This window comes from Pseudoteredinibacter isoporae, from assembly GCF_040372805.1.
GTDB lineage: Bacteria > Pseudomonadota > Gammaproteobacteria > Pseudomonadales > Cellvibrionaceae > Pseudoteredinibacter > Pseudoteredinibacter isoporae_A.
The window spans coordinates 115,344-172,575 of record NZ_BAABWJ010000009.1; the positions used below are offsets into that span (position 1 = coordinate 115,344).

Here is a 57,232-nt window from a genome sequence, read left to right on the forward strand (position 1 = left end):
GAACTTGAGTTGGTCTGCGCTAACCTGTAAACAGGCTAGAAACTTAGTACAGACGCTGAAACTTGCGAGATTCGCGCTGAACCTTTTTGGCGTGACGCTTAACAGCGGCAGCAGCCTTACGCTTACGAACACTGGTTGGCTTCTCGTAAAACTCACGACGACGTACTTCGGCCAGTACACCGGCTTTTTCACAAGAGCGCTTGAAGCGACGCAGAGCGATATCAAATGGTTCGTTTTCTTTCAGCTTAACTGCAGGCATTGTTGATTGTACCTTTCCAATTTTTAATTTCGTGTATCTTTAATGGGTGCTTTGTTTCGTTTGTAGGCCGCAGCGCGCGGAGCAAACGCAGGATTCACACCATTCCAAGGGGCGCAAATTCTATACAGTCTTGCCTGCCTGCGCAAGCTTTTGTCTTGTATCGAGCGTGCAAAAACGCAATTATCCCTCCTGTTCGAGGCTGTAGGCCGCTTTGGGGCGGCATTTTTCTGGTAAGCCCGGCTCAAGCTGTTATTATGCCGGGCTTTTGTTTATCCCGGTGGAAAGGCCAAATTCATGCGCGTTTTAGGTATCGAAACCTCCTGTGATGAGACGGGGGTTGCCGTCTACGACAGTCAGCAGGGGCTACTGGCTCATAGCCTGTATTCACAGGTGGATTTGCACTCAGAGTATGGTGGTGTGGTGCCTGAATTGGCCTCTCGAGATCATGTGCGCAAGCTGTTGCCTTTGATTGACGAGGTCTTGTCTGCAGCGGGTACAGACAGTAAGGGTGTTGATGGCATTGCCTACACCTCGGGGCCCGGACTGGTGGGTGCCTTAATGGTCGGAGCTTGTGCAGGCCGGTCGTTGGCCTATGCCTGGGGTTGCAAAGCCCTCGGTGTTCATCATATGGAGGGGCATTTGCTGGCCCCCATGCTGGAAGCCAACCCTCCCCAATTTCCTTTTGTGGCTTTGCTGGTTTCCGGTGGTCATACCCAGTTAGTGAGAGTGGACGGCATTGGTCGTTACCGCATGCTGGGGGAATCATTGGATGACGCGGCGGGTGAGGCTTTTGATAAAGCCGCCAAGATGCTTGATCTGGATTACCCGGGTGGCCCACAGATAGCCAAGTTGGCCGAACAGGGGGAGCCGGGACGCTTCCGTTTCCCGCGCCCGATGACCGATCGCCCTGGTCTGGATTTCAGCTTCAGCGGTTTGAAAACCTTTACTTTGAATACTGTCGCTGAGCACAAGCTCGAAAACGGCTTGCCTGACGATCAGTGCTGTGCCGATATTGCCTATGCATTCGAGGATGCGGTTGTCGCAACTTTGGTTATTAAATGCCGCCGAGCCCTCGAGCAAGAAGGATTGAAAACCCTGGTGATTGCCGGTGGTGTATCTGCGAACAAGCGCTTGCGCGCGGAGTTGGAAAGCAAGCTGGCTAAAATTGATGCGGGGGTGTACTACGCCCGCCATGAGTTTTGCACTGACAATGGCGCCATGATCGCCTATGCCGGATGTCAACGCCTGCTCGCGGGCCAGGAACAGGCCTTATCGTTGACAGTTCAGCCGCGCTGGGATTTGGAAAGTTTGCCTGACATTGAGGCTTGAGCGAGAAGTGCTATGGATATCGTTTTTATTGAAGGTTTATGTGTTGACGCAACCATTGGGGTGTTTGATTGGGAGCGTAAAATTAAGCAACGCTTACGCATAGATTTGGAGATGGCCTGGGATATTCGTCAGGCGGCCAGCACAGATGATTTGCAATACGCCCTGGATTACAAAGCCGTATCCGATCGCATCAGTGAACATGTGGCGGGCACGGAATATGAACTGCTTGAGTCACTGGCCGAAGAATTGAGTGAATTGCTGTTGAATGATTTTTCCATTTCCTGGCTGCGAATGAAATTGAGTAAGCCCGGTGCGGTACCGACGGCGAGTAATGTCGGTTTGTTAATTGAGCGCGGACAGCGCGGAGATCGTTAAATGGCGAGAGTATTTTTAAGTTTAGGGAGCAATGAAGACAGGGAATTTCATATAACGTCTTGTCTGGATGCCTTAAACCGCCATTTTCATATTCTGGCGCTGTCATCGGTTTATGAAAGCGAAGCGGTCGGATTTTCGGGCGAGCCGTTCTATAACATGGTGGTAGAGCTCGAGACAGACCTGGATTTGGCCGCCCTCAATGAGAGTTTGAAAACCATCGAAGATGAGAACGGCCGTCGTCGAGATGTGCCGCGTTTCAGCGGCCGTACTTTGGATGTTGATATCTTGTTGTACGATGACATCGTGGGCAAGGTAGCCGGCGTCGAGCTGCCGCGTGAAGAAATCACTCAAAATGCCTTTGTGTTATTGCCGCTTGCTGAAATTGCCGCTGAAGATATTCACCCGGTTTGTGAGCAGAGTTTTGCCGAGCTTTGGCAGAATTATGATAAGGCGCAAAAGTTATGGCCAATTGATTTCAGCTGGCAAGGACAGGTGATTTCTACGGCGAAATAAAACCTGTTAGCATGATTGCGGTGCCGCTTGGTCGTTGCGGCGTCTAGCAGCCCCTGTCTTATAAGAGTCTGGCGGTCGTGTCGGGACTATTCTTTACCTGTAACGTTGCGTAAAAATTGCTGATAGTGCTTTGCGGTTTTTTTCGGGCGCTCCAGCATTGGAAGATGGCCGGTGTCTTTCATGATAATGACGGTGGCGTCTGGTAAACCCTGTTCAAATACTTGTGCGGATGAAGCGTCGATAATGCGGTCGCTGTCGCCCCATATGACCAGACTGGGGGTGTTGATCTGTCCCAGTTTGTCATCCAGTTCATAGGGTTGTTCCGTTAAATCTTTTGCGATTTTTTCATTGAAGGCTCTTTGTTCAAGCGCTTTTTGAGTGAGGTATTCCTTGGCAATTTGCGGCATGGCGGGTGGATGATTGAAGGCCAGCGCGAACAGGCGGTCGAGATCATCGCTGTTTTCTAGCAGCAGGATATTGCGGCCTTCCGCCCAGGCCTTGCTGCGAGGACTTAATTCAGGCTCTTGTACGCCAGCGCTGTTCAATAGGCCCAGGCTTAAGACTTTATCGGGGTGCTCCAGGCTGTAGGCGGCCGATAGCATTCCCCCCATGGAATTTCCCAGCAAATGAAAGCGCGGTAATTTCAGGGCATCAACAAAGGCTTGCAGGCGCTCAACTTGACTGTCGATGTCGTAGCGTTGTTGATTCAATCGACTGCTGTCACCAAAGCCGGGAAGATCGGGAATCAGAATGCGGTAGCGATCGCTGAAATGGGCGGCAAAGCGCACCCAGTTGTCTTTATTAGCGGCGTATCCATGGAGCATCAACAGAACCGGGGCGTTTTCCGGGCCGCCACTCAGATAATGCATCTCGTGATCGGCGACTTCGATTTGTTTCAGCTCGAGGCCGGCTTGTTTGCGTTCGTGGCTGATACCCGCTTCGACGAGCGTCGCCGGGCTGAGAAAATAGAGAGCAGAATAGGAGGCAATCGCCAGGGCAATAAGGCCCACCAAAAAATAGAGCAGCGCACGCATGTTGGTATCCAACTTGTTTTTTTAGGTGAATCTTGCTGTTTTTCGCGTTAATCGCCATAAAGGCGCGCAAATAATAACCTGAAAAATCGTATAGAACTACTGCTATGGCTGGATTTTTGGCGCGACTGGCTGAGTTAAATCAAAAGTGTGATTTAGATTTGAACGCCCAATGGGGTGTGGAGACGATGAATTACATGTGCAGACTGCGGCCGCCATCGATGGCCAGTATTTGCCCGGTGGTATAGGGTGCTTGCTCGGCCAGATACCAGGCGGCCTGACAAATAGGGGCTTCGCCGCCACAGCGTTGCAGAGGAATTTTTGCCAGTATGGAGGCATTTTCTTCGCCCGCTTCCGGCCATAGAATCGCGCCAGGGGCGATGCTGTTTACTCGGATACTTGGCGCCAGCTCCAGAGCCAAGCTCTTGGTCAGCATTACATTGGCCGCCTTGGCCATATTGTAAATACTGTGATTGGCCATGGGCTTTTCGGCATGGATATCCGCAAAGTTAATGATGGCACCTTTGTGTTTGGCGAGCGTTGGGGCTAGGGCCTGGCTCAAAAACAGGGGAGCTTTGGCATTGCTGCCCATCAGGTCATCCCATTGAGCGTCGTTGCAGTCGGCGATGGGGGTGGGGTAAAAGCTGCTGGCATTGTTGATCAAAAGATCGACTCGTCCCCATTTCCGCTTAGCCGATTCGGCCAGCTGGCGTATGCCGCTCAGGGTATTCAGATCGGCCTGAATACAACAGCAGCTATCGGGTGCTTCCTGGTTGAGTTCAGAGGCCAGGGCGTCAGCGGCGTCTTTCGAATGGCGGTAATGCAATAGCACGCGATAACCTCCCTCGTGAAAACGTCGACACAAGGCGGCGCCAATGCGTTTGGCTCCTCCGGTAATTAACACGACCGCCGCTTCACTCACGCTGGCTTTCCTTCTGTTGTTCGATAGTGTTCAAGTGCTTTGATGCGCTGTTGCTCCAATTGTATGCCGATATCGGCGCCGCTGTAGCCTTGGGCAACAATCTCTTTGGCGTTAATGCGACAGGCGATTTGGTAGGCGCCTTCGAGATAGGCCTTTTGAGGGTAGGGCTGTTCTTCAAACCCTTTTCTACCCAAGCTGTCGGCCAAGCTACCCAACAAAAAGTCTTCCAGCGCTTCGGGATGTCGGTAGGCGTCCAGCTGTTTGAATAATTTTGCAAGGGTCGCACCGCGAAGTTCCATTGCGCGATGGCTCAGGGTGTGAAATTCGGCAAGGTGCAATGCGCAACGCAAAAAGACTTTAGGCACTCTCAAGCGTTCACATAGTGTGCGAATTAAGGGCAGGCTGCGTTGTTCGTGGCCGTGATGTCGCGGGAGAATGTCTGCTGGCGTTTCGGCTTTGCCAAGGTCGTGCAAGACAGCGGCCAGACGGATTCTCGGTTCTTGGCTGAGTTGGCAGGCTTGTTCCAACACCATTAAGCTGTGCAGGCCGGTATCAATTTCAGGATGATATTCCGCTCGCTGGGGAACGCCAAACAAGGCATCAAGTTCTGGCATCAATACCTTGAGGGCTCCGCAATCTCGCAAACACTGGAAGTAGGCCGCCGGACTGCGTTCCCCCAAAGCACGTTCGGTTTCCTTCCATACTCGCTCGGGCACCAGGTGTTCCACTTCACCGGCGGCCACCATGTTTTTCATGAGTTGCTGGGTTTCAGGGGCGATGCGAAACCCCAGGTGGGTATAGCGGGCGATAAAACGAGCGATGCGTAAAATTCTCAGGGGGTCTTCGGCAAAGGCATCAGAAACATGGCGAAGAATACCCTGCTGGAGATCCTGTTGCCCCCCATAGGGATCGATGATTTTTCCGTCAGCACTTTTGGCGATGGCGTTAATGGTGAGGTCCCGCCGACTCAGGTCGTCCTCCAAGCTGACATTTTCGGTGTTAACGCTGAAGCCGCCATAACCGTGGCCGGTTTTTCGTTCGGTACGAGCCAGGGCGTATTCTTCTTTGCTGTCGGGGTGGAGAAAAACGGGAAAATCTTTGCCGACCTGTTGATAACCTTCGGCGATCATGGTGTTCAGGTCTTGTTCGGTGGCCCCTACGATGACCCAGTCTCTTTCATCAAATGGGTAATTCATTAGCTCATCGCGTACGGCGCCGCCGACTAAATAGCATTCCATAAATTTCGTGCTTGACCTTGATCGATTCTTGTTCGACACTGTAATGGATTTACGTATTGGCGGCCAGTGTAATTGCTGGAAGATTGGCGGCCAAGTTTCTTTATCAGCAGTGTCTTTGAACCGAAGCACTGTAAATATTTATTTTGGATACCCTAGTGAACCGTATGTTTACCACCATTATTGCGCGAAAATCAGCGTCCCCCTCAGTCTACCTGTGGGCGAAACTGTGTGCTGTGCGTGGCAAAGGGCGATCCGATTAATTCATTCATGTGATTTAAAAGGGCCGCCAATAGAGCGGCCTTTTTTGTGCCTCTCTTTGTCGTCGCCCAGTTTGGGAGAGTATTGTGAAAATACCCATAGTTTTTGCTTTGGTGGTACTGCTTTGGGGCAGCACACCGCTAGGGATACGTTTGAGTAATGAAAGCTTCAGTTTTACCGCTGCAGTGATGTTGCGCATGGGCATTGCTTTGCCGCTGGCATTGGCGGTGCTGTGGTGGCAGGGTAAGTCTCTGGTGCAGGATCGCTCGGATTGGAAAGTCTATGGCGCAGCGGCCATGGGAATATTTCCGGCGCTGCCATTGGTGTATTGGGCGGCGCAGTATATTTCCAGTGGTTTGATCTCCGTGTTGTTTGGTTTGACACCGTTCATCACTGGCTTGATGACCTTGTTGATTCTGCGCACCAACCCATTCGATTGGCAGAAAGTACTTGGCTTGATTCTGGCTTTGATGGGATTGGTCATTATTTTTCAGGGGCAGCTGCAGTTTGGGCCCTCAGCGATTAAAGGCATTGCTGCGGTGTTGTTGTCATCCACGATCTTCGCTTTGAGCAGTGTTTGTTTGCAGCGTTACGCCTCCAACATCGAGCCTATGCGGCAGACGGCTGGTGCGTTGTTGTTGTCGTTTCCGGCCCTGTTTTTGGTGTGGCTGTTCACCGATGGCAGTATTGCTCAGGAGATTACCTGGCGTTCAGGTGGGGCGGTGATTTATCTGGCGGTGTGTGGCTCCCTGTTAGGGTTTCCTGCGTATTTTTATTTGTTAAAACATATGAGCGCCGCCACTATTTCCCTGAATACCTTGATGACGCCCGCCGTTGCATTAATGTTGGGTGCGTTGATTCTGGACGAGTCGCTGGAGACCAGTTTGTTGATTGGGGCGGGGACTATTTTGTTGAGCCTGGCTTTTTATCAGGGACTATTGGGGCGTGCATTACGCAAGTTGATGTCACCCATCGCGCGTTCGGACCTTAAGTGAGTTTGCTCGACGCCTGATCGATATTCACCGGGAGGCTAACCGTAAACTGGCTGCCTCGGTCGGGTTGGCTTTGCATGCTGATCAAGCCGCCATGGCCAGAAGCAATGTTATAGCAAATAGACAAACCGAGTCCGGTGCCAGTGCCGACAGGTTTGGTGGTGAAAAAGGGATCGAAGATTCGGTTGGCAATTTTTTCGTCGATTCCTTTGCCGTCATCTGTGATGCAAATATCCACGCTGGGCTGATGACTGTTCAATGATTGCTGGCTCAGGCTGGTGGTGATGGTGATTTGTCCATGATTTTCAATCGCTTGCTCCGCATTGACCAGCAAATTGATAAAAATCTGACTGATTTGCGAACCGATGCAATACACTTTGGGCAAATCTCGCTGATAGCGTTTTTGCAGTTTCACTTTGTACTTGAGCTGATTGCTGACAATGCTGAGGCTACTTTCCAGCAGGTCGTGAATGTTGTGGTGTAACCATTCCTGTTGTTCGGGATGAGAATAGCCTTTTAGGTTTGTCACAATCTGTTTGATTTGTTTTGTGCCTTTCAGGGTGTCACGAATAATCTGGCGAACATCTTCTTGCAGATAGGCCATGTCCAGGCGTTGGTAGAGCTCCTCGAATTGCTGCTTGGTGCGGTCATTACCTGTTGTATCGGCAATGGTTTTAGTCGCCTCCAAATATTGTTGAAAGTCTTGCAGATACTCATCCAGGGTCATCAGGTTTGAATGAATGTAGCCGACGGGGTTATTGATTTCATGAGCAACCCCCGCAGCCAACTGTCCCAGAGAAGCCATTTTATCTGCGTGAATCAGTTGCTTTTGTGCTTGTTCAAGGCGGTAGCTGGTGCTGGTCAGTTCTTTGGTTCGTCGAATGACCAGTTGTTCCAAATGAATTTCCCGGCTTCTCAGTGCCAGATGGGTTTTCACTCGAGCGATCAATTCATCGCTGTGATAGGGCGTGGTGACATAATCCGCCGCACCACCTTTGAGAACCTGGCTGATGATGGCGGGGTCTTTATCAGCAGAAACCACAATAATGGTCGGTGGGTTATCCAGATCCAGTTTGGAAATAAGTTGCAGCAAATCAAACCCGGAGATACCCGGCATGTTTAAATCCAGCAGTAATAGATCGACGACACGATTTTTTAGAATGTCCAAACACTGCTGACCATCACTGGCTTCGTGCAATACGGTGTATTCCTGGCTGAGGATGCTGCGCAATAGCTGACGACTGACGGGGTTGTCGTCGACATAGAGGATTGAATTGCTCATATTGATTGGGCAACTACCTGTCGCTTACTTGATGTAACAATTAGAGTAGCACGGCTGCGCAAAACTTAGGAATATCGAGAAATAAAGAACGCGGAAGGGGAGAAGAAAAAAGCGCCCCCAATTACAGCTAGGGGGCTAAGGGTCTTAGGGTGTTCTTTGGATGTGAGTGCTGGTCCCGATGAGCCTTGCTCTTAACAAAGGTGTATAGGGAATCAACGTGCACCGTATCGTTACTTAACTATTATCGGTCTAAGGTGTCACACCTGTCAAACGTGACATTTAGTACATTTTGGTATCGATTTCACAAAAAATAGTATAAAAAGTCATTTCAACGTGTTGTCAATTTGGACTAATTTCGGTTGGGTGCCTTTTTTTTCGCCTAAAAACATTGTGTTTTGGCAATAAGATGCAACACTTTACTGAATTCTTTTTGATCAGGAATTAAGAGTGACGAGATATGGATAAAACCCGGGTACTCACCACAGGAGAAGCGGCTAAGTATTGCGGAGTGAATTTTAGAACCGTCATTCGTTGGATTGAACGTGGCAGGCTCAGCGCCTATAAACTGCCGGGGCGTGGGGATCATCGCATCAAGGTGGAGGATTTTATCCGCTTTTTGGAAAGCAATGAGATGCCTGTTCCAGATGAACTGTGCCCGCAGGCGTCGGCGAGCAAAGTGCTTATTGTTGAAGATCAGTCGGAAATGGCCTCGGCAATGAGGCGGGTGTTGCGCCGTGCCGGGTACGATGTTGAGGTGGCAGCGGATGGTTTTGCGGCGGGGTTGATGTTGGCTCAACATCAACCTACGGTGATGACCCTGGATATTAAAATGCCTGGCATGGACGGGTATGAAGTGCTGAGAACCATGCGTGAGCAAGCGGTTTACAATAACGTCAAAGTATTGGTGGTTTCCGCTGAAACCCCGGCTGGTATGCAAAAAGCACTTGAGTTTGGCGCGAACGATGTTTTGTCCAAACCCTTCGACAACGATGAGCTTTTAGACAAAGTCGAGGCCCTGATGGGAACGGTATCTGATGTACGTATTGCCACAGCTTGAGTGTTCCTTTTGAGTGGATGTCGTTTTACTGTTCAAGTGAATGGTGGATATTTGCAGGCCTGTGTTCTGTGCCATAATGCGATCTGATTATTGTTTTGGGGGCAGGCGTGGATATTCTGGTAACTGGCGGTGCGGGTTATATTGGCAGTCACACCGTTATTGAATTAGTTGCAGCGGGTTTTAATCCAGTTGTTGCAGACAATCTCAGTAATAGTAAGGCGGAATCTCTGCGCCGGGTTGCTGAACTTTGTGGGCAGGATATTACGTTTTACCAAGCCGATATTCAGGATGCGGCAGTTCTCGCCGACATCTTTTCCAAACATGACTTTTCCGCGGTGATTCACTTTGCCGGTTTAAAAGCGGTTGGCGAATCCTGTGAGCGGCCACTGAATTATTATCAGACCAATGTCGCTGGCACCATGAGTTTACTTGAGCTGATGGCCGAGAATCGCGTACACAATTTTATTTTCAGTTCTTCTGCAACAGTATACGGCGATCCGGATGTGGTGCCCATTCCCGAGTCGGCTTTGACGCGCACGACAAATCCCTATGGTGCCAGCAAGTTGATGGTGGAAGATATTTGTCGGGATTTGTGCCGTGCGCCGAACAATCCATTCAAGATTTCTTTATTGCGTTACTTCAACCCCATTGGCGCGCACCCCTCCGGGAGAATTGGAGAAGATCCGAACGGGATTCCCAATAATTTACTGCCGTATATTTCTCAGGTGGCGGTCGGTAAATTGCCTCGCCTGCAGGTATTTGGAGACGACTACCCTACTGTTGATGGCACGGGAGTGCGCGATTACATCCATGTCCTCGATCTGGCTAAGGGACACGTGGCGGCTTTGCAATATCTCTTAAACAAACCGGCCAACTGTTATACCTTCAATTTGGGAACCGGGCAGGGTTACTCGGTATTAGACGTGGTCAATGCCTTCACACAAGCCAGCGGTAAGGCGGTCCCCTATGACATTGCTCCGCGTCGCTCAGGCGATATTGCAGCCTGTTATGCAGATGCCGATTTGGCAAAGCGGGAATTGGGCTGGGAAGCTGAGCACTCGATTGAACAGATGGTCAGTGACGCTTGGCGCTGGCAGTCCGCGAACCCAAATGGCTATGAATAGCTCCGCACTGTAAAAAAATCGTCGTAATTCTGCCATTTGCTTGTCAAGAAAACGCAAACAATCTGACACAGCCCCGGCGCACACTGGCGCTATCAATGATTTGCTGAAAGGCATGCATCAGGGGTGGTGTCGATGAAGATTACGGTATTTGGAAGTGGCTATGTTGGTCTGGTGAGCAGTGCCTGCTTGTCCCAGGCTGGGCATGATGTCTTGTGCATGGACATTGATCAGGCGCGAGTTGCGGACCTTTCCAAAGGTGTTAATCCAATTTACGAGCCCGGTTTGGACGAATTGCTTAAAAGCGGTTTGGCCGATGGCAGCCTTACATTTACTCACTGCACAAAAGACGCGGTCGAACATGGCGATGTTTTGTTTATTGCCGTAGGAACCCCGCCTGAGGAAGACGGTTCAGCCGATGTACGACATGTCATCAATGTTGCTCGTGGCATTGGTCGTTATCTGAGCAGAGAAAGCATCATCGTCAATAAGTCCACGGTGCCGGTCGGGACTGCTGAACAGGTCCAGTCCGCTATTTCTGAAGAATTGGCTTTCAGAGATATTCGCGTGAATTTCGATGTGGTATCCAATCCTGAATTTTTGAAGGAAGGGGCGGCCATCGAAGATTTTATGAAGCCGGATCGCATTGTGATCGGTACCCACCAGGAAAGCAGCGCAGAGATCATGCGTCGGCTTTACAGTGCCTTCAATCGTAATCATGATCGAGTGATGGTTATGGCTACACGCTCGGCGGAGCTTACCAAATACGCCGCCAATGCGATGTTGGCAACCAAGATCAGTTTTATGAATGAAATGGCGGGCATTGCTGAGCGTGTGGGTGCCGACATTGAGCAGGTACGTCAGGGTATCGGTTCAGATCCCCGAATTGGCTATCATTTCATTTACCCGGGTTGTGGTTATGGCGGTTCTTGTTTTCCAAAAGACGTAAAAGCACTGGCGGCAACCGCTCAGCAGTATGGGCAGCGTTCCAGCTTGTTAAATGCCGTTGAAGCGATTAATCAGCACCAGAAGCAATGGATGTTTCAACGTTTGAGCGAGCATTTTGACGGGGAGCTTGCTGGCAAAACTATTGCGCTGTGGGGGTTGGCGTTCAAACCTCGCACCGACGATATGCGAGAAGCACCGGCGCTGGACCTGATGGCGTCTTTGTTTGCTGCCGGGGCCAAGGTGCAGGCTTATGATCCCCAGGCCATGGATGAGTGTCAGCGTATATGGGGTGAGCGAGATGATTTACTGCTGTCAGGAACCAAGGAGATGGCATTGAAAAATGCGGATGCTCTGGTGATTTGTACAGAGTGGAAAAACTTTTGGTCGCCCAACTTTGCCCAGCTTAAACACTTGTTAAATGAAGCTCTGATTGTTGATGGTCGGAACTTATACGATCCTGCGTCAATGGCGGAAGAGGGGTTTCATTATTACTCGGTTGGGCGCCCCATTGTTGAGCCTCAGCGTATCGCCCCGGTGTTGTCTGTGGCCAGCTGATTCTTCAACGCTGTTTTAGTCACAAGCGCAACTGTATAGGGTTTGATCTTCCAGGCACATGATGGTCAGGTGACCACCCCATACGCAACCGGTGTCGAGTGCAAATACGTTCGCGGCATCGGCGTGCCCTTGCAAGGCTGCCCAATGACCAAAAATAATGCGATTTTCTCGGGTCTTGCGTTGTTTGATCTTATACCAGGGTTTAAATCCTTTGGGGGCCGAATCGGGCCCAGACTTCGCTTGAAACTCCAATTGCCCATCGGCATCGCAAAAGCGCATGCGGGTAAAATAATTGGTGATGATGCGAAGTCGATCCTGACCTTTCAGGTTTTTGCTCCAGACTCTGGGCTCACTGCCAAACATGTGCAGTAAAAAGTCCTGATAGCGTTGTTCGTCCTGTAAAACAGTTTCAACTTCAGCTGCGCGCCGCAGGGCTTTTTTAATCGTCCACTGAGGAGGAATGCCTGCGTGCACCATTGTGTACCCTAACGATTCATCGTGATGGACCAGCTTCTGTTGACGCAGCCAGTGACACAGTTCTTCACAGTCTGGGGCGCGGATGATGTCTTCGAGAGTATCGCCGTCACGCATTGGCTGGAATCCCTCGGCGACAGCGAGGAAACTCAAATCATGATTGCCCAGAACCACCTCAGCTGTGTCACCCAAGTCACGAATAAATCGAAGTGTTTCCAGCGACCTTGGCCCGCGATTGATCAAATCGCCCGCGACCCAGAGTTTGTCGGTCGTCGGGTCGAAATCGATTTGTTCAAGCAAATGAAGCAGAGGTTCGAGACAGCCTTGAATATCCCCAACGGCGTATGTGGCCATAGTTGCCTCAGTGCAATGCGTTGGGAGGAAGTAAAGCGAAAGTCTCGATGGCAGCCTCAAATTGTGAGCCGTCATCGCGCTTCATGGTATAGCTGCCTTCCATGGTGCCGGTTGGCGTTTCAATAATCACTCCGCTGCTGTAGCTGAATGATTCACCGGGCTCAAGGCGAGGCTGCTCACCAACGACCCCAAGGCCCCGCACTTCTTGAAGTTGCTCGTTTTCATCCAGGATTCTCCAGTGACGGCTGATCAGTTGGGCCGCCTGCTGGCCATTATTGGTGATGCGAATGGTGTAGGCGTAAACGTAACGAGGCTCTTCCGGTTTGGATTGCTCTTCGATGTATTGGGGCTTGGTTTGAATATCGATATCCGTCATGGCTTATACCTTCACACCCAATGCCAGGAGCTCATCACTCAGAGCAACAAATTCTGCGACGCTGAGGTTTTCTGCGCGCAAAGTAATATCGGTGCTCAGTGCATCAAGTTGCTCGGCATTCGCCAATTGCTTTAAACCGTTGCGTAAGGTTTTACGACGTTGCTGAAAGGCGACATTCACAACGCGTTCCAGTAATTTCACATCTTTTGCCGGGTGCGGAAGTGCTTTATATGGATTCAGGCGGACAATGGCGGAATCAACTTTGGGCTTGGGTTGGAAGCACTCTGGTGGTACCAGAAATAAATTTTCAACCTGACAATAGTACTGCACCATAATGCCCAAGCGACCGTAGGATTTCTGTCCCGGTTCGGCGGCCATGCGCTCTACCACTTCTTTTTGCAGCATAAAGTGCATATCTTTCACTTTGCCGTGATAGCTTAGTAAGTGAAAAATCAGTGGCGTTGAAATGTTGTAGGGCAGGTTACCAACGATTCTCAATGCCGGTTCGTCATGCGGAACCAGACTGGAAAAATCGAATTTCAGTGCGTCCGCCTGATGAATTTTGAAATCCTGATATATGGCAAACTGGGCCAGGAGAATGGGAATTAAATCACGGTCCAGTTCAACTACATTGAGCTTTGGGCAGGCTTCCAGAAGCAGTGCCGTGATGGCGCCTTTACCCGGTCCGATCTCAACGAGGTTGTCGTTGCTCTGTGGGGCAATTGAGCTCACAATTCTTTGAATAATGCCCGGGTCACTCAAAAAGTTCTGACCAAAGCGCTTACGGGCTTTATGGGAAAATGAATCCACGTTTGTCTCGCGTTATATGGGGTTACACTCTTGCCTGACTCATTTGGCAAGCGTAGTCGATGGCGGTTGCTAAACTGCCGATATCGGCTTGGCCGCTGGCGGCCAGATCGAGAGCCGTACCGTGATCGACGGAAGTGCGAATAATCGGTAGGCCCAGGGTAATATTAGCGGCGCGCCCAAAACCCTTGAATTTTAACACAGGCAGGCCCTGGTCGTGATACATGGCAAGTACGGCGTCAGCTTTATCCAGATACTTGGGGGTGAAAAGGGTGTCTGCCGGCAATGGGCCGACCAGTTCGGCATCGTTTGCATCAATACTTTCCATCACAGGTTCGATGATGTCGATTTCCTCGCGCCCCATATGACCCCCTTCACCGGCGTGAGGATTTAATCCGCAGACTAAAATTCTGGGGCGGGTGATGCCAAAATCGTTTTTCAGATCGTGAATGAGAATATTCAGAACCTGAGTCAGACTCTCGGCTTGAATCGCTTGTGCCACATCTTTTAAGGGCAGGTGGGTGGTTGCCAAGGCAACTCGCAGGCCATCGGTGGCAAGCATCATCACGACTTTATCGACGGCGCAACGAGTTTGTAGATATTCAGTGTGGCCGCTGAAAGGAATACCGGCATCATTGATAATGCCTTTGTGAACAGGACCGGTCACCATGGCATCGAAGTGGCCCTGGCGGCAGCCATCAATGGCGCTGTCGAGGCAGGCCAGCACATAAGGAGCATTCTCTTTATGGAGCACGCCAGGCTCAGAGGAATGGCAGTTATGTGGGAGGTAAAAAAGCTGCCCAGCCTGATTGGCGGCTGCATGGGTGTTGGGATCAAATGGCGTCAGAGTAAGGGGCAAGCCCAAGGTGTTTGCCCGGGCTTTCAACAATTCTGGACAGGCGATGGCAATCAATTGTTGGTGCTGGGCGTGCTGGATGTGTGCCAGCAGAAGATCCGGGCCGATGCCCGCAGGCTCGCCCGGAGTGATTGCAATACGCTTGATCATAGCGGGCGATTAGTTGCCTGCGATTTTGCTTAGCTTGATTTCAACATAGGCTTCATCGCGGATTTCCTGAAGCCAGTTTGGCAGCTCTTCTTCGAAGCGACGCTTGCCAATAATGTTGGCAGCCTGGTTACGAATCACGGTATCGGTGAAGTCCTGCTGACGGCGTTCATCCACTTTCAGAATGTGCCAGCCAAACTGACTGCGGAACGGTTCGGAAATAGCGCCGACTTCGGTCGCTTTCATGGTGGCCTCAAATTCAGGTACAAATTGCCCAGGTGTGGACCAGCCCAAGTCACCACCGCTCAACATGGAGCCGATGTCTTCCGAATGGTTCTTGGCCAGCTCGGCGAAATCGGCGCCGCCTTGCAGCTCTTCACGGATATGGGAAATCTTTTCAAAGGCTTCGTTGTCACTGAGGATGGTTGAAGGCTTCACCAGAATGTGGCGCACTTTGGCTTGCTCCACAATGGTTTCTTCACCACCACGCTGATCGTACAGTTTCAGAATATGGAAACCGGCATCACTGCGAATCGGGGAGCTGACATCGCCCTTAGCCATATTGGGAACGGCTTCGGCGAGCAGGCTGGGCAGTTGGGAGGTTTTGCGCCAGCCCAAGTCACCACCTTGCAGTGCCATTTGGCCATTTGAGTTGGCGATGGCCAGTTCTCGGAAATTGGCACCGTTGCTCAGTTGTTCGTATAAATCATTGGCTTTGGCTTTGGCGTCATCGACAGTCTCTTCGTCGGCGCCAGCGCTTAAGCTGATCAGGATATGGCCCAGTTGATAGTCGGGAGAAACCCAAAACTGACCTTCCTGGGATTCCAGGAAGTTATCGATTTCCTGGTCACTGACATGGATGCGGCGATTCACGCTGCCTTTTTGTACGCGGTTGATGATCATCTCTTTGCGCAGGCGATCTTTGAACTGTGCCATGCTCATGCCGTCGCTCCACAGCTGCTGCTGGAACTGTTCCATGGACAAGCCACCGCCGGCGGCCATGCGAGAGATGGCCTGGCTGATTTCCTGCTCGCTGATTTCAACACCGGCACGCTGACCCATCTGCAGTTGTAAACGTTCGCGAATCAAATGTTCCAGTACTTGGTCACGCAATACGGCCTCGGGAGGCAATTCAGTATTCTGAGCTTGCAAGCGTTTACTGATCAAGGACAGTTGCTGTTGCAGCTCACTGGCCATAACTACATCGTTATCGACAATCGCGACGACTTTATCCAGAGCGATGGTTTGGGCAAAGGTGCTCAGGCTTAAGCTTAAGCTGAGACCGGCAATCAGTGATTTTATGGTTTTCTTACTGTTCATACTGTTAGTTTCCAAACATGTCTTCGCGTTGCTGGTAGCCGTAAATCGCGTCTTTCAGGATGCTGCTCAAGCGTTTGCCTGTACCGCCCAAGCCTTTGAGCTGAATTTCAAAAAAGATGCCACTGTCTTCCTGAACCTGCTGGTCGACCAAGGTGCCCTGAGTTGCCAGGAAGTTATCAATCCAACGGCGGCCAACCAGACGAATGCGATAGCAGCAGCTGTTATATTCGAACCCGGCAAGGGTCTCAAGTTCCCGCTTATTGGTGACGTCATAGTTGCTGCGAGCAATCAGGCTCCAGCTGTCGAATACTGGCAGGATAAAGGATACATCGGCCTGCTCAATGTCATTGTCGAGCAGCTCATTGGTGATGCCGTTGTTATTGAAGTCGGTGTTATCCAATTGACCGAAGTTACGGTCATAGCGGTAGCTGAGGTTAAAGATACGGGCATCTTCATCCATGTAGCGCAAATAGACGTTACCGCGCTCCAATCGATCGTCGTACTGGCGCCAGGTCAAGTCGACGCCATAGCGCAGAGTCTGTGACAAGCTGCCACTCAACAGGAAGGCGTACTCAGACTGATCGCCGATTTGTCTTTCCAGTCGATCCAATTGACGGCGAGCCTGAATGCGCTCGGAAATGTTGCTGGACGACAACTGAGCGGTCAGTTCTTGTCTCAAGGCCTCGGCGTTGCTCAGATCGCCAAACTCGCCGGTCAGCGACACCTGGCGGTCATCAAAGTAGAAAATCTGACCAAGGCTCACGCGCAACCATTCTTCACCGCTGCGCTGATTGATAAAGCGAGACGTCAAGCCTACAGACAGCTGATTGGCATCGTCGATGCGGTCTGCACCGGCAAAGCGACTGGTGCGGAACAATTGGCTATACCCTACGGTGACATCCGAGGTGTCGAAATCAATGTCGGCGCCGCCAGGGGTCAGGTTGTAGAAGTCGCTTTGGTCAGCGTGATCACTGTAGAAGTAAAACAGTCGAGGCTCAAAGGTCTGCTTGTAGTTCTTACCAAACAGATTACCTAAGCGTTCAAAGTAAATTGTGCTGTCAATGCTGGCCATGCCTGCAGCAGCGTTCGGGCTGTCATTGGCGCTGTCGAGCAGGTTAAGGCTGTCGAGTTTATAGGACAGGGCCCGGGCACCGATCATTGGGCGAACATAACCCCAAGCCCATTGCTTATCCCAGCTCAGACGGTAATCCAGGCGAGCACGGTCACCCACAATTCGATTGGCATTGCGATCTTTGTCGCGATGATCAAACTGAGTGTACTCGTTTAACAGCTCGGCACTGAAGTCGCCCCATTGGTAGTTACCCATTGCGCGAACGGTGGGAAGTTGTTTATAGGGCGATGCCAGACCATTCACGATGGTTTGGAATTTCTCGGCTTTAATCGAGACATCCCAATTGTCCAAACGGTAACCGGCCAAGGCCAGTTGGCGCAGGTCACTGATGCTGTTCAGTGAGAGGCTGGCGGTATCGAGGTCACGCAGATAGTCGCGGTCGCTCACCTGAGTGTAATCAATTTTTGAATACCAGGACTCGCCACGGCCTTTTTGATCAACCCCCACCAACCAGCGATCTTCATCCAGATAAGGGCTGGCTTGTCCCGGGCTGATGATGCCTTCATTTACCAGGCGTTGGTTGTCTTTATCGTTACCGCCTTCGTCTTTGGCGAGGTAAGCAAAATTGGCGTCGGTTCTGAAATATCGGTTCAGATGACGGAATTCGGTTTCCAGCATAAAACCGCGATCATTGATGTAACGCGGCGTTAAGGTCATGTCGTAATTCGGGGCCAGATTCAAATAATAAGGCACGGTCAGATCGATGCCGCCGCTGTCGCTGGAGCTGATCGATGGAAACAGCAGACCGGACTTGCGTTTGTCACCCACAGGGAACTGCAGGTACGGGGTGTAAAACACCGGAATGCCTTTAACGCGAAGGACAATGTCTCTGGCTGTGCCGACTTCTGTTTTGGGGTCAATGTGAACGCGTCGTCCTTGCAGCAACCAGGAAGGGTCTTCTGGTTCGCACTGAGAATAACTGGCTTCGGTCATTTCCAAAGTCTTGTCGCCCAGGCGAGTGATCTGTGTCGCGCTGCCGTGGATACCTTGTTGGTGCAGAACATATTGAGCGTTGTTTACATGGGCAACGCCGCTGTCCATATCCATATCCATGGAATCACCCTTGATGAGGACCCCAGGCTCGCGCAGGCGGATATTGCCGTCGAGTTCAGCGGTGCTGGTGCCTCGGTCTACCATGGCGCGGTCAGCTTCCAGTTGGCGATAGCCCTGGATCATTTTGACATCACCTTCCAAGGTCGCACTGGTTTCCTGCATGGCTTCGGTGGAGTCGGCAGACAGGCGCAAGGGGGCGTTGTCGGGGTCCAGCTGGGCCTCTTCGTCCTCGCGCATCGGTTCGACAAAAGCACCACAACAGCCGGGGCTCAATTCACGGCGCTGTTCTTCAGACAACTGTTCTTCTCGAACCCAGTCTAGAGGGTGGTAGCTGCTGACTGACTTGGCGTCCGCACTGCCTGCTGGGCCTTTGGCGCCACCCAAGAAGACATTGCTGCGTTGTGGTCGCTCATAGATCTCCGGGTTCGGCTTGGATTCACAGGCCCATTTGCCATCCTCAGCCTGACAATCCCACAGTGAATTGTCGTCCTGGGCGAGTGCCAGCTGGCCCAGGCCCGAACTGATCAGGGCAATGGCGGTTGCCAGAGTGGAGACCCGACTGGGGGCCTTGATGCCGGAATGAGGTAATAAAGCGCTTAGTTGTGGTTGGCGAGGCTTGGCCATGCAATTCGAAACCCAAATTTATCGTGTCTACAAGCGGCCTGCGGGATGATGAGGGCAGGCATTATTTTGTTGTTTTTAGCGCCAGCATTGAATTGCCGCCAGCAGCTTTGGCAAACCGTCGATTCTACTTGGGTTAGAAGGGGCTGGCTACTGCTATAGTCCTAGTAAAGTCAAAAAACACACGGCTTTTTGATTGGCTCCCTTGGCATTTGCGCGGCTGGCAGGTACAGTCCCTCCCAAATCCATATAATGCAGTAAATATGTCCGCTTCAGACCACACTCCCAAGCAATACGTCGATATCACCCCTGATTTGAGCTTCTGGATACGCCAAGAACTGTCTCTGGAGGAATTGCCCTCCCTGTCGGCCCTCGGTGGTGATGCGGGGTTTCGCCGTTATTTTCGATTAGATCGTGATGTTCGCGTGGACGGGCGAGCGTTGATGGCGGTGTTTGCACCGCCTGAGGCTGAGAAAAATGAAGAGTTTGTGGCCATGGCGGAGCTGCTGACGGATCTCGGGGTGAAAACACCCAAGATATTCGCAAAGGACCTGACACGAGGTTTTTTTGTGTTGGAAGACCTCGGCAATCAACATTTGTTTGATGTGCTTGCTCACGGCAATGTGGCTGATCTATACGATCGCAGTTCCGATCTTCTTCTGATGATTCAGCGTGGTGAGCAGGTCGCTGACTTGCCGGTGTATGACGAAGAGTTATTAATGCGGGAGATGGCGCTCTTCAGTGAGTGGTTTGTCCCTCAATTGCTCGGTTATACCTTGAGTGATGTGGATCAACAAATCCTGGATAGCAGTTTTGAAGCCTTAGCCCAAAGTGCTTTGCAGCAACCGTATCGTTTGGTGCATCGCGATTACCACAGCCGCAACATCATGCTGAATAATGGTGAGCTGTCGCTGATTGATTTTCAAGACGCTGTCTGGGGGCCAATCAGTTATGACTTGGTGTCCTTATTGCGCGATTGCTATGTGCATTGGCCCGACGCCACTGTAAGGAAAGCTCTGCAATCCCATTGGCAAAAAATGCCCGCTGAACTGAAGGGCGACATGGACTTGGAACAGTTTCAGAAAGCGTTTGATTGGATGGGTTTGCAGCGACACATCAAGGTGCTTGGAATTTTCGCTCGTCTGGCCCTGCGTGACAGTAAGCCGGCTTATCTGAATGATTTGCCTCTGGTGATTCGTTATACCTTGGATGTCGCTGAGCGTTATGAGGTGTTGGCAGATTTCGTTGCTTGGTTTAAGCGGTCGCTCTTGCCGCTTTGCGAGCAACAGGACTGGTATCAGGATTATAAGCAAGCCGGTGAACAGGGCGCTCATTTACGTCGTGAGATGGAAACTCCAGTCCTGGCAGATAATGCGCTTCTCAAGGACGTGCCATGAAGGCGATGATTCTGGCGGCAGGTAAGGGAACACGCATGCAGCCGCTGACCCTGACCACCCCCAAACCTTTGTTGGAAGCGGGCGGGAAAAGTTTAATCGAACATCAGCTGGATCGCATTAAGCTCGCAGGCATTCGCGAGGTTGTGATTAATATTGCATATCTGGGTGAACAAATACGGGAGCGCATCGGAGATGGTCGAGCCTATGGCTTGAGTATCCAATACAGTGTAGAACCTGAACCTCTCGAAACGGCCGGTGCGATTGCCCACGCTCTGCCGTTGCTCGGCGAAGCACCGTTTTTATTATTAAATGGCGACGTCTGGTGTGAGTTTCCGCTCGAACAATTATGCCAGCACGCATTGAATACTAGCCTGGGACGTTTGTTGTTGGTGAATAACCCGACGTTTAAAACCCACGGGGATTTCTCCATCGATCAAAATCAGTTGCTGGGTGTATTGGAGCAGGGGGAAGGCTATACCTACGCAGGGATCGCCTTGTTGTCACCGGCCTTGGTGGCGGACTACCCCAATAAGCGAAAAATCTTTGCCTTGCGGGAAGTGTTTGATGCGGCGATTGCCAAAGGCTTGTTGAGTGCTGAAGTGTACCGCGGTGATTGGCGAGATATTGGTACCGTCGAACGCCTTCAGGAACTCAGAAATGATCTGTCTTGATGGGAATTAAACGCGAGTGTTAGCGTAGCGTTTTCGCCCGACCTTTAGCATAGCGATTTAAAAACCCACGCACCCGTTTGCTCATCGGGTTTTCTCCCAGTGCCAGTTTGCTTGACGGTAAAGGCAATTGTTGTTGTCGGTATACCGGCAGCCCCGCGCGCAAGGCATAAGCTTTGCGTTGTTGTGCCAGTTGCTGGCTTTTCTCTCCGTCTTCAAAATAAATATCCAGCACATACAAATCCAAGTCGGCCATCGCTTTTGCCAAATTAAAATCGGATTGGTTGGGTATATGGGAAACCGCATTGATGCTGACCAGTGCCGCAATGGGTTTGGCGACTTGAGCTTGCGGATTACTGGGTGGGGAGACTGGAATGTCAGCAATCATTTTTACCGCACGCACGACGGATTGACCTTCACAGATAATGGCAATATTCAACAGCCCTTGTTGCCTCAGGTATTCATACGCTTCCATGAGGCGCTCGTAGGCCTGTGTTTCGGGATCGATCATACTGGGGTTGGTTTCTTCGGCTGCCATGGGGGCGCCGTTGCCTTGTGGAGCGCCCTGGGTTTCTTCAGGTGTTTTGGCCTGGGATTCGTTTGTTTCTGCAGGCCCATTTTGGCCCTGGGTGTCGTCCGGCGTGGTGTTTTGTATCGGACGCTCTGGAATGGCTTGCGGTAGGCTAGGGGGTAGACTTATTGCCAGGCTGGTCCAGCCATGTTTGGCAAGATTATCACTGAGGACTTGGCTGGTTTGGGGCCAGCGAGGGTGCTGGCCATCACGGTGCAAGACAATAGCTGCGCCATAAGGAAGCGGGCGCCAAGCTTCCTGATACACCGCAAGAAAGCGTTCCGCACCTTCACCTAGCCAGAGCAGGGATTCGGGATCCACCTCTTTTGCCAGGGCGGCCATTTTTTCCTGGGCCAGATGCTGTTTGTCCAGTGAAGGGCGGGTAATTGTCTCGGGATCCTCAGGTGTACTGGTTTGGGGTTCTTGAGTTTGAGTTTCCTGGGTTTGAGTCTCTTGAGTCTGGGCTGTCGCCGCACTATCGCTCGGCTCTTGCCCATGGGAAACGTTGCTCGACAGTACGGCGAACAGGAGCGAAATACTTAGGGATAGGGGGTTACGGCGAATCATGATCCAGACTTTTAGATGTTAATCGCCCCTAAGTATAGTCGCTTGTGACAGTGTTGCTGCCGCGAGCTACAATAGCGCCCTGATATAGCCTGGATTAGAGTTGTAGCCATGAAAGATTTCAAAATAGCACCTTCCATATTGGCAGCCGATTTCGCTCGCTTGGGTGATGAAGTGACAGATGTCCTGGACGCCGGTGCGGATATTGTTCATTTCGATGTGATGGATAATCACTATGTCCCCAACCTGACCATCGGCCCGATGGTGTGTAAAGCGTTGCGTAACTACGGCATTACGGCACCTATTGATGTGCATCTGATGGTGGAGCCGGTGGACGACATGATTGGCATGTTTGCGGATGCTGGAGCCGATTACATTACCTTTCACCCGGAAGCCTCTCGCCATGTGGATCGCTCAATTCAACTGATCAAACAGAAAGGGTGTAAAGCCGGATTGGTGCTTAACCCGGCGACACCGATCGATTCTGTGCGCCACGTTTTGCCTCAGTTGGATATGTTGTTGTTGATGTCCGTTAACCCTGGTTTTGGTGGACAAAAATTCATTCCATACACATTGGATAAGCTGCGTGAAGCGCGTCGTGCGATTGATGAGATCGAAGCAAATAGCGACGCCTCTATTCGATTGGAAATTGACGGTGGTGTCACAGCCGAGAATATTTACGAGATTGCCAGTGCGGGTGCGGATACGTTTGTCGCTGGCTCGGCGATCTTCAGTAAAGAGGATTACCGTACGGCTATCGATAATATGCGTTCTGAACTGGCTCGCGTGCCCTCTTCGTGATGGCGTGATCGATTCGCTCAATTGAGAGCATCCTGCGGTGAGGCGCAGCTGGAACCCTATGGTGTCGGCTGCGCCTTTCGTCTTTAAAGAGGGGGAGTTTGGAAGCTCATACCTGATCAATACATCCTTGTTGAGATCGGGGTTTTATGCAAGAACAATAAATCGAAAAACAGGTGCCTTATGAAAGTTTTAGCGTCTTGGTTTTGTGCGGCAACGCTTATGGTCACGCCATTCGTACAAGCCTATGATCGAATCACCGGCTCAGAATTTGCTTCGCGTTCAGAAGTTATCGCACAGCATGGGATGGCGGCAACGTCCCAACCTTTGGCGACACAAGTTGCGCTTGATATTCTGAAGCAAGGTGGTAATGCGGTTGATGCGGCCATCGCAGCGAATGCGGTTTTGGGTTTAGTCGAACCGACAGGAAACGGTATCGGCGGCGATCTGTTTGCCATTATCTGGGACGCTAAAAGCCAGCAGCTTTACGGTTTGAATGCGTCAGGTCGCTCACCCAAATCCCTCACGCTTGAACATCTGAAATCCCAGGGCGATAAAATCCCCGCCTATGGCCCGTTGCCTGTTTCGGTGCCTGGTGCCGTTGACGGTTGGTTTGAAATGCACAATAAATTCGGCCAATTGCCTATGGCTGATTTACTGCAACCGGCGATCGATTATGCTCGACAAGGCTTCCCGGTCTCTGAATTAATTGCCTATTACCTCGATCGCAGTGTGGCGGCTCGAGCGAAATACCCTGGTTTTAAAGAAGTCTTTATGCCCAATGGCCAAATGCCGAAAAAGGGAGAGATCTTCCGTAATCCTGCCTTGGCGAATACATTGGAAGCCATCGCGAAAGGCGGACGTGATGCGTTTTACACAGGGGACATCGCAAAAGAAATTGATCGCTATATGAAGGCCAATGGGGGCTTTTTACGTTACCAGGATTTGGCCGATCATCGCAGTGATTGGGTAAAGCCCGTGAGCAGTAATTATCGTGGTTACGATGTGTGGGAATTACCGCCTAATGGTCAGGGCATTGCCGCACTGCATATTTTAAATTTGATGGAAGGCTTTGATGTGAAGGCCATGGGCTTTGGCAGTGTTGACTATGTACACGCCTTTGTTGAAGCCAAAAAAATTGCCTTTGCGGATCGCGCGCGATTTTATGCCGATCCGGATTTCAGTGATATTCCGGTTGATCGAATTATTTCCAAAGCCTATGCCGACAAACAGCGCCCCAAGATCGATATGAAAAAAGCCGCCAAGCGGGATCATGCCGGCCCGGTGGACGGCGACACTATTTATATGACCACGGCCGATAAAGACGGCAATATGGTGTCTTTGATTCAGAGTAATTTCCGTGGGATGGGTTCGGGTATGACGCCCGCCACATTGGGTTTTGTGTTGCAAAATCGCGGTGAGTTATTCAATTTTACCGATGGGCATCCCAACCAATACGCGCCAGGAAAACGCCCTTTCCATACCATCATTCCAGCGTTTGTGACCAAAGACGGCAAACCCTGGTTGAGCTTTGGTGTTATGGGGGGCGCGACTCAACCTCAGATGCACGCCCAAATTGTGATCAATATGGTCGATTTTGGTATGAATCTGCAGGAGGCCGGTGACGCACCGCGCATTTTGCATACTGGCTCCAGTCAGCCGACAGGCGAAATTATGCGCGATGGAGGTTACGTCAGTCTGGAATCCGGTTTTCCGATGCTGCTGCGCCGGGAATTGAGCAAGCGCGGCCATGTGATTCGAGACAGTTTGGGCGCCTATGGTGGATACCAAGCGATTTTGCGGGATTTGGATAGCGGTGTGTATTACGGTGCTTCAGAAACCCGCAAGGATGGCCAGGCGGCGGGTTATTAATCCTAAGCCTGTGTTAGAATCTCGTCATGGAGTGTCGTCAACTTTGCGGAGCTTGCTGCATTGCGCCGTCAATAAAGCAAGCCATGCCCAATATGCCGAATGGCAAGGCCGCTGGGGAATACTGTGCCAACCTTGATCGCGAGAGTTTGCAATGTCGTATTTGGGGGCAGGCAGATTACCCGGAGTTTTGCCGTGGATTTCGACCTGAGGTCGATTTCTGTGGTACCAGCCGAGAAGACGCGTTAAGAATCTTGACCGTTTTGGAGGCCGACACCCAGGCACAGAGATCGTGATACGAATTTAAATACATGGCCTTACTGATTAAGGCACAGAGAAAATTGTAGGAACAGAATTATGGCAAAACTGCCTGATGAACAACGTGAAATCCACGCCAAGTACACCTCCGCTTTTATTGAGTTGGCGAACAAATTGAAAGACGAAGGCGGTGAAATCCAGGTGATTTCTGCGGCCCTGATGAGCGCCTCTGGTGTTTATGCTACTTACACCACTTCGGGCAATGAAGGTTATCTGCATCAGTCTGGTATCGATAAGGTAACAGAGGTGTACAAAAACAATCTGACCTTTATTCAAAACATGAAAAAAGCCGAGGCTCACAAAGGCGAAGCTGAAAAAGGCAACTCCTGATTCTGACAGGCTACTGATATACTCACGTTAGTAGCCGTCATTTCCCTTTGTTAATCTTCTTTAATCATTCCCATGGCCCATCTTCTTTATCGCCTGAACCAGTTACCAGAAGACGAAATCCTCGACATCAGGCAGTTGCTTGATGAGGCCGATATCGACTATTACGAAACCAGTGCTGGAAACTGGGGGATATCATTAGCCGCCGTTTGGTTACCCGATGACCATCAGTTGGAAGAAGCAAAAGCCTTATTGGAAAACTACCACCGCTATCGCGCAGAAGCCGCTCGTGAGCATCCGGTGGAGAGCTGGTGGGCTCATGCTCGACGCCGACCGGTCAAGGTTTTGGCGTTCTCTATTTTGATTGCGGCCTGCTTTTATCTGTTATTGGCGCCTTTTATCTCTATGATGCTCCCCTCCTAGGAGGATAGAGCCTTACTGGACAGCAGAATACCAATTTACTGCTATGCTTGCAGCATGGATTAAGCCCCTTGTTTTCTCTCTTGTAAGCCCCGGGGCATCACTGGCATATGGCGGAGTGTGCTATGGCGCGAGTATTACTGCTGGCAGTTCTTATTGCCGGTCTACAGGCTTGTGGTGAATCAGGCCATGAGCATTTCTGCTCCAAGTATCAATATCTTCACGGCAAGCTGACAGAGCCGGGTGTCTTACCCTTTATGACTCTTAAGCGCATGCTACGCCAGGAACTTAACGATCCTTCCAAGCGTGATGATGCGAAAATGGCGCTCTTCGTGATCAGCGATATTGAACGTGGTGTTATTCGTGAAAGTGAAACCCCCCGGGACTATTGTCTACGTCGCAAGCGCTGGGAATCCTACCGTTAGCCTGAATGCCGTACAGGTCATTCACTAAGCGATCAGCTTGTGCTTCATCAAATCGTCACATCTTTCCGGTTTTAATATACGTTTAAGCGTATATAATGATTGCCATATGTTTGCTTGAAGGGGGCTGCAATGACGGTAAAGGTGGGGATTAATGGTTTTGGTCGCATGGGGCGCCTGGTGTTGCGTGCCGCTTGGCAGTGGCCTGAGTTGGATGTGGTCCAAATTAACGATCCTGCAGGCAGCGCTGAATGTTTCGCGCATTTGATGAATTTCGACTCTGTTCATGGCAGCTTTGAAGGCGAGTGTTGGGCTGAGGGCGATGAATTACACATCGGTCGGCACAAAATAGCGTTCAGTCGTCATCTGACTCTGGAAGAGAATGACTGGTCGGATTGTGATTTGATCATCGAAGCCTCGGGTAAATTTAAACGTCAGAAATCCTTGCAACCCTATTTTGATCAGGGGGTGAAACGTGTGTTGGTGACCGCCCCGGTCAAGGAAGATGGCGTGTTGGACACGGTCGTGGGCGTGAATGATCATCTGTTTGACCCGAAGCAACATCGTATTGTGACCGCGGCGTCCTGCACTACAAATTGCCTGGCGCCAGTCGTTAAGGTTATTAAGGAAAACTTCGGTATTGTTCACGGCAGTTTTACCACCATTCATGACATCACCAATACTCAGAGTATTCTTGATCAAGCTCACAAGGATTTACGTCGTGCCCGTGCCTGCGGTCAGAGTTTGATTCCAACCAGTACGGGCTCAGCCACGGCTATTATGGAAATTTTTCCAGAGTTGAAAGGGCGTCTTGATGGTCATGCTGTAAGAGTTCCTTTGGCCAATGCCTCGTTGACGGATTGCGTTTTTGAGTTGGAGAAAGACACGACAGCTGAAGAGGTGAATGCTTGTCTGCAGGCGGCCAGTGAAAATGAATTGGCTGGCATTCTCGGTTATGAACCCCGTCCCCTGGTTTCGGTGGATTACAAAAGCGATCCGCGTTCCAGCATTATTGATGCCTTGAGTACTCGTGTCATTCATGCTCGTCACCTGAAGCTTTATGCCTGGTATGACAATGAGTGGGGCTATGCCAACCGCAGCGCAGAGTTGGCAAAAATGCTTTCGGCGCATTGCTAAAGGTCCGAAGTGATGAGTGATCGCCACGATACCGGTATGCGCCAGTACGGCTTAATTTGTGCCAACTATTGGACCTTTACGATTACCGATGGCGCCCTGCGTATGTTGGTGCTGTGGTACTTTCATCAGCAAGGTTATGGTGCCTTGGCCGTTGCCAGCTTGTTTGTGTTCTATGAGCTTTTCGGGGTATTTACCAATTTGTTTGGCGGCTGGCTCGGAGCGCGTATTGGCCTGAATCAAACCATGAATTTGGGTTTGTTGTTGCAAGTCGCATCCCTGGGTTTGTTGCTGGTACCGGCTGAAATGCTGACCGTAATGTGGGTCATGATGGCACAAGCGGGTTCTGGTATCGCTAAAGACCTGAATAAAATGAGCGCGAAAAGTGCTATTAAAAATTTGGTTGCGAAGGATCAGTTGTTTACCTGGGTTGCCCGTCTCACCGGTTCAAAAAACAGTTTAAAAGGGCTGGGGTTTTTCGTTGGTTCTCTGTTGTTTCAGTTCTGGGGATTCCAGGAAGCACTGATATTGTTAATGGTCTTGTTGAGCGTGGCTTTGGTTGCCAGTTTGTTACTGCTTGATAAACGTCTGGGGAAGAGTCAGTACAAAGCCAAGTTTAAAGAACTGTTTTCTAACAGCGCGGCGCTGAATCAGCTCTCGGCAGCACGCTTGTTTCTATTTGCCGCTCGAGATGTCTGGTTTGTTGTGGCTTTGCCGGTTTCTCTGGCGCAGTTTTTTGGTTGGTCCCATTCGGCAGTCGGCGGATTTTTGGCTGGGTGGATCGTTGTTTATGGCTTGGTGCAAGGGTTCGCGCCACAGCTGGTACGCCAGAACAAAGCGGCGGGTAGCCTTTGGTTTTGGGCCGCGTTGTTGTCGGCTCTCACCGCGCTCATCGCGGTGTCGATCGGACTGAATGGTGAGGACAGCAGACTCTTGTCCCAGATTTTGCTGTTGTCAGGATTGTTGGCGTTTGCGGGGATTTTTGCGATTAATTCGGCTTACCACAGCTATTTGGTTGTGGCCTATGCCCGCGCAGATGGGGCGTCTTTGGATGTGGGTTTTTATTATATGTCGAATGCACTGGGGCGCTTGTTGGGCACCCTTTTGTCAGGGTGGGTATACGCGAGTTTTGGATTGGCAGCATGCCTCGGAGTATCGGCCATTCTGTTGTTGCTGGCGGCGGTATTGGCGTGGGGCTTGCCTGCATCGGTTGTGGATAAACAAGATGCCGGATGTTAAGCGGTGGCCCGTTGTTATACGGGCTCGAAGGTGTAGTTGACCGCGTGCTGGCGACGCTTGTCACGAATTTTGCGCAGCTGGCGCTGGGCTGGAATCTGCCATTGGGCAACGCTCTCGGAAATACAGTAGCCGCGGCTGGTCAGGGCATTAATAATGGCATTGGCGGCGCCCAGTGCTTGCTGGGAGCGGTGGTAGGGCCCCTGGCTTTTTACTTTGTGAGGCTGTTCATTGCTGATACCTCCCAGAGCAATCAGGGAGTACAAGCCCTCTTCAACAGGCTTGACGTGCAATTCAATACGCTTGCCTGAGGCTGCCAGAAGCACCACGGATGTCCCTAGTTGAGGTAGCTTTAAGTAGTTAAGTCGCATAGTCTTCATTTCATTGGCTAAGTTTGACCCGCATCCGATCGGGTTCCTTAAGGCTTGCTTTGCTTCTTGTGGTTCTGCCGCGATTCCCGAGAGTATTTCTGATCGAATAACCGGGTGTGGCTGTTTATATAACGAGCAATCTGCAAGCGCCTTCAAACTCTGTTGTTGTTTTGCCCGTGACGGGCCTTTTTGGTTGAGTCTGGCGTCAAAATTCCCTTCTAGCTTCCCTTATCTGTCTGAAAGCGTCAAGTTTCAAACACTCTACATTGGGCAATTGAATGTAGATATAAGCTGTTGATATTAAATATAAAACGGTTGTTTCTAGTTCTTTTGAATGAGGCGGGCAAATCGATAACTGGTCGGCCTTTTCATGCACTTTGTGAACTGGGTAACACTTTTGGAGGGGGCCAATTTGGGGCCTGTATAGCGCCAAACGTGGAGCTTACTAAGCTAATTCTGTACACTTGCGCCGCTTTTAATTTGAGACGAGTTCACAACGCTATGCTCAGCGAGTCCTATCGCCAACGATTTTCCGGAATTGCCCGCCTTTATGGTGAGCAAGGTCTGCTGGATCTCAGTCGCGCCCATATGCTGGTTATCGGCATCGGTGGGGTGGGAAGCTGGTTAGCGGAAGCGCTGGCACGCAGTGGTGTGGGTGAAATCAGCCTGTTGGATATGGATGATATCTGCATCAGCAATATCAATCGTCAGTTGCATGCCTTGCAGAGTACAGTCGGCCAAAGCAAGATCGAATTGATGGCCGAGCGCTTGAAGGATATCAACCCCGAACTGCGTGTTCACTGTATCGATGATTTTCTGGATGTGGACAATATTGCCGAGCATGTTCATGCTGAGATTGATGTGGTGATCGATGCAATTGATTCGGCAAAAGTGAAATCGGCGCTCATTGCTCATTGTCGTTCGCGCAAGCAGCAGGTTATTACCTTGGGCAGTGCGGGCGGTAAAACTGATCCGGCGCGGGTGATCCGTGGCGATTTAAGTAAAACCATTAAGGACCCTCTGCTGGCTCGCACCCGGAAAATCTTACGTCAGCAATTTGGTTTCCCTAGAAACCCGAAACGAGTGTTCTCGGTCGAGGCGGTTTATTCTCCGGAACAAATGAAATACCCGGACGGCCATGGGGGTGTTTCTGAGCAAAAGCCCAAACAGGACGCCGGACAAGGTCTGGATTGCAGCGGCGGTTTCGGTTCCATCACAATGGTGACTTCTGTGTTCGCTATGCTGGCGGCCAATCGAGCGATTGAGCGTTATCTGGAGCGTGTCCCTGAATTCGATGTTTGAGCTTTACTGAGCGGAATCAGGGTAAATTACGCAGATAGTTAATCAGGCTGTGAATGCCATTGCTGCGTGATGGGCTCAGATAGTTTTCCAGCTGCAGTTCTTCAATCGCCTGGGCAAAATCAAAGGCGTGAATCTCTGAAGTACTGCGACCATCAACCCAACTTAAAATCAATGCAGCTACGCCTCGAATCAAGCGGGCGTCGCTGTCGTGGCGAAAATGCCAATAACCGTTGCGGCGTTTGGCGTGCAGCCACAGCGCGGATTCGCAGCCAGGGATCAGATAGCGTTCTTTGCGAATCTCGGCCTTGATGGCAATTTCTTTGCCCCAGAGAATGAGTTGTTTCTGTCGTTGTTGCCACCCCATCTTTCCGCTGATGACTTTTGCACGTTGTGGATTGAGTTCCTTTTTGGTCGGGCTATTCGGAGCGGTTTGACGGAGTTGTTCCTGGCTTTTTAAAAAGGCGTCGCACGCACGTAATAAAGCATCGATATCTTCTTGGGTGTTATACGGCGCAATCGAGGCGCGTAATAAACTGCTTTGCTTCATGCTTTGCAGCAACGGCTGGGTGCAGTGGTGACCCTGTCTTATCGCGATACCATGCCTGTCCAAAAAGTCGGCCAGTTCAATATTCAATTCCTGTTCTTGCAGGCTGAAACACACAATTCCAGCAGGGTTGTGTGCGTGGCTGAAGAGTTTAATCTGATGAAACTGTTGCAAGCCTTGATGGGCGTAACGACAAAGCGCCTGCTTGTGTTGTTTGATGCTGTCTTGTGGCCATTGTGCAAAGAAATCCAGAGCTGCATGAAAGCCCGCAATGGCCGCGGTTGCGGGACTGCCGGCTTCAAATCGATGAGGGGCTTCCAGATAACGGCTCTCCTCCAGGTCGACGTGCTGAATCATGCCGCCACCGCTCAGCAGTGGGGGGAGGTTGTCGAGTAGAGTGTGTTTGCCATAGAGCACCCCCAGACCTTCAGGGCCATACATTTTGTGTGCGGAAAAACACAAAAAATCGCAGCCGAGCGCTTCAACATTGACAGGGCTGTGGGCAATGTACTGTGCGGCATCAACCACGAACAGGCAGGATTGAGGGAGACGTTTACGAACGGCCTGTAAATCCGGTGAGCAGCCCAAGGTGTTCGAACAGGCGCTCAGGCTTAGCACCCGGGTTCTGTCGGTGATCAAGTCGTCCAGCGACGCTATATCCAGTTCCCCATTGTTGACGGGGAGAAATTTCAGAATAAGCCCTTTGCGTTTTGCGGCATCCTGCCAAGGCAATAAGTTGGCATGGTGCTCCAGCACGGACAAAATGATCTCATCCCCAGCTTGTAGCTGTTCGCTGATGCCTCGTGCCAAGGTGTTGAGAGCCGCCGTGCAGCTTTGGGTGAATACAATATTTTTGGCGCTTTCGGCTTGAATAAAGGCCGCGGTACGCTGGCGGCATTGTTCAATAATATCGGTCGCTTCGCGACTGTAGCGGTGGCTGCCACGATGGGCATTGCCGACCCCGGTTTGGTAATAGCGACTGATGGCTTCAATAACCGTGAGCGGCTTTTGGGTCGTAGCGGCATTGTCCAGGTAGTGATCGGCCTGATTTTTCAGTGCCGGAAAATGGGCTTTAAATTGAACCGCGTCGAAGATGCTTGAATTCATAGGGCGTTCTAAACGAGGGTTGGAGCGTTGTGCGCTGGTTTATGTCAAGCGCGATTGTCGCACAGATCCAGACCAAATAGGCGGCGGCTGTTGGCGCTTGTGATATTGGCGATGTCCTCTACGGATTCCGATCGGATATCAGCCAGACATTGATTGATATCGGCCAGTGCCAGTGGACTGTTAGCTTTTCCTTGATGGCCATACAGGGGCATGGATGGCGCATCGGTTTCCAGAACCATATGATCGAGACTGAGCTGGCTGACCATGCTCCGAGTTTTTTGTGCGCGAGGGTAAGTGATACCGCCACCGATACCGATCAAAAAGCCAAGACGAATATAACGGTGGGCCAATTCCAGGCTACCGTGAAAGCCGTGCACCACCCCGGTGAGCGGTTGGTAGGCTTTAAGCAGTGGCAACAATGCCTGATGCGCTTTGTGGGCGTGCAATATCAACGGCATATGACGATCGCGCGCCTGTTCGAGCTGCCAGCATAAGACCTGTGTATGAAGATCGCTGATGCCTTTGCTGCCATCCAGACCGCATTCACCTATGGCAACACAATGAGGGTCTTCCAACGCTTGCTCCAATGCCGTCTGAAGCTCGAGATAGGATTGATGTTCTACCCACCAAGGATGCAGACCCGCAGACCAATAGCAGCCTTTATATTGTTTGCAGAGTGTCTGAATGCGCGGCCAGTGTTTGGCTTCAGTGGCTGGAATAATGATGTTGGTGATGTGTTGCTGGCGGCATTGTTGCCAGAGCTGATCGACTGGCGTGAACTCGGGAAAGTCCAGGTGACAGTGGCTGTCGATCAGCTCCATGGTAGGTCCGTGTTTACAGGCTTTTGTAAAAGCTCAGCACGATAAGGGCCGGGCAGAAAAAGCGCACATACACAGGCCATATTTTCCAAAACAGGCTGTCTTCAATATCCTCATGGCCTTCTTTGAGTTCAGCCAGCAGACGATCGCGATGCATAATCCAGCCCGCAAAGATACACAGCAGAATCCCCAGAATCGGTTGGCTGTATTTGGTGGTGAAATCCACAACCAAACCAAACAGGCTACCGAAATTCAGAATAATCACAGCGCTGATGGCAAAGATAATGCCGCCAATAATCATCGTAACAATGGGGCGAGATGCCTGACTGGTTTCGACCGCTCGCGCAACAGGGACTTCCAACATGGAGATGGACGAGGTCAGAGAGGCGATGGTCATCAGGCCAAAGAAGGCAATTGCTACCCAAGGGCCGGCGGCGCCCATGGAATCAAACAGTACGGGCAAAACCTGGAAAATGAGATCCGGGCCTGCCAACAGCTCACCGTTTTCGCCGTAAATGGTGGCGCCGTGATGTTGGGCGACGAACATAGCCGGGATGATCAGCAGTCCCGCAGTAAAAGCGATACCCACATCGACGGTGGTCACGATGGCGCCCAATCGTGGCAGGCTGTCATCTTTGCTGAGGTATGAGCCGTAAATCATCATGGTGCCGACACCCAGTGACAGGGAGAAGAACGCTTGTCCCATGGCACTGACGATCAAGTCAGGATTGCTCAACTGGCTCAGGTCTGGCAACAGATAGAGTTTGAGGCCTTCGGCGGCACCATCCTGGCTTAATACATAAATGATCAGCAACAACAGCAGGATAATCAGGGCGGGCATTAAGCGGGTAGACCAGCGTTCGATACCGGATTCGACACCACTGGCGATAATCGCCATGGTCAGACCGGCGAACAGCCCGCCAAAAATCAGATTGCGGCTGTTACTTTGTTCGGTGAGCCACTGTTGTGCGGCATCCAGGCTCAACATTTCGGCCGCGGGAGCAATCAGGTATGCGACCATCCAACCGGCGATAATAGTGTAGAAACTCAAGATCAAACTGGCGACAACAATGCCGTACCAACCGGTAAAACGGCCAAAGAATTTAGTGATCGGGCTGCTGGCGACAGAAGCCAAACCGTCAACCGTGTTTGAGCGTGAATGCCTGCCAAGTGTCAACTCGGCCATCAAGGCAGGGTAGGCCAAGCAGAACGCCAGGACTAAATACGCTAAGACAAAGGCAGCGCCACCATTACTTGCGGTCTGGGTTGGAAAGCCCCAGATATTGCCAAGACCCACAGCAGAACCTGCCGCGGCCATAATAAAACCAGTTTTTGAAGAAAATTGTCCCCTGGGGCTGCTCATAATCTACGTCTCATTATTCTAGTTGGGTAGATGGTGCCGTGATCGCGCACGGTCAATCTCACTCGGTTACTGCGCTGATTTTGCCGTAATTTGGCGATTGATGCGAGAAATTGGCCGATAAGGCGAAAATTGGCAATATTGATAAAGGCTTGAGCCCGTTAACTCTCATTTGATTGCTCCTGCGCTCCTGGCTGTGCCTAAAAAGCGCAGGGAAGACATTACCTGAGTGTTCGCGGCCTCTACGGTGATTGCATTAAACGTTGCTTCTGGCGATTCCAGTCGCGCTGTTTTTCGGTTTCGCGTTTGTCGTGTTGCTGCTTACCTTTACCCAAGCCTATCTGGCATTTCACCAAGTGGTTTTTCCAGTAAAGCGAAAGCGCGATGACGGAGTAACCTTGTTGCTCGGCAGCCTGTCGCAATCTGGCGATCTCTTTGCGGTGCAGCAGTAAGCGACGGGAGCGGGTCGGTTCGGTAACGAAATGGGTTGATGCGCTGATCAGAGGTTGAATCTGTGCGTTCAACAGGAAAGCTTCTCCGTTTTTAAAAAAAACGTAGCTGTCGGTCAGTTGTCCCTTGCCTTCGCGCAGACTCTTAACTTCCCAACCCATTAACTCCAGACCGGCCTCGAATGTATCACTGATATGATAATCAAAACGGGCGCGTTTATTCTGAGCGATGGTGTTGGGATTGGATTTTTTTTGCTTCTTTGCCATGGCGGCGGATTATAAAGGCAAGTGTCTGGAAAGCCCAGCTAAGATCCGACAGTCAGCCTCCGCTGACTCATAAAAGGTACAGATCTTAAGACTGTTGAGTGGCAGTAGAAGGCAGCAATTGAAGCAGGCAGGGTGCAGTGATTATGGTAGCATCCACTTCATGAGTGAAACCCTTGAAAGCACAGTTTCTTTCCCATCGGATATGCCCAGCGACGCCCAAGAGCAGCGTTGGCTGGGCTATTGGCCGTTTGTGTGGGGAGCCACCGGTGCCGCCGTTAGCCTGATTAATCTGTGGCGCTTTCCCTATCTGGTGGGGGAGCATGGCGGGGGCCTGTTTTTATTAGTGTATTTATTGTGCGTGATCATTCTTGCCGTGCCTATCATGCTTGCCGAATTATTGATCGGCCGCTTGGGACGTGGGAATCCGGTGATCGCGGTTGCGTCGGTCGCGCAACTCGCGGGAATATCGAGCTGGTGGCGCTTGATTGGCTATCTGGTCATTGCCGCCAGCCTTTTGATTCTGCCCATTTACAGTGTAATGGGGGGCTGGGGCCTGGAGTTTCTGAGTATGGCCATGGAGCATCGATTCGAAGGGATCAGTTTTGCCAGCAGCCGGGCTGACTTTGACCGCTTCCTGTTGGACCAAACCACCATGCTGGGTTGGCATTCGGTAATGATGCTGGCCGCTGTGGTGCTGGTGGCAGCCGGCATTCGAGTCCTGGCCTGGGTGTTAAAAATTCTCGTGCCCGCTATGTTTATCATTATGCTGGCGCTGGTGTACCAGCTGTCTTCCCTGGACGATTTCAGCCGCGCGCTGGAATGGATGTTCGTTTTTCGTCCAGAAGACTTCACTTGGACCTCCGTGTTGCTCGCCTTGGGACATGGCTTTCTTACTCTTGGGGTCGGTCTGGGCGTTATCATGACCTACAGCGGCTACTTGCCCAAAGGCAGCCAGATGGGGCGCCTGGTGTTGCGAATCAGTGTTTTGGATTTGCTGCTGGCGGTGCTGGCGGGTCTGGTTGCTTTGCCGTTATTGATGTCGATTCCGGAGCAGGCACCCGCAGCAGGGCCTGAATCGCTTTTTGTTTCGTTGCCTGCGGTCTTTGGTTCTATGCCGGAAGGCACCTCTTTGGCCAACTGGTTTTACATTGCAGTGGTCGCGGTTGCGTTGAGTTCAATCGTGCCGCTCATGGAACCTTTGGTTGCGCATATGCAGGATCGTGGTTGGCCACGTTACCAGGGGGCCATTTTTGCAGGAACTGTTTGCTGGACTCTGGGCCTGGGAGTGGTGATGTCCTTTAACCAGTGGCAGCAAGTGGAACTATTGGATGGTTTGAACTTTTCCCAAATGCTGGATTACGTTACCGCCAATGTATTGATGCCCATCGTCGGTTTAACCATGGCGGTAATTGTTGGTTGGTTATTACCGGTGGAAAATGCCCGCGAAGCATTTCAACAAGATTCAAAATGGCGCTTTCAAGCCTGGCTTCTGCTGTTAAAATACGGCGCCCCCATATTGATTTATGCCATTTTCATTATGCCTATGTTGCAAAACTGGTTGTTGTGAATATGGCCGGGGCTGAAATTTGAATGTGATGAGTGTGTAGATGGCCACTGAAATTGAGCGCAGCGCCCTGGTGGCTTATTCGCAGGACCAAATGTTTGAGTTGGTGGGGGATATTGAATCCTACCCACAGTTCATGGCCGGTTGTGTCGCTGCCGATGTGTTGGAACGTGGTGATGACTACGTGATCGCGACTTTGCGTTTGTCCCAAGCGGGCATTAAACAGGAATTTACCACCCGCAACACTTTGCTGGAACCCAGTTGTATGAGGATGGAACTGGTCGATGGCCCGTTTTCTGAGTTTTCCGGAGAATGGCGCTTCAAGGCCTTGGCTGAGTTCGCCTGTAAAGTAGAGCTGAGTTTGCGTTTTGCCTTTGATAACGCGGTTCTGCAGTTAGCCGCTGGTAAGTTGTTTGAAAAGATAGCCAATCAGCAAGTGGCGTCTCTGTGTCAGCGTGCTGAACATGTCTATGGGCCGGGCAAGTTGTAATGAGTGATTCAAGAGCAAGCCGAAATATGATTAGCCATCACGAATTGAAAAGTGTGAGCCATTACGTATGAGTGATATCGAAACCATCGCTGTAGAAGTTGCCTATGCCTTGCCCGACAAGCAGAAAATCGTTTCCTTGTTGGTTGAGCCGGGAACAACCGCTTTACAGGCGGTGAAGAAGTCAGGCATTTGTCAGATCTTCCCTGAAATTGATCCTGATACCGCGAAGATGGGCATTTTCGGACAGAGCTTGGGGACCAAAGGCTTGCTAAAAGCCCATGAGCATCTGTTGAAAGAAGGTGATCGCGTCGAGATCTACCGACCTCTAATTGCCGACCCGAAAGAGGTTCGCCGTCGACGGGCAGCTAAAGCGGCGGGAGAGGGCGCTGAGTAATGTAAACGCGCTCGGGCAAGAGGCAAGCCCAGCCATACTGTCGAAAATAAAAAAGAGCCACATTGCTAAGCAGTGCGGCTCTTTTTTTGTGTCATGCGTTTCATCCCCGGCACGAGGTGTCGTGTGAGGAATAAAGAGTATTCCGGTAATCAGCTCTCGCCGTTCTCAGCGCGGAAGTCACCGGTAAAGCGTGCCAGCTTGTCTTCTTCATCAAAAAATACGGTCAGTCGCTCTTTGGTGATTTTGCCGTTGGCGTCTTTCAGACTGTAGTAATAATCCCAGCGATCTGGAGTAAAGGTGTCGGTGATCAAAGGGGTGCCCAGAACAAAGCGGACCTGACGCTTGGTCATGCCAGGCTTCAGCTGATCAACCATATCTTGAGTAATGATATTCCCCTGCTGGATGTCCAGAGTGTATACCCCGGGGAATTTCAGGTAGGAACAGGCGCTGATCAGGAGTAGACAGGCGGTGGCGATACTGAGCTTTACGGCTTTTTGCATGAAGGGCTTCCACTTCGTTAGACTAATAGGAGATAATACCTGAACTTATTCAATACTGAGAAGACTCTTGGGGGAAAAATGGCTGTTGAAAACCAGGAATTACGTAAGGCTGGACTTAAGGTAACCTTGCCTCGGGTTAAGATCCTGCAAATTCTTGAATCCTCGGAACAGCACCACATGAGCGCTGAAGACGTTTATAAATCGCTGATGGAAGCCGGTGAAGACGTTGGTTTGGCGACGGTGTACCGGGTGCTTACTCAGTTTGAAGGTGCGGGTTTGGTGGTTCGTCATAATTTTGATGGCGGTCACTCAGTGTTTGAATTGGCTCGTGGTGATCATCATGACCACATGGTTTGTACGGACACCGGACGAGTGATAGAGTTCCATAATGAAGAGATTGAACGTCTTCAGGATGCCATTGCCGAAGAGCATGGCTACGAGATTGTCGGCCACAGCTTGGTGCTTTACGTAAAACCAAAAGAATAATCGACCATTGCGGTTGAGAAAAATGGGGCATATAGAGCCCCATTTTAGTTTGTAGAATGGCATTTTCGTCTTCCCATTGATGTGGCTCACTGGCTTGGACGACGTGCGAATACAGAGCAGATATAGTTATGACAGAAGAACAAAAAGCCGCGGCACCGGCCCGCAACTTTCAATTGAACCTGGTTCAGGTGAGTGATTTAGCTTGCCGCATTTTGTATCAGACCTTTGTTGTGCAGGCGAAAGACAAGGCCAAGATGGCATTAAAAGATCTGAAATCTGGCAAAGGTTTGAATGTGGGTGTGCTGACGCTAACCGTTACCCATAAAGACACCGGTGTCGAAGAGAAACTGGATCTGCCTTTGAAGATTAAACTGGATTACAGTGAATTTCGTGGCCCGTTTAATTTCCCTTCTTTTGAAGCCTCGGTCCGAGCGACCATCAGTTTGATTGGACAGACGCTTGATGCCAAAGGTGACTTGAATATTTTAACCGATGAGAATACCGGCAGTGCGCTCTTGCATTTGCCTGGCGCTACCCAAGATCAAGACGGCCGTTACAATGTTATGGTGATGGCTATCGAGCCAATCAAAGAGCGTGATCGTAAGTTGGCGTTAGGCGTAAAACTGATGTATTTGGATCCGAACCAGTACGAGCAGCTGCGTGATGAGACACCGGCTAACGAAGAGTAACAACACACTTCGTGCACAGCAGCCATAAAAAAGCCCGGCCTTGGCCGGGCTTTTTTATGGCGGGTACTTTATGAATGCTATGTTAATGCACCGTGGACAGCATTTCCCTGGCATGGGCAACAGCCTGCTCGCTACTGGCTTCGCCACCCAGCATACGTGCAATTTCTGAAATACGCTCATCGTCTTCAAGCTTGGATAATGAAGAGGCCGCTCCGGCCTTGTCAGTAGTTTTGCTGACCTGCAAATGCTGATGAGCTTTACTGGCGACTTGGGGCAGGTGAGTGACGCAAAGTACCTGACAGCGCTCTCCGAGCTGGCGGAGCATCTGCCCAACGACATTCGCAGTGGCGCCACCGATACCAACATCTACTTCATCAAACACCAAAGTAGCCGCCGCGCTGGTCTGAGCGGTGATGACCTGAATGGCGAGGCTGATGCGAGACAGCTCACCACCGGAGGCGATTTTACCCAGTGGTTTGGGATCTTGCCCGGGGTTGGTGGCAATCAAAAATTCAATTTCTTCACTGCCTTTGCTGCTGGGTTCCTCAAGCGGCCTTAAGGCTATCTTAAAAATAGCGTTGGACATGGCCAGTTTTTCAAGTTGCTTATTAACTTGTCCCTGCAATTTTTTGGCGGCTGCCTGGCGCTTTTGTCCCAGCTTTGTGGCCAGGTCTTCATAATGCTTCAGGGCGGCTGTGGACTGTTGCTGCAGTTGGTCCAGGTCTTCGTCGACGTTGCCGAGTGCGGCCAGCTCCTGGCTGAGTTGTTGATGCAGCCCGCTGAGTTCGGATGGATCAATGCGGTGTTTTCGTGCAATGTCGTAGATACGGCTCAAACGGCTTTCCAGTTCGAACAAACGTTCTGGGTCGGCTTCAAAACTGTCGACATGTCGTTGAATTTCACCATTGGCTTCTTCTAGTTGGATCAGTGCCTGGCCCAACATATTTTCAGCTTCGCCGAGAGACGAGCTCTTGCCGTCAATTTCAGAAAGCCATTGCAGACACTGGTTTAAGCCCTGGCGCAGGCTGAACTCGCCTTCACCTTCGCATAAATTGGCCACCTGCTGGCATTTGTGAAGCGTATCTTCGGCATTGGCCAGCTGCAGCTGTTCCTGCTCAAGCTGTTCCAATTCCCCTTCGTTTAGGGCGAGCTCATCCAATTCGGACACTTGATAGCTAAGCAATTGATGGCGGGCGCTGATCTCTTCGGCGTTATCCCGTCGTTCGATAAAGCGTTGTTGGGACAGTCGGTAATCTTTAAAGGCCTGCTTCAGTTTTTCCAGTAAGGGTTTGAGAGAACCGAAATTGTCCAGCAGACGGCGGTGATGTTCTTTCTTCAGAAGAGACTGATGTTCATGCTGACCGTGAATGTCGATCAGCAGCTCCCCCAGGCCTTTGAGTTGCTGCAGCGTAACCGGGCTGCCATTGATATAGGCTCGGCTTCGGCCTTCGGCCGATAATACGCGGCGCAACAGGCATTCCTCACTGGCATCACTGTCGAGTTCATGGCGTTGCAGCCATTTTTGGGCCGCAGGCAGCTGACTGAGATCAAAACTGGCGTATACGTCGGCCTTATTGGCGTCTTTGCGGACCTTATCGGCATCGGCGCGTTCGCCTATGGCGAGTCCCAAGGCATTGAGCAGTATGGATTTCCCCGCGCCGGTTTCCCCGGTGATGGCGGTCAGGCCTTGATCGAGTTCCAGATCGAGGCTGTCTACCAGAGTAATGTTGTTAATGCTGAGCTGGGTGAGCATATCCCGCTCCTCCTCACTAGAATCCCGCTGTCCAGAATATTTACTGTGTGTTTATACAGTAGTTTTGGCTGGCTGCCAATATTTGATCAATAAATTGCAATGGAAAGTAGGGTTTTGTAACCGATTGCCCTGTTGAAGCCGCTAAAAATGTCCCCATATATGCTGACAGATAGAAATTATTGGTCGCGATTTGAAAAGTCACCTTCGCGACCTGCCTGTGATTAGATGGAGATAGCTGTGTCCTCAGAAGAGCAAAACCCGAATGTGGAAGCCGAGGCTTCAACTGATGCCCAAGACGCCGTAGAAACCACCGAAGAGGCCGTGGCCTCTGAAGAGCGGGTTGAGGACGTCAATCCGGCAGAACTGGTGCTGCAGATTGAAGAACTACAAAGCCAGATTGGCAAATTGAAAGATCAGGAACTGCGTACCCAGGCTGAGATGCACAATGTGCGTCGTCGCGCTGAACAGGACGTGGAAAAAGCCCATAAATTTGGCGTGGAGAAGTTTGTTGGCGATATGCTGACTGTGGTTGATAACCTCGAGCGTGCGCTGGATTCCATGGACGCCGAAGACGACAGTTTGGCGGCGGCTCGCGAGGGTATCGAACTGACCCTGAAGTCCATGCAGGATGGCCTGAAGCGTCATAAGGTTGAAGCGATTAACCCCGCTGGTGAGCCCTTTGATCCTGAGTTTCACCAAGCCATGACCATGGTGCCGAACCCTGACGTAGAGCCCAATACCGTGATGGATGTCTTCCAGAAGGGGTATACCTTGCATGGCCGCCTGGTGCGTCCAGCGATGGTGGTTGTGGCCAAGGCGCCCTAGTTGGCCAAGCTGACGAAAAGTTGCCCAAAGTTGGACAAGAGGCCTTGAACTGGGGAAATCTGATCCCATATAGCTAGCAAGGCCAATGAAGCAGAGCCGCAGGGCTCTAACGTAAAGAACATTTGTATTGATCAAGGCGGCAAGGCCGCCAGTGAAATTGGAGAAATTCCATGGGAAAAATTATCGGAATTGATTTGGGTACCACCAACTCATGCGTATCCGTATTGGAAGGCGATAAGCCTAAGGTGATCGAGAACGCCGAGGGCGATCGCACCACGCCTTCTATTGTGGCCTTTACCGACGACGGTGAAGTACTGGTTGGCCAGAGCGCTAAGCGTCAGTCTGTGACGAACCCTCAAAATACCCTGTTTGCGGTTAAGCGTTTGATTGGCCGTAAGTTTAAAGACGATGTGGTTCAGAAAGACATCTCCATGGTGCCGTACAAAATTGTTCCGGCCGATAACGGTGATGCCTGGGTAGAAGCCAAAGGTGATGCGAAAGCGCCACCACAGATTTCTGCTGAAGTACTGAAGAAAATGAAGAAGACCGCTGAGGATTACCTGGGTGAAACGGTGACTGAAGCCGTTGTAACCGTTCCAGCCTACTTCAATGACTCCCAGCGTCAGGCGACTAAAGATGCCGGTAAGATTGCGGGTCTGGATGTTAAGCGCATCATCAACGAGCCGACCGCTGCGGCATTGGCCTACGGTATGGACAAGGCGACTGGCGATCGTACGATCGCGGTTTATGACCTGGGTGGTGGTACCTTCGATATCTCGATTATTGAGATTGCCGACGTTGATGGTGAGCATCAGTTTGAAGTACTGGCCACCAACGGTGATACCTTCTTGGGTGGTGAAGATTTCGACTTGCGTCTGATCGAGTACTTGGCCGAAGAGTTCAAGAAAGAAAACGGCATTGATCTGCACAATGATCCACTGGCTCTGCAGCGTTTGAAAGAAGCCGCTGAAAAAGCCAAGATTGAACTGTCATCTTCTCAGCAAACAGAAGTGAACCTGCCTTACATCACCGCTGATGCAACTGGTCCTAAGCACTTGGTTGTGAAAATGACCCGTGCCAAGTTGGAATCTCTGGTAGAAGACTTGGTTGTTAACTCCCTGAAGCCTGTAAAAACCGCTTTGGAAGATGCCGATCTTTCCGTTGGTGAAATCGACGATGTTATTTTGGTCGGTGGTCAGACTCGCATGCCATTGGTTCAGGAAAAAGTGGCTGAGTTCTTTGGTCAAGAGCCACGTAAAGATGTTAACCCTGATGAAGCCGTTGCCATGGGTGCTGCGATTCAAGGTGCGGTACTGGCTGGTGATGTTAAAGATGTATTGTTGTTGGACGTAACGCCTCTGACACTGGGTATTGAAACCATGGGTGGTGTCGCGACGCCATTGATTGATAAGAACACCACTATCCCGACCAAAAAGTCCCAGGTTTTCTCCACAGCGGAAGACAACCAGACTGCAGTAACGATTCACGTGGTACAGGGTGAGCGTAAGCAAGCCTCCCAGAACAAATCTCTGGGTCGTTTTGACTTGGCGGATATTCCTCCTGCACAACGTGGTATGCCACAAATTGAAGTGACTTTTGATATTGATGCTAACGGTATTCTGAACGTAGGCGCCAAAGACAAAGCCACCGGTAAAGAACAGTCGATTGTTATTAAAGCCTCTTCCGGTTTGAGCGATGAAGAAATCGATCAAATGGTAAATGACGCTGAAGCAAATGCTGAAGCGGACAAGCAGTTCGAAGAGTTGGTAACAACGCGCAATACTTTGGAAGGTTTGATTCATGCAACCAAGAAAACGGTTGAAGAAGCTGGTGATAAAGCCACTGACGAAGAGAAGGCGGCTATCGAAGCTGCGCTTGCGGAAGCCGAAGAAGCTGTTAAAGGCGACGACAAAGAGGCCATGGAAGCTGCTACCAACAAGTTGACGGAAGCATCCAGTTCTCTGGCTCAAAAACTCTACGCGGAGCAAGCTGCTCAAGCGGAAGCCGCAGGTGCGGATGCTGGTGCTCAGCAACAGGCTCAGCCTGAGGACGACGGTGTCGTCGAAGCTGAGTTTGAAGAAGTTAAGGATGACAATAAGTAATCCTTAGCCCTTCGTTGATGACGGGAGGCGGCTGTATGGCTTGGCCTCCCGTTTTCGTCTGGGCGCTTTAGAGCGCTGCGTAACAAAATAGAAAATGTGCCGAGCATCTTGTTGATGGAAACAAGGTTTGTTTGAGGCAAAGAATTCGCAAATAAGCAATTAGCTGAAGAGTCACTATGTCCAAACGTGATTATTATGAAGTGCTCGGTGTTGATCGAGGCGTTTCAGAAAAAGATCTGAAAAAAGCTTATCGCCGTGTGGCGATGAAATATCACCCCGACCGCAACCCGGACGATGCAGCGGCTGAAGATAAATTTAAGGAAGCCAGTGAGGCATATGAAATTTTATCCGATGCGCAGAAACGTGCGGCTTATGATCAATACGGTCACGCTGGTGTAGATCCAAGCCAAGGCGGCATGGGCGGCGGCCAGGGCTTCGGTAACTTCAGTGACATTTTTGGTGATGTTTTTGGTGATATTTTCGGTGGCGCAGGTGGTGGCGGTCGCGGTCGCGGTGGTCCGGCTCGTGGAGCTGATTTGCGTTACACCCTTGAACTGGATCTTGAAAAGGCCGTTCAGGGAACATCCGTAAAAATCAAAGTTCCGACATTGGTGCATTGTGGCACCTGTGACGGTTCCGGCGCAAAAGAAGGCAGTAAGCCAACCACTTGTGGTACCTGTGGTGGTATGGGGCAAGTGCGAATGACACAGGGTTTCTTCTCTGTGCAGCAAACCTGTCCAAACTGTCATGGCAAAGGCCAGATTATTTCTGACCCCTGCCGCGATTGTGGTGGCCAGGGTCGTGTAGAAGAAACCAAAACCTTGTCTGTGAAAGTGCCTGCGGGTGTCGACACTGGTGATCGGATTCGTCTGAGCGGTGAAGGTGAGGCCGGTGAGGCGGGTGGCCCGCCTGGCGATCTTTATGTACAAGTGTCGGTGAAAGAGCACGAAATTTTCCAGCGTGAGGGGAAAAACCTTTATTGCGAAGTGCCCATCAGTATTGTGGACGCCGCCTTGGGCGGGGAGTTGGAAGTCCCGACTCTGGATGGTCGTGTGAAGTTGAAAGTGCCGGCTGAAACCCAGACGGGCAAACTGTTCCGTTTGCGCGGTAAAGGTGTTGTTCCTGTGCGTGGTGGTTCAGCAGGTGACTTGCTGTGTCGTGTGGTTCTGGAAACACCCGTGAATCTCTCCAGCAAACAAAAAGAACTGTTGCGTGAACTTCAGGCCAGCATGACCGGAGACACCAACTCGCCACGCCAGAGTTCCTGGTTTGAAGGCATGAAGAATTTCTTCAATTAAGTCTTCCTTCTTGTGATGTGCTGAAAGCCCGGTTTTACCGGGCTTTTTTGTGCCTGGCCATTGGGGGGTATTAGGATATAATCCCCAAACTTTACATAATTACTTGATAGCCATAGCAGGAACCATTATGAGTGCAAAAATTGCCGTTACCGGAGCCGCGGGGCGCATGGGACGCATGCTGATTGAAGCAATCAGCCAAAGCGCCAATGCCGAGTTAGTCGCGGCGGTTGAACACCCTAGCAGCAGCTTAATTGGCAGTGATGCCGGCGAGCTGGCGGGGCTGGGCAAAAACGGCGTTGTAATTGTCGGTGATTTAAGTCAGGTTCTGGCGCAGGTCGACACCGTTATTGATTTTACTGCGCCCGTGGCGACTCTGGAAAACGCCCGCCTGTGTGCCGAGCATGGCAAGGCCTTGGTTGTTGGGACAACGGGGTTTGATCCTGGGCAGAAAGATCAGCTGCAAGCCTTGCAGAGCGATATGGCTCTCTGCATTGCCGCGAACTACAGCACCGGTGTGAATGTTTGCCTGAAGCTGCTTGAGCAGGCGGCCAGCATTCTGGGTGACGAGTACGATGTGGAAATCTATGAAGCGCATCATCGCCATAAGGTTGATGCGCCATCAGGAACGGCTTTGGCGATGGGAGAGGCCGTGGCGGATAGTCTCAATCGTGATCTTGAGAAAGTGGCTGTGTATGGCCGTGAAGGGCAAACCGGCGCCCGCGACAAAGACACCATCGGCTTTGCTACCGTGCGCGGTGGCGATGTTGTAGGGGATCACACGGTGATGTTTATGGCTGATGGTGAACGCATCGAGATTACACACAAAGCTTCCAGCCGTATGGCGTTTGCTCGTGGTGCCGTTCGGGCGGCCGCCTGGATGGCCGGTCAGCCCGCAGGCTTTTACGATATGCGTGATGTGCTTGGCTTGAAGTAAACCCGGTTTAGGGGCGAGGATGTTTGTCCTCGTCCTTAACAAATGCTATTGCGGGACAATCTTCAACTGCGTCAGAATGTTGTATCTGGTTTCTGTCTGATCCATATCAGTCGACGCTCTTACAAATACAACAAGAAAAACGCGGTGATTTATGTCCAATCATTATGCCCATTCCTCTATCTATCATTACCTGAACGCCGTAGCTGAACAGCAGCCGGAAGCAACGGCCTTGCGTTTGGTGACTGACCTCAAGAACGATTTCCAAGATCTGTCTTGGAGTTATCAGGAATTGCTGGACAATATTCGGCGAGTGGTGAGATTGCTGCGTGATCGAAGCCAGGCTGAACGTCCGGTGTGTTCGTTCCTGCTGCCCAACATTCCCCAGGCTCATGCCATCATGTGGGGTGCTGAAACGGCGGGTGTCGCGAACCCTTTGAACCCTCTGTTGAACGAAGACGCCTTAGTGCAACTGATGGAAGCCGCCGATGCGGATGTGTTGATGGCTTTAGGGCCTAATCCAGTCAGCGATATTTGGCAGAAAGCTGAGGCTGTTGCGAAGCGTTTATCGAAGCCGGTTACCTTGATTCCGGTTTTCTTTCCGGCCGAATCCTACGAGCTTTTTGAACAGCTGTTGGGCCAGTATTCGGCCGATGCGCTGGAAGAAGACAGCTTGCCTGGCCTGGACGATATGGCTTCCTATTTTCACACGGGAGGCACGACGGGTACCCCAAAACTGGCACAAAATTCCCAACGCAACCAACTGGCTTGTGTTGCCCTGCATCATGAAAGCATGAACCTCGAAGCCGGTGATGTTGTGATGAGTGGCCTGCCTTTATTCCATGTGGCCGGTTCGATGATTAATGGGCTTTCCTGCTTGTGTGCGGGCATTGAAATTATACTGCCTACCATTGCTGGCTTCCGTGATCCGAATGTTGTGCTGGCTCACTGGCAGATGGTGGAGAAATATCAGGTTACTGTCAGTGGTGGTATTCCGACATCAGTAGCCTCGATGGTGAATGTGCCTGTCGATGCGGATGTTTCATCCTTAAAGTATTTAATCTCGGGCGGGTCTCCGGTACCTGCAGCATTGTGCCACGATGTGAAGTCTATTTTAGGTTTGGAGCTCTACCAAATTTATGGCATGACCGAGTGCGCCGGCGCGATTGCGATGCCTAATATACATAAGTCTACTGTGCCGGGCAGTGCGGGTTATGTCAGTGACTTGATTGACTTGCGTATCAATGGCGCCGAAAAAGCCGGTGACAGCGGTGAATTGCTGGTGCGTGGTGATGTGGTATTTGCAGGTTATCTGGGGCGTGATGAAAACCCTCTGAATGACGGTTGGTTGCATACCGGTGACTTGGGGCACATTGATGGCGAAGGTTATCTGTTTATTACCGGGCGGGCGAAGGATTTGATTATTCGAAGTGGCCATAATATTGATCCGGCGTTGATCGAAAACTGTTTGGAACAGCATCCGGCGGTGTCCTTGGCCGCCGCGGTGGGGCGCCCGGATGCGTACGCTGGTGAGTTGCCTGTGGCTTATGTCCAGCTGTATGACGGCCACTCCGTAACCGAGCAGGAGCTAATGACCTATGCGGTAGAAAACATTGCTGAGCGACCGGCTTGTCCCAAGTTTATTGAAATTCTAGAGGCCTTGCCGGTCACGGCGGTGGGTAAGGTACATAAGCCCAGCTTGCGAGCGGCGGCCACTGAACGCACAGTGAAAGAATTGTTGGGTGATTCGATTGAAAAACTCCCCGCTTTTGATGTCAACATTCTCGACAGCGGTGAAATGGCTTTGCAGTTTCAGCAAAGCCTCTCTTCTGAATTGGAAGTGATTGTTGCCAAATTGGCGCGAGAATTAAATCTAAAGTTTTAAACCATTACGGCGTGGAAATCGAGTCAGCACCACTTGAGGGACGTATTCCTTAAGTGGTGGTTTTGAGTTTGGCTTTTATTCGTGACAAGCTGACGGCATCCATGCCCAGATAACTGGCGATATGATACTGGGGTAGGCGTTCCGCGATCCAGGCTTCATTCCCAAGCAACCATTGATAGCGTTCCTCCCCGGACTTGGTGAGCAAGACGGCTTCGCGTTGTTCATTGCGCAGGAATAATTCTCGAGTGGTTTTGTCCAGCATGTCCTGAATGCTTGGCTCGTTTTGCAGTTTGTGTAACTGATTAACGGGCATTTCCCAAAGAATGCTGTCTTCCAATGCCTGGAGTTCATAAGGACAGCTGCTTTGTGTTAACCAGGCGCTTAGTGAACCGGCCAACTGACCTTCTCTGAAAAAATTTTTATTACGCTCCCGGCCTTGGGCACTGGGGTAATACTGCCTCAGCAGCCCCTGCAAAATGACATAGCAATGTTGCGGTTCACTGTCGGCAGCAAACAATTGAGTGCCGGCACTGACGTTTTTCTCCTGGCCTATATGGCCAAGCAGCGACCACAGTGCTGGATTGGTCAGCGCTGGGCTCAATGTGTAATTCGATAAAATCCTGTGGCTCATAATCGACAACCTGAAAGCACTGGCGGGCAGTGTAAAACAGGGCTTTTCCCTGGGCAATAAAAAGCCGCCCTGGGGCGGCTTTGTTTAAACCTTGCAAGCTGGCTTCGCGGTACCGTTAAAACTTCAGCTCGTAGCGCATACCAAAACTGAATTCAGCAGAACTGATGTTGCTGGCGCCGGCGAGATAACGGTAGTCGATAAAACCGGAAAAACCGCGTTGGAATTGTGCGGCGAGCCCCAGATTGAAACTCATATAGCTTTTGTCGATTTCATCGGTACGCACAACAATTGGCACTAGAGGGCTGCTGCTGTCTGAAAACGGATCGTGAACAAACGCTACCCCAACTTGGTTTTCTTTGTTTTTAAAATCGCGGTAGTAGTTACCGTTAAACTGGGCGGTCAGAACGCCCCAGTCCCTGAGCATAGTGTAGGAACTGTGCCAACCTAGGCTGGCGCTATGTACACTCGCCTCTTGGCGATCAAAGGCCAGTTCAAGACCGCTGTTGCCACGCTCGTTGAATGCATCGATGTTGGTTTTGTTGTAAGAAACCCCCAGGTTCGGGCCGATGATCCAGGCTCCTTTAATAAAGTCATAACCGGCATCAAAGGTTGCCAGAAGCTGTCGACCACCGGTGCTGGAATTTGCTTCGACGTTGACCTCTCCAAACATATCCTGATAGTTAATGCGGCGCAGCATATCGTAGTCACTGTTGCCGCGGGTAATGCTCACGTCGATATAGTAGTTCTTATCATCGTAATAGGAACCGTAAGCCGTAATAAACTGGCTTTCGGCATCCATGGTGCCGCCATTTTGGCGGTAATCCAGATCAGTGTCAGCAAAGCCAATGGCAAGGCCGGCAACAGTGTTGTCGGTGATGCGATAATCCATACCAAATGTTAGACCTTTAACGTCTAGGTCATAGCCGTTTTGATTGTCGGTTTTATCTTTATCACCGTAAAGAATGTTGCCGTTCAGGAACACGCCCCAACGCGAGCTTTCCAAGAGATAAGTATCTTCATCACCACTGGCAGCACCGCCGAGTTTATCGCCAAAAGCACTGGCGATTAACTTCCCGTTCAATGTACCGCTGTCGGTTTGAATGTTCAGGCCACTCAAGTCAACACCTCGGCCGCCGCGGCGCAGTTTGGTCAAGCGAGTTCGGATATTACTCTGCTGCACACTGGCGAAGTCGGTCGCCGCTGACAACAATGCTGCCACTTCTTCACCGGCAATGGCCTGCAGTGCTGCGGCTTGATCTTCATCACTGAGATCTGGGTCGAGCAGCCCGTTACAGCGAGTAAGCAGATTGCGTTGGGCGCCCGCGAGCGGGTTCAATTGATCGGCCTCGGCCAGACGAGGACACAAACTGTCTAGGGTTTCTGCCAGGCTGCGTTCGTTGCGATCAATACCCGGCGTGCTGGCTAGGGTGTCTTTAGGTTCGCTCCGTTGCTCTTTCACCAGAACATTCAACAGCTTCTCAGACACCAGACCGGCATTATTCGTGACGCGTACCGTGAGCTGGTTTTCACCAACGGGGAGTATCGCTGTGGTTTTGATGCCGGTGGCAATGACTTCACCGTCGAAAATCCATTCGACCGTGTCAATTTCACTGTTGAGAGAGGTGGTGTTGGAGGCGTCCAGGTTGACTTCCACTTCACCGTCACCATCAAAATCTGTTACCTCAATATCGGCGCCGGCGTCCACATCGGGTGCTTGAGGGTCGCGAATATCTCCGATGGTCAGAGTGACCGCACTGGGGTCAGCAATGGTCGCGCCGCCAAGAGCTTGACTGAGTTCAACACGAAACTGTTCGGTGTCTTCCTGAAGAAGATCTTTGATGATTGTAATTGAAACTGTTTTGGGTTCTCTATCGCCACTTAACCATTCCAGAGTGCCTTGGGCGGCCTCAAAATCCTGCCCTGCGGTGGCGGTATCGGAAACCGCTTGGTAGCTCACGCTGATGTCACCGTTGCCGCCTTCCAGGCGATCTGCAGTGAGAGTAACGGTGCCACTGTTTTCATCGAGTTGAAAATCGGTTTGAGTCCATTTAATCACACCCGGTGGCTCAGGGTCGTCTTCCACAATGGTAATGTCAAAGCTCAGTGGCGCGTTAACCGGGACACTGGCGTTGACTTGAGCCAGTTCCACTCGAAAGCTCTCGTCCCCTTCAAAACGATTGTCATCCAAAATGGGGATGGTCACGGTTTTTTCACTGGCATCGCCTGCAAGCCAAGTAACCGTTTCATTGACTTGTTGGAAATCTTCACCGGCAAGGGCGCTGCCATTTTGGGTGCTGACTTCAAGAAAGATATCTTCGTTGCCGGGTTCGGTCAGAGAAAAGCGCAATACGGCCTGTCCGTCATTTTCATTGACGGACGTTTGCAAGTTGGCGTTGATTTCGGGGTCGATGGTTATTGCGGTGAAATTCAGGGTGACCACACAGGGGAATGGTCCACCACAATCCAGCGAGGCAACGTCCATCTCATAGCTGCCTGCAACGGGCACAAAGCTGAACGTAAATTGGGACTGGCCTGGGGTGCCACCGGGTACAGAAGCCTGGTGAGTTTGGAATGTTCCGTTTGCAGGATTTTTCTTACCAGGCTTGCGTAAGGGGTCTCCTGGCAGCGGAGCTGGGCCGCAATCATAACCAATGGGGCCGGCGCCGGGCACGTCAGGTGGAATAAGTGAACAATCGGGATCACTTGTTTGCCAATTCGGGACAGAGGGGCCGCTGATATGAATAAGTTCAACGCCGTTAAAAGCGGTACTGCCCAGGTTTTCCGTAATTACCGTAAGAGTAACCGGCTCGCCGGCAATAATCGGATTAGATAGTGTGGCTGAGTTAATAATAACTTGCGCTTTGGCAGCAGCGCTTGCCATAAGAATAAGTAATGCGCCTGCAACTTGGTATAACTTCATAGGGATATCGGCCAAACGGATTTGTTTTTAGTATTAGAGTGCGTCTCGTGTTTAGCACTTTATCATTATCTGTGACCTAGACCCAAAAAATATGCCTAAAAAATAGGGCCTGGAGCCTATCTTGTTATTCCATCATGGATAACCGCCGGGCGGTTTCTCGGCAGAATCCCCAAATGCCTCTAAAGTTTTTGTTAAGCCTGTAGATATTAATACTTGTACCCGCAATGTTTGTCGCGACAAATAACGGGTTGGGCTTGTTGTAAGTAAGTAATCGCTTAAGACGTAATTGGTCATGCTTGCTGGAAAGCGGGTGGACCTGGGCTTAATGACGGAGTCGAGAATGAAAAGCTTATCTCTAAAATGGAAAGTGCTACTCGGTGTGACGCTAACCAGTATGGCGGCAGTAATCACAGTCAGCGCGGTGTCAGTGGTGACCCAGGTTGCACATATTGAGGAAGAATTGGAACGTTTTGCTGAAACCATTGAGATGGTGGTTGGCGGAAGCACAGCGGGCGCTCTGGCGTTTGACGATAAGGCAACTACCCGCGAGATCTTGTCGAATCTCAGTAAGAGTGCGCGAATTAACTCCTCCGTTATTTACGGTGGTGATGGTATGCCATTCGCCTGGTTTGAAAAAGGCAAGGGTACCAAAGCAAGCACAATACCCAGTGGTGCACCTGCTTCCTTGAACTCCTCATTTGTCGATCACGATACTGCTCACGAATTCCGAATGGCAAGCCCTATTACCGCCGACGGTGAAAAACTGGGTGTCATCTATATTGCGGTCAGCCGTGATGAGGTCTCCCTGGCGAAAGACGAAGCCGTGCAGAGCGCGGGCATGTCCGTGCTGTTTATTTCGGTGCTGGCGGCGGTAGTGTCCCTGTTTATTTCCCGAGCCATTGTGCGGCCGGTTATTGGGGTATCCGATGCTCTGCGAGACATGGCCGAAGGTAATGGTGATCTTACCCTACGCCTACCGGACGATGGGCGCGATGAAATCGGCGTTTTATGCACCAATTTCAATACCTTCATTGAGCGTTTGCATGGGACGATTTCAGGCTTCTCTAACAACGCCATGGAGCTGGACCGTCATGCCGTTGAAGTTTCTCAGTTGGCTCAGGAGACCGAAAAAGGTGTCGCTGGACAGCAAGCGGATATTAACCAAGTGGTTGAAGCGGTGCGCGAAATGTCCTCTGTGGTGGATGAAGTGGCCCGTAATGTGACAGATGCTGCTGAAAATGCCCACTCGGCGGATCAGGAATCCTGCAGTGGTCGTGAAGTGGTTGGGAATACCAAGTCCCAGATTGAACGCCTGGCTCAAGACATTCACGGGGCTGCTGAGGTGATTGATCAGTTGCGTCAGGGAACCGAAGATATCGGTACCGTTCTCGATGTGATTCGAGGTATTGCCGAGCAGACGAATTTGCTGGCCCTGAATGCGGCAATCGAGGCGGCACGTGCGGGTGAACAGGGTCGAGGCTTTGCGGTTGTAGCCGACGAGGTTCGTACGCTGGCTTCTCGCACCCAGTCTTCGACGGAAGAAATTCAGGACATGATCGAGCGTCTTCAGGGCGGTGCCCGTGAAGCCGTACAGCGTATGGAGCAGGGGCGTAAGCAGGCTGCGGAAGCTGTGAAGCATTCGGAAGCGGCCAGTGAGTCGTTGGTGGCCATTACCGATGGTGTCGCCTCGATTCGCGCCAAGACCGATCAGATCGCCAGTGCAACGGAAGAGCAGGGCGCAGCCAACAACGAAATCGAGCGCAATATGGAGAATATTGCCGTGGTTTCTCGTCAGGCGTCCTCCGGTTCAGCAGCGATCTCCTCCAGTATTCAGGATCTGGCGGACATGGCGGCGAACATGAAGTCCACATTGGGCCAGTTTAAAATCTAAAAACCACGCCATTAGCTGCTAAATGGGATGGACAAATAGGGGGCCTTTGCCGTAGAATGCGCAGTTAGATTGCAATAGGCCATTGGCCCTTAACCCGCTGGAAGCAGCGATGGCGAATTTTAAGAAAAAGCGAGATGAGACTTTCTGTTTCATCTCGCTTTTTTGCGACTTATGCCATGCAAATTCCACACTTCCCGTCGTGATAGTGGCAGAGACCACTCACTGTGCGCCCTGGCGTGCAGCGCTAGCCCTCGGACTGGCGTTTGACGAGAAGTAAGCCCTGCGGTCTTGGTTTATTGCTTAGCTATGTGATTACCCCCTACTGGAGGCTGCCTGTTTAATGAGCCCTTTATTGCGCAATAATTCCCGGCCCGCCATTCTTGTTCTTGAAGATGGCAGTATCTTTCGTGGCAGTGCCATTGGCGCTGATGGTCAGGCCGTTGGTGAGGTGGTGTTTAACACCGCTATCACAGGCTACCAGGAAATCCTGACCGACCCTTCCTACGCCAAGCAAATCGTGACACTGACCTACCCGCATATTGGCAGTGTTGGGGTGACCCAGGAAGATGAAGAATGTGATCAGATTTGGGCCACCGGCCTGGTGATTCGCGATCTACCATTGCTGGCATCCAACTTCCGCAAAGAAGAAAACCTGGATGCCTACCTGCAAAAGCACAATATTCTGGGCATTGCTGATATCGATACACGCCGACTGACTCGCTTGCTGCGTGACAAGGGCTCGCTCAAAGGTTGCATCATGGCCGGCGAGCTGAATGAAGAAGCCGCTCTGGCTGCCGCTAAAGATTTCTCAGGTCTGAAAGGCTTGGATCTGGCTAAAGAAGTGACCACCGCTGAAGCGTACCCTTGGACAGAGGGCAGCTGGCAGCTGGGCAAAGGACACGTAGAGCAGACTGAGAAGCGTTTTAACGTCGTGGCTTATGACTACGGTGTTAAGCGTAATATTCTGCGCATGTTGGCTGATCGCGGTTGTGATTTAACTGTCGTTCCAGCGAAAACTCCCGCTTCTGAAGTATTGGCGATGAACCCCGATGGCGTGTTTTTGTCGAATGGCCCCGGTGATCCAGAGCCCTGTGATTATGCGATCAATGCAATTCAGGAGCTGTTGAAAACCGAGATTCCGGTGTTTGGCATCTGCCTTGGCCACCAGCTGCTGGCACTGGCCTCTGGCGCGAAAACCGTCAAGATGGGCCATGGCCACCACGGCGGTAACCACCCGGTACAAAACCTGGATGATCAAACCGTATTGATTACCAGCCAGAATCACGGTTTCGCGGTTGACGAAGATAGCCTGCCTGACAATCTGCGCGCGACGCACAAATCACTGTTTGATGGGACCTTGCAGGGCATTCATCGCACCGATAAGCCTGCCTTCAGTTTCCAGGGTCACCCAGAAGCTAGCCCCGGCCCGCACGACGCGGCGCCGTTGTTCGACCACTTTATTGAATTGATGGAGGCCGCCCGCTAAGGGGAGATAGACATGCCAAAAAGAACCGACATTGAAAGTATTCTGATTATTGGTGCCGGCCCCATTGTTATCGGACAGGCCTGTGAATTTGACTACTCTGGCGCCCAGGCTTGTAAGGCACTGCGCGAAGAGGGTTATCGCGTTATTCTGGTGAATTCCAACCCGGCCACCATCATGACCGACCCGGCGATGGCGGATGCAACCTATATTGAGCCGATCACTTGGGAAACGGTTGCCAAGATTATTGAGAAAGAACGCCCGGATGCAGTATTGCCTACCATGGGCGGTCAGACGGCGTTGAACTGCGCACTGGCACTGCACGACAATGGTGTTTTGGATAAATTCGGCGTCGAGCTGATTGGTGCCAAGCAGGAAGCCATTCATAAAGCCGAAGATCGTGATTTGTTCGACAAGGCGATGAAAAAAATCGGCTTGGAATGTGCCCGTGCTGAAATCGTTCACTCTATGGACGAAGCGAAAAAAGTCCCAGAAATGTTCGGTTTTCCGGTTATTATTCGCCCCTCTTTTACCATGGGTGGCTCCGGTGGAGGTATCGCTTACAACTGGGAAGAATTTGAAGAAATTTGCGCGCGTGGTCTCGACCTTTCGCCGACCAACGAATTGTTGATTGATGAATCTCTGCTTGGTTGGAAAGAGTATGAGATGGAAGTGGTGCGTGATAAAAATGATAACTGCATTATCATTTGCTCTATCGAAAACTTTGACCCAATGGGTGTGCACACCGGTGATTCCATCACTGTTGCGCCGGCGCAAACACTGACCGATAAAGAACTGCAGATTATGCGTAATGCATCGATTGCGGTACTGCGTGAAATCGGAGTGGAAACCGGTGGTTCCAATGTGCAGTTTGCGGTGAATCCAAAAGATGGCCGTTTGGTGGTCATCGAAATGAACCCCCGCGTGTCTCGTTCTTCTGCGCTGGCTTCCAAGGCAACCGGTTTCCCAATTGCCAAAGTTGCCGCAAAGCTTGCAGTGGGTTACACCCTGGATGAGTTGCAAAACGACATTACCGGCGGTGCAACACCGGCATCGTTCGAGCCTTCCATCGATTATGTTGTGACTAAAATTCCTCGCTTTACCTTTGAGAAATTTGGTGACGCCGATGCGCGTCTGACCACTCAAATGAAGTCTGTGGGTGAGGTGATGGCCATTGGTCGTACATTCCAGGAGTCCATGCAAAAAGCATTGCGCGGATTGGAAGTTGGCTCGGCCGGTTTTGAATCGCGAGTTGATTTGCAAAGCGAAGATGCCATGAGCAAGATTCGTCGCGATTTATCGACTCCCGGTGCCGAGCGCATTTGGTATGTTGGTGATGCGTTCCGTGCTGGCATGTCAATTGACGAGGTATATGAAGTTTCCGCAATTGATCCCTGGTTTTTGGTGCAGATTAAAGACGTTATTGATACCGAGTTGGCTCTGCAATCCATGCCGTTTTCTGATATCGATGCCGACTTGATGTTCCGCCTGAAGCGCAAAGGTTTTTCTGATTTGCGCCTGGCTGATCTGCTTGGTGTGAGTCAGCGTAAAGTTCGCGCTCATCGTCACAGCTTGGGTATTCACCCGGTGTACAAACGCGTTGATACCTGTGCGGCTGAATTCTCAACATCAACGGCCTATATGTACTCAACCTATGAGGAAGAGTGCGAAGCGGAACCGAGTGATAATCGTAAGATCATGGTTCTCGGTGGCGGCCCGAACCGAATTGGCCAGGGTATCGAATTTGATTACTGCTGCGTACACGCGGCTTTGGCCATGCGCGAAGACGGTTACGAAACCATTATGGTGAACTGTAACCCTGAAACCGTTTCCACCGATTACGATACGTCTGACCGCCTCTACTTTGAGCCGGTGACACTGGAAGACGTATTGGAAATTGTGCACAAAGAAAAACCGGAAGGTGTCATTGTGCAGTTCGGTGGCCAGACGCCATTGAAGCTTGCTCGCGCTTTGGAATCTGCCGGTGTACCAATCATTGGTACCGCACCAGAAGCCATTGACCGCGCTGAAGACCGTGAGCGTTTCCAGCAAATGATCGAACGTCTCGGTTTGTTGCAACCTTCCAACGCCATTGTGCGCTCTTCAGAAGAAGCGGTGCGCGAAGCAGAAAATGTGGGTTATCCTTTGGTTGTACGTCCATCTTATGTCTTGGGCGGCCGCGCAATGGAAATTGTTTATAACGAAAGTGAGCTGCGCACGTATATGCGCGAAGCTGTTCAGGTGTCGGAAGATGCACCTGTATTGCTGGACCACTTCCTGAACTCGGCCATCGAAGTTGATATCGACGCGGTGAGTGATGGCAAGCAAGTGGTGATTGGTGCAATCATGCAGCACATTGAGCAGTGTGGAGTTCACTCCGGTGATTCGGCTTGTTCTTTGCCACCTTATAACTTGCCCGCTGATGTTC

52 protein-coding genes (1 of these 52 running past the window's edge) are annotated in these 57,232 nt (G+C 51.1%); 31 read left to right on the top strand and 21 right to left on the bottom strand.

Translation table 11 applies throughout. The annotated features are described in order from the left end of the window. Positions 1-43 precede the first annotated feature (43 nt). Positions 44-259, bottom strand: coding sequence for a 30S ribosomal protein S21 (gene rpsU, locus ABWW03_RS16315; RefSeq protein WP_166849292.1), 216 nt, complete (start codon positions 257-259; stop codon positions 44-46). A 294-nt stretch (positions 260-553) separates the two neighbouring features. Here rpsU and tsaD point away from each other — a divergent pair, with 294 nt between their 5' ends. Genes tsaD through folK form a run of 3 tightly spaced genes read left to right on the top strand, consistent with a single transcriptional unit; the run spans position 554 to position 2,476 of the window. Continuing rightward, positions 554-1,588, top strand: a complete 1,035-nt coding sequence (tsaD, locus tag ABWW03_RS16320) for a tRNA (adenosine(37)-N6)-threonylcarbamoyltransferase complex transferase subunit TsaD (RefSeq protein WP_353410058.1) — start codon at positions 554-556, stop codon at positions 1,586-1,588. Positions 1,589-1,600: 12 nt separating this feature from the next. Continuing rightward, positions 1,601-1,963, top strand: coding sequence for a dihydroneopterin aldolase (folB, locus tag ABWW03_RS16325; protein WP_353410060.1), 363 nt, complete (start codon positions 1,601-1,603; stop codon positions 1,961-1,963). Next, positions 1,964-2,476, top strand: coding sequence for a 2-amino-4-hydroxy-6-hydroxymethyldihydropteridine diphosphokinase (folK, locus tag ABWW03_RS16330; RefSeq protein ID WP_353410062.1), 513 nt, complete (start codon positions 1,964-1,966; stop codon positions 2,474-2,476). Between the two features lie 86 nt (positions 2,477-2,562). Here folK and ABWW03_RS16335 read toward each other — a convergent pair whose 3' ends face one another. From ABWW03_RS16335 to ABWW03_RS16345, 3 genes are all read right to left on the bottom strand, one after another. Continuing rightward, on the bottom strand, positions 2,563-3,510 hold the full coding sequence (locus ABWW03_RS16335; RefSeq protein WP_353410064.1) for an alpha/beta fold hydrolase: 948 nt from the start codon (positions 3,508-3,510) through the stop codon (positions 2,563-2,565). Positions 3,511-3,700: 190 nt separating this feature from the next. Then, a complete protein-coding gene (locus tag ABWW03_RS16340; protein ID WP_353410066.1) occupies positions 3,701-4,429 on the bottom strand; it encodes a pteridine reductase in 729 nt (242 codons plus the stop codon). Continuing rightward, on the bottom strand, positions 4,426-5,667 hold the full coding sequence (locus ABWW03_RS16345; protein ID WP_353410068.1) for a multifunctional CCA addition/repair protein: 1,242 nt from the start codon (positions 5,665-5,667) through the stop codon (positions 4,426-4,428). Before ABWW03_RS16345 ends, ABWW03_RS16340 begins: the two co-directional genes overlap by 4 nt. A gap of 344 nt (positions 5,668-6,011) precedes the next feature. Between ABWW03_RS16345 and ABWW03_RS16350 the strand changes: the two genes are divergently transcribed. Next, positions 6,012-6,920: a DMT family transporter gene (locus ABWW03_RS16350; protein ID WP_353410070.1), complete on the top strand. Its 909-nt coding sequence runs from the start codon at positions 6,012-6,014 to the stop codon at positions 6,918-6,920. On the opposite strand, the gene ABWW03_RS16355 is transcribed toward ABWW03_RS16350, so the two are convergent. Next, positions 6,913-8,199 (bottom strand): response regulator, encoded by a 1,287-nt coding sequence (locus tag ABWW03_RS16355; protein ID WP_353410072.1) that lies wholly within the window; start codon positions 8,197-8,199, stop codon positions 6,913-6,915. The two genes, ABWW03_RS16350 and ABWW03_RS16355, sit on opposite strands and share 8 nt — an antisense overlap. Before the next feature lie 457 nt (positions 8,200-8,656). Between ABWW03_RS16355 and ABWW03_RS16360 the strand changes: the two genes are divergently transcribed. From ABWW03_RS16360 to ABWW03_RS16370, 3 genes are all read left to right on the top strand, one after another. After that, positions 8,657-9,256: a response regulator gene (locus ABWW03_RS16360; protein WP_353410074.1), complete on the top strand. Its 600-nt coding sequence runs from the start codon at positions 8,657-8,659 to the stop codon at positions 9,254-9,256. Positions 9,257-9,363: 107 nt separating this feature from the next. Further along, the gene (galE, locus tag ABWW03_RS16365) at positions 9,364-10,380 is read left to right on the top strand and encodes a UDP-glucose 4-epimerase GalE (protein WP_353410076.1); all 1,017 of its coding nucleotides are present in this window, start codon (positions 9,364-9,366) and stop codon (positions 10,378-10,380) included. Positions 10,381-10,512: 132 nt separating this feature from the next. After that, positions 10,513-11,880 carry a UDP-glucose dehydrogenase family protein gene (locus tag ABWW03_RS16370; protein ID WP_353410078.1) on the top strand — a complete coding sequence of 456 codons (1,368 nt, stop codon included), beginning with the start codon at positions 10,513-10,515 and terminating at the stop codon, positions 11,878-11,880. A gap of 15 nt (positions 11,881-11,895) precedes the next feature. Here ABWW03_RS16370 and ABWW03_RS16375 read toward each other — a convergent pair whose 3' ends face one another. From ABWW03_RS16375 to ABWW03_RS16400, 6 genes are read right to left on the bottom strand one after another with little or no spacing between them, the layout of a single operon-like run. Continuing rightward, a complete protein-coding gene (locus ABWW03_RS16375) occupies positions 11,896-12,708 on the bottom strand; it encodes a symmetrical bis(5'-nucleosyl)-tetraphosphatase (protein WP_353410080.1) in 813 nt (270 codons plus the stop codon). A 7-nt stretch (positions 12,709-12,715) separates the two neighbouring features. Continuing rightward, positions 12,716-13,084, bottom strand: a complete 369-nt coding sequence (apaG, locus tag ABWW03_RS16380; RefSeq protein ID WP_353410082.1) for a Co2+/Mg2+ efflux protein ApaG — start codon at positions 13,082-13,084, stop codon at positions 12,716-12,718. A 3-nt stretch (positions 13,085-13,087) separates the two neighbouring features. Further along, a complete protein-coding gene (gene rsmA / locus ABWW03_RS16385; RefSeq protein ID WP_353410084.1) occupies positions 13,088-13,894 on the bottom strand; it encodes a 16S rRNA (adenine(1518)-N(6)/adenine(1519)-N(6))-dimethyltransferase RsmA in 807 nt (268 codons plus the stop codon). A 22-nt stretch (positions 13,895-13,916) separates the two neighbouring features. Continuing rightward, complete coding sequence (gene pdxA, locus ABWW03_RS16390) at positions 13,917-14,897, bottom strand: 4-hydroxythreonine-4-phosphate dehydrogenase PdxA (protein WP_353410087.1); 981 nt, start codon at positions 14,895-14,897, stop codon at positions 13,917-13,919. A gap of 9 nt (positions 14,898-14,906) precedes the next feature. Then, positions 14,907-16,214, bottom strand: coding sequence for a peptidylprolyl isomerase (locus ABWW03_RS16395; RefSeq protein ID WP_353410089.1), 1,308 nt, complete (start codon positions 16,212-16,214; stop codon positions 14,907-14,909). 4 nt (positions 16,215-16,218) lie between these two features. Further along, complete coding sequence (locus ABWW03_RS16400; protein ID WP_353410091.1) at positions 16,219-19,023, bottom strand: LPS-assembly protein LptD; 2,805 nt, start codon at positions 19,021-19,023, stop codon at positions 16,219-16,221. A gap of 260 nt (positions 19,024-19,283) precedes the next feature. On the opposite strand from ABWW03_RS16400, the gene ABWW03_RS16405 reads away from it, so the two are divergent. Both ABWW03_RS16405 and murU read left to right on the top strand, forming a co-directional pair. Beyond that, positions 19,284-20,417 carry an aminoglycoside phosphotransferase family protein gene (locus ABWW03_RS16405; RefSeq protein ID WP_353410093.1) on the top strand — a complete coding sequence of 378 codons (1,134 nt, stop codon included), beginning with the start codon at positions 19,284-19,286 and terminating at the stop codon, positions 20,415-20,417. Further along, the gene (gene murU, locus ABWW03_RS16410; RefSeq protein WP_353410095.1) at positions 20,414-21,088 is read left to right on the top strand and encodes an N-acetylmuramate alpha-1-phosphate uridylyltransferase MurU; all 675 of its coding nucleotides are present in this window, start codon (positions 20,414-20,416) and stop codon (positions 21,086-21,088) included. Before ABWW03_RS16405 ends, murU begins: the two co-directional genes overlap by 4 nt. A 19-nt stretch (positions 21,089-21,107) precedes the next feature. Here the strand turns inward: murU and ABWW03_RS16415 are convergent, their stop codons facing one another. Next, on the bottom strand, positions 21,108-22,223 hold the full coding sequence (locus tag ABWW03_RS16415; protein ID WP_353410097.1) for a DUF3530 family protein: 1,116 nt from the start codon (positions 22,221-22,223) through the stop codon (positions 21,108-21,110). A gap of 108 nt (positions 22,224-22,331) precedes the next feature. Between ABWW03_RS16415 and rpe the strand changes: the two genes are divergently transcribed. From rpe to arsJ, 8 genes are all read left to right on the top strand, one after another. Beyond that, the gene (gene rpe / locus ABWW03_RS16420; protein WP_353410099.1) at positions 22,332-23,021 is read left to right on the top strand and encodes a ribulose-phosphate 3-epimerase; all 690 of its coding nucleotides are present in this window, start codon (positions 22,332-22,334) and stop codon (positions 23,019-23,021) included. Positions 23,022-23,201: 180 nt separating this feature from the next. Next, positions 23,202-24,890: a gamma-glutamyltransferase gene (gene ggt, locus ABWW03_RS16425; RefSeq protein ID WP_353410101.1), complete on the top strand. Its 1,689-nt coding sequence runs from the start codon at positions 23,202-23,204 to the stop codon at positions 24,888-24,890. A gap of 26 nt (positions 24,891-24,916) precedes the next feature. Beyond that, complete coding sequence (locus tag ABWW03_RS16430; protein WP_353410103.1) at positions 24,917-25,183, top strand: YkgJ family cysteine cluster protein; 267 nt, start codon at positions 24,917-24,919, stop codon at positions 25,181-25,183. Between the two features lie 61 nt (positions 25,184-25,244). Next, positions 25,245-25,535, top strand: a complete 291-nt coding sequence (locus tag ABWW03_RS16435) for a DUF3144 domain-containing protein (protein WP_353410105.1) — start codon at positions 25,245-25,247, stop codon at positions 25,533-25,535. Between the two features lie 72 nt (positions 25,536-25,607). Further along, entirely contained in the window at positions 25,608-25,955 is a 348-nt protein-coding gene (locus ABWW03_RS16440; protein ID WP_353410107.1) for a DUF6164 family protein, read from the top strand. A 122-nt stretch (positions 25,956-26,077) separates the two neighbouring features. After that, a complete protein-coding gene (locus ABWW03_RS16445) occupies positions 26,078-26,377 on the top strand; it encodes a hypothetical protein (RefSeq protein ID WP_353410109.1) in 300 nt (99 codons plus the stop codon). 129 nt (positions 26,378-26,506) lie between these two features. After that, on the top strand, positions 26,507-27,511 hold the full coding sequence (locus tag ABWW03_RS16450; protein ID WP_353410111.1) for an ArsJ-associated glyceraldehyde-3-phosphate dehydrogenase: 1,005 nt from the start codon (positions 26,507-26,509) through the stop codon (positions 27,509-27,511). A 12-nt stretch (positions 27,512-27,523) separates the two neighbouring features. Next, positions 27,524-28,747 carry an organoarsenical effux MFS transporter ArsJ gene (gene arsJ / locus ABWW03_RS16455; protein ID WP_353410113.1) on the top strand — a complete coding sequence of 408 codons (1,224 nt, stop codon included), beginning with the start codon at positions 27,524-27,526 and terminating at the stop codon, positions 28,745-28,747. Between the two features lie 14 nt (positions 28,748-28,761). On the opposite strand, the gene ABWW03_RS16460 is transcribed toward arsJ, so the two are convergent. Then, positions 28,762-29,115, bottom strand: a complete 354-nt coding sequence (locus tag ABWW03_RS16460; RefSeq protein ID WP_353410115.1) for a hypothetical protein — start codon at positions 29,113-29,115, stop codon at positions 28,762-28,764. Between the two features lie 501 nt (positions 29,116-29,616). Here ABWW03_RS16460 and tcdA point away from each other — a divergent pair. After that, positions 29,617-30,417 (top strand): tRNA cyclic N6-threonylcarbamoyladenosine(37) synthase TcdA, encoded by an 801-nt coding sequence (gene tcdA / locus ABWW03_RS16465; protein ID WP_353410117.1) that lies wholly within the window; start codon positions 29,617-29,619, stop codon positions 30,415-30,417. A gap of 16 nt (positions 30,418-30,433) precedes the next feature. On the opposite strand, the gene ABWW03_RS16470 is transcribed toward tcdA, so the two are convergent. From ABWW03_RS16470 to smpB, 4 genes are all read right to left on the bottom strand, one after another. Continuing rightward, positions 30,434-32,068: an aminotransferase class V-fold PLP-dependent enzyme gene (locus tag ABWW03_RS16470; protein WP_353410119.1), complete on the bottom strand. Its 1,635-nt coding sequence runs from the start codon at positions 32,066-32,068 to the stop codon at positions 30,434-30,436. A 44-nt stretch (positions 32,069-32,112) separates the two neighbouring features. Next, entirely contained in the window at positions 32,113-32,889 is a 777-nt protein-coding gene (locus ABWW03_RS16475; protein WP_353410121.1) for a TatD family hydrolase, read from the bottom strand. Between the two features lie 13 nt (positions 32,890-32,902). Further along, entirely contained in the window at positions 32,903-34,249 is a 1,347-nt protein-coding gene (locus tag ABWW03_RS16480) for a sodium-dependent transporter (RefSeq protein ID WP_353410123.1), read from the bottom strand. A gap of 239 nt (positions 34,250-34,488) precedes the next feature. Next, positions 34,489-34,962 (bottom strand): SsrA-binding protein SmpB, encoded by a 474-nt coding sequence (smpB, locus tag ABWW03_RS16485; RefSeq protein WP_353410125.1) that lies wholly within the window; start codon positions 34,960-34,962, stop codon positions 34,489-34,491. 160 nt (positions 34,963-35,122) lie between these two features. Between smpB and ABWW03_RS16490 the strand changes: the two genes are divergently transcribed. The 3 genes from ABWW03_RS16490 to ABWW03_RS16500 all read left to right on the top strand — a co-directional run bounded on the left by ABWW03_RS16490 (position 35,123) and on the right by ABWW03_RS16500 (position 37,410). Further along, positions 35,123-36,529, top strand: a complete 1,407-nt coding sequence (locus ABWW03_RS16490; RefSeq protein WP_353410127.1) for a sodium-dependent transporter — start codon at positions 35,123-35,125, stop codon at positions 36,527-36,529. A 40-nt stretch (positions 36,530-36,569) separates the two neighbouring features. Next, a complete protein-coding gene (locus tag ABWW03_RS16495; RefSeq protein WP_353410129.1) occupies positions 36,570-37,016 on the top strand; it encodes a type II toxin-antitoxin system RatA family toxin in 447 nt (148 codons plus the stop codon). A gap of 67 nt (positions 37,017-37,083) precedes the next feature. Next, positions 37,084-37,410 (top strand): RnfH family protein, encoded by a 327-nt coding sequence (locus ABWW03_RS16500; protein ID WP_166849196.1) that lies wholly within the window; start codon positions 37,084-37,086, stop codon positions 37,408-37,410. Positions 37,411-37,559: 149 nt separating this feature from the next. On the opposite strand, the gene ABWW03_RS16505 is transcribed toward ABWW03_RS16500, so the two are convergent. Further along, positions 37,560-37,910, bottom strand: a complete 351-nt coding sequence (locus tag ABWW03_RS16505; RefSeq protein ID WP_353410133.1) for an outer membrane protein assembly factor BamE — start codon at positions 37,908-37,910, stop codon at positions 37,560-37,562. 78 nt (positions 37,911-37,988) lie between these two features. Here ABWW03_RS16505 and fur point away from each other — a divergent pair, with 78 nt between their 5' ends. Together fur and ABWW03_RS16515 are read left to right on the top strand one after the other, a co-directional pair. Further along, positions 37,989-38,396 carry a ferric iron uptake transcriptional regulator gene (gene fur, locus ABWW03_RS16510; protein WP_166849192.1) on the top strand — a complete coding sequence of 136 codons (408 nt, stop codon included), beginning with the start codon at positions 37,989-37,991 and terminating at the stop codon, positions 38,394-38,396. A gap of 128 nt (positions 38,397-38,524) precedes the next feature. Continuing rightward, on the top strand, positions 38,525-39,085 hold the full coding sequence (locus ABWW03_RS16515) for a hypothetical protein (protein ID WP_353410136.1): 561 nt from the start codon (positions 38,525-38,527) through the stop codon (positions 39,083-39,085). An 82-nt stretch (positions 39,086-39,167) separates the two neighbouring features. Here ABWW03_RS16515 and recN read toward each other — a convergent pair whose 3' ends face one another. Next, a complete protein-coding gene (gene recN / locus ABWW03_RS16520; protein ID WP_353410138.1) occupies positions 39,168-40,838 on the bottom strand; it encodes a DNA repair protein RecN in 1,671 nt (556 codons plus the stop codon). 225 nt (positions 40,839-41,063) lie between these two features. Here recN and grpE point away from each other — a divergent pair, with 225 nt between their 5' ends. The 5 genes from grpE (at position 41,064) to ABWW03_RS16545 (ending at position 47,879) form a co-directional block, all read left to right on the top strand. Next, entirely contained in the window at positions 41,064-41,663 is a 600-nt protein-coding gene (gene grpE / locus ABWW03_RS16525) for a nucleotide exchange factor GrpE (protein ID WP_435372765.1), read from the top strand. A 170-nt stretch (positions 41,664-41,833) separates the two neighbouring features. Continuing rightward, positions 41,834-43,765, top strand: coding sequence for a molecular chaperone DnaK (gene dnaK / locus ABWW03_RS16530; RefSeq protein ID WP_353410142.1), 1,932 nt, complete (start codon positions 41,834-41,836; stop codon positions 43,763-43,765). A 176-nt stretch (positions 43,766-43,941) separates the two neighbouring features. Next, a complete protein-coding gene (gene dnaJ / locus ABWW03_RS16535) occupies positions 43,942-45,063 on the top strand; it encodes a molecular chaperone DnaJ (RefSeq protein WP_353410144.1) in 1,122 nt (373 codons plus the stop codon). A 127-nt stretch (positions 45,064-45,190) separates the two neighbouring features. Next, a complete protein-coding gene (dapB, locus tag ABWW03_RS16540) occupies positions 45,191-45,997 on the top strand; it encodes a 4-hydroxy-tetrahydrodipicolinate reductase (RefSeq protein WP_353410146.1) in 807 nt (268 codons plus the stop codon). A 151-nt stretch (positions 45,998-46,148) separates the two neighbouring features. Beyond that, a complete protein-coding gene (locus ABWW03_RS16545; protein WP_353410148.1) occupies positions 46,149-47,879 on the top strand; it encodes an AMP-binding protein in 1,731 nt (576 codons plus the stop codon). Positions 47,880-47,928: 49 nt separating this feature from the next. On the opposite strand, the gene ABWW03_RS16550 is transcribed toward ABWW03_RS16545, so the two are convergent. Together ABWW03_RS16550 and ABWW03_RS16555 are read right to left on the bottom strand one after the other, a co-directional pair. Further along, the gene (locus tag ABWW03_RS16550) at positions 47,929-48,510 is read right to left on the bottom strand and encodes a Crp/Fnr family transcriptional regulator (RefSeq protein WP_353410150.1); all 582 of its coding nucleotides are present in this window, start codon (positions 48,508-48,510) and stop codon (positions 47,929-47,931) included. A gap of 115 nt (positions 48,511-48,625) precedes the next feature. Continuing rightward, positions 48,626-51,430 (bottom strand): autotransporter outer membrane beta-barrel domain-containing protein, encoded by a 2,805-nt coding sequence (locus ABWW03_RS16555; protein ID WP_353410152.1) that lies wholly within the window; start codon positions 51,428-51,430, stop codon positions 48,626-48,628. A gap of 340 nt (positions 51,431-51,770) precedes the next feature. Here ABWW03_RS16555 and ABWW03_RS16560 point away from each other — a divergent pair, with 340 nt between their 5' ends. The 3 genes from ABWW03_RS16560 to carB all read left to right on the top strand — a co-directional run. After that, positions 51,771-53,321 (top strand): methyl-accepting chemotaxis protein, encoded by a 1,551-nt coding sequence (locus tag ABWW03_RS16560; protein ID WP_353410154.1) that lies wholly within the window; start codon positions 51,771-51,773, stop codon positions 53,319-53,321. Positions 53,322-53,661: 340 nt separating this feature from the next. Further along, positions 53,662-54,807, top strand: coding sequence for a glutamine-hydrolyzing carbamoyl-phosphate synthase small subunit (carA, locus tag ABWW03_RS16565; protein WP_353410156.1), 1,146 nt, complete (start codon positions 53,662-53,664; stop codon positions 54,805-54,807). Between the two features lie 12 nt (positions 54,808-54,819). Next, positions 54,820-57,232 carry the 5' portion of a carbamoyl-phosphate synthase large subunit gene (carB, locus tag ABWW03_RS16570; RefSeq protein ID WP_353410158.1) on the top strand. Its footprint extends 818 nt past the window's final position, so 2,413 of the gene's 3,231 nt are visible here — the first part of the coding sequence; its start codon is at positions 54,820-54,822; its stop codon lies off the right edge, out of view.

Excerpts from the sequence above, each read along its gene's own strand:
- tsaD (WP_353410058.1), top strand. The coding sequence starts at position 554 with ATGCGCGTTTTAGGTATCGAAACCTCCTGTGATGAGACGGGGGTTGCC.
- ABWW03_RS16415 (WP_353410097.1), bottom strand. The coding sequence starts at position 22,223 with ATGATTCGCCGTAACCCCCTATCCCTAAGTATTTCGCTCCTGTTCGCC.
- dnaJ (WP_353410144.1), top strand. The coding sequence starts at position 43,942 with ATGTCCAAACGTGATTATTATGAAGTGCTCGGTGTTGATCGAGGCGTT.
- ABWW03_RS16470 (WP_353410119.1), bottom strand. The coding sequence starts at position 32,068 with ATGAATTCAAGCATCTTCGACGCGGTTCAATTTAAAGCCCATTTTCCG.
- dnaK (WP_353410142.1), top strand. The coding sequence starts at position 41,834 with ATGGGAAAAATTATCGGAATTGATTTGGGTACCACCAACTCATGCGTA.
- ABWW03_RS16345 (WP_353410068.1), bottom strand. The coding sequence starts at position 5,667 with ATGGAATGCTATTTAGTCGGCGGCGCCGTACGCGATGAGCTAATGAAT.
- ABWW03_RS16500 (WP_166849196.1), top strand. The coding sequence starts at position 37,084 with ATGAGTGATATCGAAACCATCGCTGTAGAAGTTGCCTATGCCTTGCCC.
- ABWW03_RS16475 (WP_353410121.1), bottom strand. The coding sequence starts at position 32,889 with ATGGAGCTGATCGACAGCCACTGTCACCTGGACTTTCCCGAGTTCACG.
- ABWW03_RS16450 (WP_353410111.1), top strand. The coding sequence starts at position 26,507 with ATGACGGTAAAGGTGGGGATTAATGGTTTTGGTCGCATGGGGCGCCTG.
- smpB (WP_353410125.1), bottom strand. The coding sequence starts at position 34,962 with ATGGCAAAGAAGCAAAAAAAATCCAATCCCAACACCATCGCTCAGAAT.
- ABWW03_RS16460 (WP_353410115.1), bottom strand. The coding sequence starts at position 29,115 with ATGCGACTTAACTACTTAAAGCTACCTCAACTAGGGACATCCGTGGTG.
- ggt (WP_353410101.1), top strand. The coding sequence starts at position 23,202 with ATGAAAGTTTTAGCGTCTTGGTTTTGTGCGGCAACGCTTATGGTCACG.
- arsJ (WP_353410113.1), top strand. The coding sequence starts at position 27,524 with ATGAGTGATCGCCACGATACCGGTATGCGCCAGTACGGCTTAATTTGT.
- ABWW03_RS16435 (WP_353410105.1), top strand. The coding sequence starts at position 25,245 with ATGGCAAAACTGCCTGATGAACAACGTGAAATCCACGCCAAGTACACC.
- ABWW03_RS16505 (WP_353410133.1), bottom strand. The coding sequence starts at position 37,910 with ATGCAAAAAGCCGTAAAGCTCAGTATCGCCACCGCCTGTCTACTCCTG.
- tcdA (WP_353410117.1), top strand. The coding sequence starts at position 29,617 with ATGCTCAGCGAGTCCTATCGCCAACGATTTTCCGGAATTGCCCGCCTT.
- ABWW03_RS16335 (WP_353410064.1), bottom strand. The coding sequence starts at position 3,510 with ATGCGTGCGCTGCTCTATTTTTTGGTGGGCCTTATTGCCCTGGCGATT.
- ABWW03_RS16495 (WP_353410129.1), top strand. The coding sequence starts at position 36,570 with ATGGCCACTGAAATTGAGCGCAGCGCCCTGGTGGCTTATTCGCAGGAC.
- fur (WP_166849192.1), top strand. The coding sequence starts at position 37,989 with ATGGCTGTTGAAAACCAGGAATTACGTAAGGCTGGACTTAAGGTAACC.
- ABWW03_RS16375 (WP_353410080.1), bottom strand. The coding sequence starts at position 12,708 with ATGGCCACATACGCCGTTGGGGATATTCAAGGCTGTCTCGAACCTCTG.
- ABWW03_RS16400 (WP_353410091.1), bottom strand. The coding sequence starts at position 19,023 with ATGGCCAAGCCTCGCCAACCACAACTAAGCGCTTTATTACCTCATTCC.
- murU (WP_353410095.1), top strand. The coding sequence starts at position 20,414 with ATGAAGGCGATGATTCTGGCGGCAGGTAAGGGAACACGCATGCAGCCG.
- rpsU (WP_166849292.1), bottom strand. The coding sequence starts at position 259 with ATGCCTGCAGTTAAGCTGAAAGAAAACGAACCATTTGATATCGCTCTG.
- ABWW03_RS16545 (WP_353410148.1), top strand. The coding sequence starts at position 46,149 with ATGTCCAATCATTATGCCCATTCCTCTATCTATCATTACCTGAACGCC.
- ABWW03_RS16445 (WP_353410109.1), top strand. The coding sequence starts at position 26,078 with ATGGCGCGAGTATTACTGCTGGCAGTTCTTATTGCCGGTCTACAGGCT.
- ABWW03_RS16355 (WP_353410072.1), bottom strand. The coding sequence starts at position 8,199 with ATGAGCAATTCAATCCTCTATGTCGACGACAACCCCGTCAGTCGTCAG.
- grpE (WP_435372765.1), top strand. The coding sequence starts at position 41,064 with ATGGAGATAGCTGTGTCCTCAGAAGAGCAAAACCCGAATGTGGAAGCC.
- pdxA (WP_353410087.1), bottom strand. The coding sequence starts at position 14,897 with ATGATCAAGCGTATTGCAATCACTCCGGGCGAGCCTGCGGGCATCGGC.
- rpe (WP_353410099.1), top strand. The coding sequence starts at position 22,332 with ATGAAAGATTTCAAAATAGCACCTTCCATATTGGCAGCCGATTTCGCT.
- ABWW03_RS16480 (WP_353410123.1), bottom strand. The coding sequence starts at position 34,249 with ATGAGCAGCCCCAGGGGACAATTTTCTTCAAAAACTGGTTTTATTATG.
- carA (WP_353410156.1), top strand. The coding sequence starts at position 53,662 with ATGAGCCCTTTATTGCGCAATAATTCCCGGCCCGCCATTCTTGTTCTT.
- ABWW03_RS16430 (WP_353410103.1), top strand. The coding sequence starts at position 24,917 with ATGGAGTGTCGTCAACTTTGCGGAGCTTGCTGCATTGCGCCGTCAATA.
- ABWW03_RS16395 (WP_353410089.1), bottom strand. The coding sequence starts at position 16,214 with ATGAACAGTAAGAAAACCATAAAATCACTGATTGCCGGTCTCAGCTTA.
- ABWW03_RS16440 (WP_353410107.1), top strand. The coding sequence starts at position 25,608 with ATGGCCCATCTTCTTTATCGCCTGAACCAGTTACCAGAAGACGAAATC.
- ABWW03_RS16550 (WP_353410150.1), bottom strand. The coding sequence starts at position 48,510 with ATGAGCCACAGGATTTTATCGAATTACACATTGAGCCCAGCGCTGACC.
- ABWW03_RS16490 (WP_353410127.1), top strand. The coding sequence starts at position 35,123 with ATGAGTGAAACCCTTGAAAGCACAGTTTCTTTCCCATCGGATATGCCC.
- ABWW03_RS16555 (WP_353410152.1), bottom strand. The coding sequence starts at position 51,430 with ATGAAGTTATACCAAGTTGCAGGCGCATTACTTATTCTTATGGCAAGC.
- dapB (WP_353410146.1), top strand. The coding sequence starts at position 45,191 with ATGAGTGCAAAAATTGCCGTTACCGGAGCCGCGGGGCGCATGGGACGC.
- folK (WP_353410062.1), top strand. The coding sequence starts at position 1,964 with ATGGCGAGAGTATTTTTAAGTTTAGGGAGCAATGAAGACAGGGAATTT.
- recN (WP_353410138.1), bottom strand. The coding sequence starts at position 40,838 with ATGCTCACCCAGCTCAGCATTAACAACATTACTCTGGTAGACAGCCTC.
- folB (WP_353410060.1), top strand. The coding sequence starts at position 1,601 with ATGGATATCGTTTTTATTGAAGGTTTATGTGTTGACGCAACCATTGGG.
- ABWW03_RS16515 (WP_353410136.1), top strand. The coding sequence starts at position 38,525 with ATGACAGAAGAACAAAAAGCCGCGGCACCGGCCCGCAACTTTCAATTG.
- ABWW03_RS16405 (WP_353410093.1), top strand. The coding sequence starts at position 19,284 with ATGTCCGCTTCAGACCACACTCCCAAGCAATACGTCGATATCACCCCT.
- apaG (WP_353410082.1), bottom strand. The coding sequence starts at position 13,084 with ATGACGGATATCGATATTCAAACCAAGCCCCAATACATCGAAGAGCAA.
- ABWW03_RS16370 (WP_353410078.1), top strand. The coding sequence starts at position 10,513 with ATGAAGATTACGGTATTTGGAAGTGGCTATGTTGGTCTGGTGAGCAGT.
- ABWW03_RS16360 (WP_353410074.1), top strand. The coding sequence starts at position 8,657 with ATGGATAAAACCCGGGTACTCACCACAGGAGAAGCGGCTAAGTATTGC.
- ABWW03_RS16560 (WP_353410154.1), top strand. The coding sequence starts at position 51,771 with ATGAAAAGCTTATCTCTAAAATGGAAAGTGCTACTCGGTGTGACGCTA.